Source organism: Roseovarius sp. MBR-79 (assembly GCF_053628555.1).
Genome location: NZ_JBRJGP010000009.1, coordinates 109,966 through 166,535, shown reverse-complemented (window position 1 = coordinate 166,535; position 56,570 = coordinate 109,966). Strand labels below are relative to the sequence as shown.

50 protein-coding genes and 1 tRNA gene (2 of these 51 only partly in view) are annotated in these 56,570 nt (G+C 67.1%); 28 read left to right on the top strand and 23 right to left on the bottom strand.

The features are described 5' to 3' along the window. A protein-coding gene (locus ACSSV8_RS11395; protein WP_454282528.1) for a PHA/PHB synthase family protein crosses the window boundary here: on the top strand, positions 1–1,117 show its 3' portion. The gene continues 710 nt to the left of window position 1, outside the view; 1,117 of the gene's 1,827 nt are visible here — the last part of the coding sequence; the start codon falls outside the window, past its left edge; the stop codon is at positions 1,115–1,117. 458 nt (positions 1,118–1,575) lie between these two features. Here the strand turns inward: ACSSV8_RS11395 and ACSSV8_RS11390 are convergent, their stop codons facing one another. Further along, on the bottom strand, positions 1,576–2,055 hold the full coding sequence (locus ACSSV8_RS11390) for an Lrp/AsnC family transcriptional regulator (RefSeq protein ID WP_354537271.1): 480 nt from the start codon (positions 2,053–2,055) through the stop codon (positions 1,576–1,578). A gap of 103 nt (positions 2,056–2,158) precedes the next feature. On the opposite strand from ACSSV8_RS11390, the gene putA reads away from it, so the two are divergent. The 3 genes from putA (at position 2,159) to ACSSV8_RS11375 (ending at position 6,819) form a co-directional block, all read left to right on the top strand. Continuing rightward, positions 2,159–5,590, top strand: coding sequence for a bifunctional proline dehydrogenase/L-glutamate gamma-semialdehyde dehydrogenase PutA (putA, locus tag ACSSV8_RS11385; RefSeq protein WP_454282507.1), 3,432 nt, complete (start codon positions 2,159–2,161; stop codon positions 5,588–5,590). A 117-nt stretch (positions 5,591–5,707) separates the two neighbouring features. Then, positions 5,708–6,454: a rhomboid family intramembrane serine protease gene (locus ACSSV8_RS11380; RefSeq protein ID WP_454282506.1), complete on the top strand. Its 747-nt coding sequence runs from the start codon at positions 5,708–5,710 to the stop codon at positions 6,452–6,454. Next, complete coding sequence (locus ACSSV8_RS11375; protein WP_454282505.1) at positions 6,451–6,819, top strand: GFA family protein; 369 nt, start codon at positions 6,451–6,453, stop codon at positions 6,817–6,819. The genes ACSSV8_RS11380 and ACSSV8_RS11375 overlap by 4 nt, the downstream gene beginning before the upstream one ends. On the opposite strand, the gene ACSSV8_RS11370 is transcribed toward ACSSV8_RS11375, so the two are convergent. From ACSSV8_RS11370 to ACSSV8_RS11340, 7 genes are read right to left on the bottom strand one after another with little or no spacing between them, the layout of a single operon-like run. Next, complete coding sequence (locus ACSSV8_RS11370) at positions 6,820–7,749, bottom strand: AEC family transporter (protein ID WP_354537275.1); 930 nt, start codon at positions 7,747–7,749, stop codon at positions 6,820–6,822. Positions 7,750–7,753: 4 nt separating this feature from the next. Further along, a complete protein-coding gene (locus ACSSV8_RS11365) occupies positions 7,754–8,551 on the bottom strand; it encodes an MBL fold metallo-hydrolase (protein WP_454282504.1) in 798 nt (265 codons plus the stop codon). Continuing rightward, the gene (locus ACSSV8_RS11360) at positions 8,551–9,342 is read right to left on the bottom strand and encodes a TatD family hydrolase (protein ID WP_454282503.1); all 792 of its coding nucleotides are present in this window, start codon (positions 9,340–9,342) and stop codon (positions 8,551–8,553) included. Before ACSSV8_RS11360 ends, ACSSV8_RS11365 begins: the two co-directional genes overlap by 1 nt. An 18-nt stretch (positions 9,343–9,360) precedes the next feature. Next, a complete protein-coding gene (locus tag ACSSV8_RS11355) occupies positions 9,361–10,479 on the bottom strand; it encodes a DNA polymerase III subunit delta' (RefSeq protein ID WP_454282502.1) in 1,119 nt (372 codons plus the stop codon). Continuing rightward, entirely contained in the window at positions 10,476–11,102 is a 627-nt protein-coding gene (gene tmk, locus ACSSV8_RS11350; RefSeq protein ID WP_354537279.1) for a dTMP kinase, read from the bottom strand. The genes ACSSV8_RS11355 and tmk overlap by 4 nt, the downstream gene beginning before the upstream one ends. After that, positions 11,099–12,256 (bottom strand): D-alanyl-D-alanine carboxypeptidase family protein, encoded by a 1,158-nt coding sequence (locus ACSSV8_RS11345; protein WP_454282501.1) that lies wholly within the window; start codon positions 12,254–12,256, stop codon positions 11,099–11,101. Before ACSSV8_RS11345 ends, tmk begins: the two co-directional genes overlap by 4 nt. 18 nt (positions 12,257–12,274) lie before the next feature. Further along, positions 12,275–13,141, bottom strand: coding sequence for an SPOR domain-containing protein (locus ACSSV8_RS11340; RefSeq protein WP_354537281.1), 867 nt, complete (start codon positions 13,139–13,141; stop codon positions 12,275–12,277). A gap of 177 nt (positions 13,142–13,318) precedes the next feature. On the opposite strand from ACSSV8_RS11340, the gene ACSSV8_RS11335 reads away from it, so the two are divergent. Further along, positions 13,319–13,406, top strand: a tRNA-Ser gene (locus tag ACSSV8_RS11335). Between the two features lie 228 nt (positions 13,407–13,634). Further along, positions 13,635–13,967: a hypothetical protein gene (locus ACSSV8_RS11330; protein WP_454282500.1), complete on the top strand. Its 333-nt coding sequence runs from the start codon at positions 13,635–13,637 to the stop codon at positions 13,965–13,967. An 18-nt stretch (positions 13,968–13,985) separates the two neighbouring features. Here ACSSV8_RS11330 and ntrX read toward each other — a convergent pair whose 3' ends face one another. From ntrX to dusB, 5 genes are all read right to left on the bottom strand, one after another. Then, positions 13,986–15,368, bottom strand: coding sequence for a nitrogen assimilation response regulator NtrX (gene ntrX / locus ACSSV8_RS11325; RefSeq protein WP_454282499.1), 1,383 nt, complete (start codon positions 15,366–15,368; stop codon positions 13,986–13,988). 9 nt (positions 15,369–15,377) lie between these two features. After that, entirely contained in the window at positions 15,378–17,609 is a 2,232-nt protein-coding gene (locus ACSSV8_RS11320; RefSeq protein WP_454282527.1) for an ATP-binding protein, read from the bottom strand. Positions 17,610–17,741: 132 nt separating this feature from the next. Beyond that, positions 17,742–19,103 carry a response regulator gene (locus ACSSV8_RS11315; RefSeq protein ID WP_354537295.1) on the bottom strand — a complete coding sequence of 454 codons (1,362 nt, stop codon included), beginning with the start codon at positions 19,101–19,103 and terminating at the stop codon, positions 17,742–17,744. Between the two features lie 3 nt (positions 19,104–19,106). Further along, positions 19,107–20,177 carry a two-component system sensor histidine kinase NtrB gene (locus tag ACSSV8_RS11310; protein WP_354537296.1) on the bottom strand — a complete coding sequence of 357 codons (1,071 nt, stop codon included), beginning with the start codon at positions 20,175–20,177 and terminating at the stop codon, positions 19,107–19,109. Further along, positions 20,174–21,157, bottom strand: coding sequence for a tRNA dihydrouridine synthase DusB (dusB, locus tag ACSSV8_RS11305; RefSeq protein ID WP_454282498.1), 984 nt, complete (start codon positions 21,155–21,157; stop codon positions 20,174–20,176). Before dusB ends, ACSSV8_RS11310 begins: the two co-directional genes overlap by 4 nt. Positions 21,158–21,317: 160 nt before the next feature. On the opposite strand from dusB, the gene ispF reads away from it, so the two are divergent. The 3 genes from ispF to ACSSV8_RS11290 are packed head-to-tail and all read left to right on the top strand — an operon-like array spanning position 21,318 to position 23,415. After that, positions 21,318–22,451, top strand: coding sequence for a 2-C-methyl-D-erythritol 2,4-cyclodiphosphate synthase (gene ispF / locus ACSSV8_RS11300; protein WP_454282497.1), 1,134 nt, complete (start codon positions 21,318–21,320; stop codon positions 22,449–22,451). Continuing rightward, entirely contained in the window at positions 22,442–22,936 is a 495-nt protein-coding gene (locus tag ACSSV8_RS11295) for a phosphatidylglycerophosphatase A family protein (RefSeq protein ID WP_454282496.1), read from the top strand. The genes ispF and ACSSV8_RS11295 overlap by 10 nt, the downstream gene beginning before the upstream one ends. Continuing rightward, complete coding sequence (locus ACSSV8_RS11290; RefSeq protein WP_454282526.1) at positions 22,936–23,415, top strand: CinA family protein; 480 nt, start codon at positions 22,936–22,938, stop codon at positions 23,413–23,415. Before ACSSV8_RS11295 ends, ACSSV8_RS11290 begins: the two co-directional genes overlap by 1 nt. Here the strand turns inward: ACSSV8_RS11290 and ACSSV8_RS11285 are convergent. Continuing rightward, positions 23,406–23,852 carry a type II toxin-antitoxin system RatA family toxin gene (locus tag ACSSV8_RS11285; RefSeq protein WP_454282495.1) on the bottom strand — a complete coding sequence of 149 codons (447 nt, stop codon included), beginning with the start codon at positions 23,850–23,852 and terminating at the stop codon, positions 23,406–23,408. The two genes, ACSSV8_RS11290 and ACSSV8_RS11285, sit on opposite strands and share 10 nt — an antisense overlap. A 72-nt stretch (positions 23,853–23,924) precedes the next feature. On the opposite strand from ACSSV8_RS11285, the gene hpt reads away from it, so the two are divergent. Both hpt and ACSSV8_RS11275 read left to right on the top strand, forming a co-directional pair. Further along, positions 23,925–24,467: a hypoxanthine phosphoribosyltransferase gene (hpt, locus tag ACSSV8_RS11280; RefSeq protein ID WP_454282494.1), complete on the top strand. Its 543-nt coding sequence runs from the start codon at positions 23,925–23,927 to the stop codon at positions 24,465–24,467. Beyond that, positions 24,464–24,643, top strand: coding sequence for a hypothetical protein (locus tag ACSSV8_RS11275; protein ID WP_454282493.1), 180 nt, complete (start codon positions 24,464–24,466; stop codon positions 24,641–24,643). The genes hpt and ACSSV8_RS11275 overlap by 4 nt, the downstream gene beginning before the upstream one ends. Positions 24,644–24,645: 2 nt before the next feature. On the opposite strand, the gene ACSSV8_RS11270 is transcribed toward ACSSV8_RS11275, so the two are convergent. After that, the gene (locus ACSSV8_RS11270; protein ID WP_454282492.1) at positions 24,646–25,869 is read right to left on the bottom strand and encodes a DegT/DnrJ/EryC1/StrS family aminotransferase; all 1,224 of its coding nucleotides are present in this window, start codon (positions 25,867–25,869) and stop codon (positions 24,646–24,648) included. Between the two features lie 131 nt (positions 25,870–26,000). Between ACSSV8_RS11270 and ACSSV8_RS11265 the strand changes: the two genes are divergently transcribed. From ACSSV8_RS11265 to der, 6 genes are all read left to right on the top strand, one after another. After that, on the top strand, positions 26,001–27,218 hold the full coding sequence (locus tag ACSSV8_RS11265; RefSeq protein WP_454282491.1) for an MFS transporter: 1,218 nt from the start codon (positions 26,001–26,003) through the stop codon (positions 27,216–27,218). Positions 27,219–27,335: 117 nt separating this feature from the next. Further along, positions 27,336–29,534: an NADP-dependent isocitrate dehydrogenase gene (locus ACSSV8_RS11260; RefSeq protein WP_454282490.1), complete on the top strand. Its 2,199-nt coding sequence runs from the start codon at positions 27,336–27,338 to the stop codon at positions 29,532–29,534. A gap of 50 nt (positions 29,535–29,584) precedes the next feature. Further along, positions 29,585–30,799 (top strand): NADP-dependent isocitrate dehydrogenase, encoded by a 1,215-nt coding sequence (locus ACSSV8_RS11255; protein ID WP_454282489.1) that lies wholly within the window; start codon positions 29,585–29,587, stop codon positions 30,797–30,799. Positions 30,800–30,868: 69 nt separating this feature from the next. Next, positions 30,869–31,555 carry a hypothetical protein gene (locus tag ACSSV8_RS11250; RefSeq protein ID WP_454282488.1) on the top strand — a complete coding sequence of 229 codons (687 nt, stop codon included), beginning with the start codon at positions 30,869–30,871 and terminating at the stop codon, positions 31,553–31,555. Beyond that, entirely contained in the window at positions 31,530–32,921 is a 1,392-nt protein-coding gene (locus tag ACSSV8_RS11245) for an outer membrane protein assembly factor BamB family protein (RefSeq protein WP_454282487.1), read from the top strand. The genes ACSSV8_RS11250 and ACSSV8_RS11245 overlap by 26 nt, the downstream gene beginning before the upstream one ends. A 48-nt stretch (positions 32,922–32,969) precedes the next feature. Beyond that, positions 32,970–34,418: a ribosome biogenesis GTPase Der gene (der, locus tag ACSSV8_RS11240; RefSeq protein WP_454282486.1), complete on the top strand. Its 1,449-nt coding sequence runs from the start codon at positions 32,970–32,972 to the stop codon at positions 34,416–34,418. Between the two features lie 382 nt (positions 34,419–34,800). On the opposite strand, the gene moaA is transcribed toward der, so the two are convergent. Next, positions 34,801–35,811 carry a GTP 3',8-cyclase MoaA gene (moaA, locus tag ACSSV8_RS11235; RefSeq protein WP_354537310.1) on the bottom strand — a complete coding sequence of 337 codons (1,011 nt, stop codon included), beginning with the start codon at positions 35,809–35,811 and terminating at the stop codon, positions 34,801–34,803. A 104-nt stretch (positions 35,812–35,915) separates the two neighbouring features. On the opposite strand from moaA, the gene ACSSV8_RS11230 reads away from it, so the two are divergent. Further along, positions 35,916–36,326 (top strand): hypothetical protein, encoded by a 411-nt coding sequence (locus ACSSV8_RS11230; RefSeq protein ID WP_454282485.1) that lies wholly within the window; start codon positions 35,916–35,918, stop codon positions 36,324–36,326. A 5-nt stretch (positions 36,327–36,331) separates the two neighbouring features. On the opposite strand, the gene glmS is transcribed toward ACSSV8_RS11230, so the two are convergent. Both glmS and glmU read right to left on the bottom strand, forming a co-directional pair. After that, complete coding sequence (gene glmS, locus ACSSV8_RS11225; RefSeq protein ID WP_454282484.1) at positions 36,332–38,161, bottom strand: glutamine--fructose-6-phosphate transaminase (isomerizing); 1,830 nt, start codon at positions 38,159–38,161, stop codon at positions 36,332–36,334. Between the two features lie 2 nt (positions 38,162–38,163). Then, positions 38,164–39,516, bottom strand: coding sequence for a bifunctional UDP-N-acetylglucosamine diphosphorylase/glucosamine-1-phosphate N-acetyltransferase GlmU (gene glmU, locus ACSSV8_RS11220; RefSeq protein ID WP_454282483.1), 1,353 nt, complete (start codon positions 39,514–39,516; stop codon positions 38,164–38,166). A 138-nt stretch (positions 39,517–39,654) separates the two neighbouring features. On the opposite strand from glmU, the gene ACSSV8_RS11215 reads away from it, so the two are divergent. Continuing rightward, entirely contained in the window at positions 39,655–40,320 is a 666-nt protein-coding gene (locus ACSSV8_RS11215; protein WP_354537314.1) for an HAD-IA family hydrolase, read from the top strand. A gap of 17 nt (positions 40,321–40,337) precedes the next feature. Here ACSSV8_RS11215 and ACSSV8_RS11210 read toward each other — a convergent pair whose 3' ends face one another. Beyond that, positions 40,338–40,544, bottom strand: a complete 207-nt coding sequence (locus ACSSV8_RS11210; RefSeq protein WP_354537315.1) for a DUF6356 family protein — start codon at positions 40,542–40,544, stop codon at positions 40,338–40,340. A 128-nt stretch (positions 40,545–40,672) separates the two neighbouring features. On the opposite strand from ACSSV8_RS11210, the gene ACSSV8_RS11205 reads away from it, so the two are divergent. The 4 genes from ACSSV8_RS11205 (at position 40,673) to pgi (ending at position 44,918) form a co-directional block, all read left to right on the top strand. Beyond that, positions 40,673–41,131, top strand: a complete 459-nt coding sequence (locus tag ACSSV8_RS11205; protein WP_454282482.1) for an Lrp/AsnC family transcriptional regulator — start codon at positions 40,673–40,675, stop codon at positions 41,129–41,131. A gap of 73 nt (positions 41,132–41,204) precedes the next feature. Next, on the top strand, positions 41,205–42,659 hold the full coding sequence (zwf, locus tag ACSSV8_RS11200; RefSeq protein ID WP_454282481.1) for a glucose-6-phosphate dehydrogenase: 1,455 nt from the start codon (positions 41,205–41,207) through the stop codon (positions 42,657–42,659). Continuing rightward, positions 42,656–43,333, top strand: a complete 678-nt coding sequence (pgl, locus tag ACSSV8_RS11195) for a 6-phosphogluconolactonase (RefSeq protein ID WP_454282480.1) — start codon at positions 42,656–42,658, stop codon at positions 43,331–43,333. The genes zwf and pgl overlap by 4 nt, the downstream gene beginning before the upstream one ends. A 4-nt stretch (positions 43,334–43,337) precedes the next feature. Continuing rightward, complete coding sequence (gene pgi, locus ACSSV8_RS11190) at positions 43,338–44,918, top strand: glucose-6-phosphate isomerase (protein ID WP_454282479.1); 1,581 nt, start codon at positions 43,338–43,340, stop codon at positions 44,916–44,918. Positions 44,919–45,090: 172 nt separating this feature from the next. Here pgi and eno read toward each other — a convergent pair whose 3' ends face one another. From eno to ACSSV8_RS11170, 4 genes are all read right to left on the bottom strand, one after another. After that, complete coding sequence (gene eno, locus ACSSV8_RS11185) at positions 45,091–46,365, bottom strand: phosphopyruvate hydratase (protein ID WP_454282478.1); 1,275 nt, start codon at positions 46,363–46,365, stop codon at positions 45,091–45,093. A 346-nt stretch (positions 46,366–46,711) separates the two neighbouring features. Then, positions 46,712–47,500: a hypothetical protein gene (locus ACSSV8_RS11180; protein ID WP_354537321.1), complete on the bottom strand. Its 789-nt coding sequence runs from the start codon at positions 47,498–47,500 to the stop codon at positions 46,712–46,714. Positions 47,501–47,594: 94 nt separating this feature from the next. Next, a complete protein-coding gene (locus ACSSV8_RS11175; RefSeq protein ID WP_454282477.1) occupies positions 47,595–48,467 on the bottom strand; it encodes a DMT family transporter in 873 nt (290 codons plus the stop codon). Between the two features lie 107 nt (positions 48,468–48,574). Beyond that, entirely contained in the window at positions 48,575–49,186 is a 612-nt protein-coding gene (locus ACSSV8_RS11170) for a response regulator transcription factor (RefSeq protein ID WP_454282476.1), read from the bottom strand. 173 nt (positions 49,187–49,359) lie between these two features. Between ACSSV8_RS11170 and ACSSV8_RS11165 the strand changes: the two genes are divergently transcribed. The 5 genes from ACSSV8_RS11165 to ACSSV8_RS11145 form a co-directional block, all read left to right on the top strand. Beyond that, entirely contained in the window at positions 49,360–49,881 is a 522-nt protein-coding gene (locus ACSSV8_RS11165) for a hypothetical protein (RefSeq protein WP_454282475.1), read from the top strand. 10 nt (positions 49,882–49,891) lie between these two features. After that, positions 49,892–51,991: an ATP-binding protein gene (locus ACSSV8_RS11160; RefSeq protein ID WP_454282474.1), complete on the top strand. Its 2,100-nt coding sequence runs from the start codon at positions 49,892–49,894 to the stop codon at positions 51,989–51,991. Positions 51,992–52,078: 87 nt separating this feature from the next. Further along, the gene (locus ACSSV8_RS11155; RefSeq protein WP_454282473.1) at positions 52,079–53,188 is read left to right on the top strand and encodes an efflux RND transporter periplasmic adaptor subunit; all 1,110 of its coding nucleotides are present in this window, start codon (positions 52,079–52,081) and stop codon (positions 53,186–53,188) included. Further along, positions 53,185–56,283, top strand: coding sequence for an efflux RND transporter permease subunit (locus tag ACSSV8_RS11150; protein ID WP_454282472.1), 3,099 nt, complete (start codon positions 53,185–53,187; stop codon positions 56,281–56,283). Before ACSSV8_RS11155 ends, ACSSV8_RS11150 begins: the two co-directional genes overlap by 4 nt. Positions 56,284–56,367: 84 nt before the next feature. Then, positions 56,368–56,570 carry the start of an autotransporter assembly complex protein TamA gene (locus ACSSV8_RS11145; RefSeq protein WP_454282471.1) on the top strand. 1,603 nt of this gene lie beyond the right edge of the window, so only the first 203 of its 1,806 coding nucleotides appear in the window; the start codon lies at positions 56,368–56,370; the stop codon falls past the right edge of the window.

Here is a 56,570-nt window from a genome sequence, read left to right as displayed (position 1 = left end):
GGTGGTCTATCGCAACGAGTTGTTGGAACTGATCCAGTATTCCCCAACCACCGACAAGGTGCAGGCCGAACCGGTGCTGATCGTGCCCGCCTGGATCATGAAATACTACATCCTCGACCTCTCGCCCGAGAACTCGCTGATCCGCTGGCTGGTCGCGCAGGGCTATACGGTGTTCTGCATCTCGTGGCGCAATCCCGGCGCGGAGCATGCGGAATTGTCGCTGGAGGATTACCGCACGCAAGGTGTCATGCAGGCGCTGGAGGTGATCAACGAGATCGTGCCGGGCCAAAAGGTGCATGCCAACGGATATTGCCTCGGCGGCACGCTTCTGGCCATCGCGGCGGCGGCGATGGCGCGTGACTGTGACGACCGCCTCGCCTCGGTCACGCTGATGGCGGCACAGGTGGATTTCGCCGAAGCGGGCGAATTGCTGCTTTTCCTCGACGAAAGCCAGGTCGCGTTCCTCGAGGATCTGATGTGGTCTCAGGGCTATCTGGACCGTCCGCAGATGTCCGGGGCCTTTGCCGCGATCCGCGCGGAGGATCTGATCTGGTCGCGCGCGGTGCGGCGCTACTGGCTGGGCGAGCCGGATCTGCCCACGGATATCACCGTCTGGGTCAATGATACCACGCGGATGCCTGCGCGGATGCATTCGGAATATCTGCGCGGGATATTCCTTGATAACCGCGTCACGGCAGGGCGCTTCGCGGTTGAGGGACGGGTGATCGCGCTCAAGGACATTTCCGTGCCGCTTTTCACCATCGGCACCGAGACCGACCATATCGCGCCCTGGCGCTCGGTCTACAAGACCGCGCTGTTCACCGATTGCGACATGCATTTCCTGCTGACCAAGGGCGGCCACAATGGCGGCATCCTGTCAGAGCCGGGCCACAAGGGGCGGCATTACCGGATCGGCCACCGCCCCGCCGGGGCGCATTACCGCGACCCTGACACATGGCTGGCAGCGCATGACCCCGTGCAAGGGTCCTGGTGGCCGGAATGGGGCCGCTGGCTGGAGGGGCACAGCAGTGGCACGGTGCCCGCGCGTGTGCCCGGTGATCACCCCGATCACCCCGCCCTTGCCGAGGCGCCGGGATCATATATCCATCAGGACTGAGATAGCCCGGACGCCGAAGGACAGCAGGCCGGGCATGGGAATGGTGCGGACGGCGGGGCTCGAACCCGCACGATCATACGATCGAGAGATTTTCGTACCTGCTACGGTTTTCACCGCCGACGCAGACGCGCCGTTCGTGGTCTGGACTATCCCTTCACCATCACCGGGTCCCCGGCCTTAGGTGCTGCCCGTCTAGTCTCTACACCTTCCGTCCGAGTTGAGGTCTCGACCGGCTTGGCTCGGGATTGGCATGGGCCATGATCACGGCCGTTAGCTTTCCCCGAATTTGAGCAGTTCTGCACCCGGCGTTTCCACCGGGGCACTCAAAACATGGCTTAAGTCTCTTGTGTCTACCGATTCCACCACGTCCGCATTCCGGCTTCAGCATATCACATAGAACGTCGCCAAAGGCTACCGCCGTTCTGCCCCTTGTCTCCTGTGGCGGTGGCGGCGTGCGCTCAGATCACATCGCCAAGCGCGTTTTCCTTGACCGCCTGCATCGCCACATAGGTTGAGGTGTTGGACACATGCGGCAAGGTCGAGATCTGTTCCGCCAGGACGCGGCGGTAATCGGCCATGTTCTGCGTGCGCACCTTGAGCAGGTAGTCGAAGTTCCCGGCGATGAGATGCGCCTGCTCGATTTCGGGGATCTTGGCCACCGCCGCGTTGAAGGCGGCCAGCGCCGCCTCGCGCGTGTCATGCAGGCGCACCTCGACAAAGCTCACATGATCGAGCCCCAACCGGATCGGATCAAAGAGCGCGCGATAGCCGGTGATGACGCCCGCGCTCTCCAACCGGCGCAACCGCGCCTGCGTGGGCGATTTCGACAGGCCGATCTCGCGCGCCAGATCCGTCACGCTGATCCGCCCGTCCGTCGCCAGAACCCGCAGAATCGCCCGGTCGAAGCGGTCGAGGTCGGAATATTCACTTTGGCTCAATTCTGCCCCCTGAACGATCCAATCGCCTGTCAATCGCACATCAATCGGGAAATGTCACCACCAAACCGATGCTATCATGATCATGACACATTGGGGGGTTTCCATGCCATACGACACCGATATTCGCCGCGCCATCGACCTTGCCACCTATGCCGATGAGAGCGGGGTTCTGGCGCGCCTCACGGATCTCGCCGCGCTGAGCGAGGCCGACCGCGCCCGCATCACCGCACGCGGTGCCGATCTGGTGCGCGCGATCCGGGGACAATCGAGCCCCGGCCTGATGGAGGTGTTTCTGGCCGAATACGGGCTTTCCACAGATGAGGGCATTGCGCTGATGTGTCTCGCGGAGGCGCTCTTGCGGGTGCCCGACGCCGACACCATCGACGCGCTCATCGAGGACAAGATCGCGCCGTCGGACTGGGGCAAACATATGGGCCACTCCACCTCGTCGCTGGTCAATGCCTCGACCTGGGCGCTCATGCTGACGGGCCGCGTGCTCAAGGACGAGGCCCCCGGCCCCGTGGGCCACCTGCGCGCCGCGATCAAGCGGCTGGGTGAGCCGGTCATCCGCACCGCCGTGGGTCGCGCGATGAAGGAAATGGGCCGTCAGTTCGTTCTGGGCGAGACGATCCAGGGCGCGATGGACCGCGCGGCAGGGATGGAAAAGAAGGGCTATACCTATTCCTACGACATGCTGGGCGAGGCCGCGCGCACCGATGCCGATGCCACGCGCTATCACCTGAGCTACAGCCGCGCGATCAGCGCCATTGCCAATGCCTGCACCCACAAGGACATCCGCGCCAACCCCGGCATTTCGGTGAAACTTTCGGCGCTGCATCCGCGTTACGAGGTGGCGCAGCGCGACGCGGTGATGGCGGTGCTTGTGCCGCGCCTGCGCAGCCTCGCGCTTCTTGCGAAGTCGGCGAAGATGGGCCTCAACATCGACGCCGAAGAGGCCGACCGCCTGTCGCTCTCGCTCGACGTGATCGAAACCGTGCTCTCGGAGCCTGCGCTGGCGGGCTGGGACGGGTTCGGCGTGGTGGTGCAGGCTTACGGTCAGCGCGCCAGCCACGTGATCGACTTTCTCAATGACCTCGCCACGCGGCTCGACCGCCGCATCATGGTGCGGCTGGTCAAGGGGGCCTATTGGGATACCGAGATCAAGCGCGCACAGGTCGCGGGCGTTGACGGCTTTCCGGTCTTCACCTCCAAGGCGGCGACGGACATCAGCTATATCGCCAATGCGCGCAAGCTGCTGTCAATGACCGACCGCATCTATCCGCAATTTGCCACCCACAACGCCCACACCGCCGCCGCGATCCTCGACATGGCCAGCGACAAGCGCGCCTTCGAGTTCCAGCGCCTGCACGGCATGGGCGAGGCGCTGCATGACATCGTGTTGAAGGCCGAGGGCACCCGCTGCCGCATCTACGCCCCTGTGGGCGCGCATCGGGACCTGCTGGCCTATCTGGTGCGGCGTCTCCTGGAAAACGGGGCCAACTCCAGCTTCGTCAACCAGATTGTCGATGACAGCGTGGCCCCCGAGACCGTCGCCCGCGACCCGTTCGACGCGGTGAACGATCCCGCGCCGCACCTGCCCACCGGGCCCGAGCTGTTCCTGCCCGAGCGGCCCAATTCGCGCGGCTTCGATCTGCGCCACCAACCCACGCTCGACGCCATCGAGGCGGCGCGCGCACCCTTTGCCTCGCACAAATGGGACGCGGCACCACTTCTGGCGGGCAAGGCGCAGCCTGAGGCACCCGAACGCGTCGAGAACCCCGCCGATCCCGCAGACAGCCCCGGCACCGTGGCGTGGGCGTCGAAAGCGGATGTGGAAACCGCGCTCGCCGCCGCCGCCCCGTGGGAGGCGTCAGCGACCGAACGCGCCGCGATCCTTAACCGCGTGGCCGACCTTTACGAAGAAAATTACGGCGAGATATTCGCGGTTCTCACACGCGAGGCCGGCAAGTCGATTCCCGACGCCGTGGCCGAATTGCGCGAAGCGGTGGATTTCCTGCGCTACTACGCCGCGAACGCGCCCGAAGCGGCCCCCGTGGGCACCTTCACCTGCATCAGCCCGTGGAACTTTCCGCTCGCCATCTTCACCGGCCAGATAGCCGCCGCCCTTGCCGCTGGCAATGCGGTGCTGTCGAAACCCGCCGAACAGACCCCGCTCATCGCGCATCTGGCCGTGACCCTCATGCACCGCGCGGGCGTGCCCGCCACGGCTTGCCAACTCCTGCCCGGTGCGGGTCAGGTCGGTGCGGCGCTCACCTCTGACGCGCGCGTGGGCGGCGTGGCCTTCACCGGCTCGACCGACACGGCCCTGAAAATCCGTGCGGCGATGGTCAAACACCTCGCCCCCGGCGCGCCGCTCATCGCGGAAACCGGCGGGATGAACGCAATGATCGTGGACAGCACCGCGCTCCCGGAACAGGCGGTGCAGGCGATTGTCGAATCCGCTTTCCAATCCGCCGGGCAACGCTGTTCGGCGCTGCGCTGCCTTTACGTGCAGGAGGATATCGCGCCGCATTTCACCGAGATGCTGACCGGCGCCATGGATGCGCTCACCGTGGGCAACCCGTGGCACCTGAGCACCGATTGCGGCCCGGTGATCGACGAGGAGGCCCGAGCCGGGATTGCCGCGCATATTCAGCAGGCCCGCGCCGAGGGGCGGCTCTTGCACGAACTCAAGACGCCCAATGCCGGCACCTTTATTGCGCCCACACTTATCAAAGTCGGCGGCATCGAGGATATGGAGCGCGAGATTTTCGGCCCGGTGCTGCATCTCGCCACCTTCAAGTCGCGCGATCTTGACCGCGTGATCGGGGCGATCAACGCCACCGGCTATGGCCTGACCTTTGGCCTGATGACCCGGATCGACGACCGCGTGCAGCACGTGACCGAGGCGGTCCATGCGGGCAATATCTATGTCAACCGCAACCAGATCGGCGCCATCGTGGGCTCCCAGCCCTTTGGCGGCGAGGGCATGTCGGGCACCGGCCCCAAGGCGGGCGGGCCGCATTACCTGACGCGATTCACCGCGCAGCCCGCACCGGTGCAGGGCCAGAAATGGGAAACCGCGATGCCCGTGCGCGACGCGCAAGCCGCGCTCGACAAGGCCAATGCCGCAGGTCACGCGCCGCGCGCGGCGCTGGTGCTGCCGGGGCCGACGGGTGAGTCGAACCGCCTCACCACGCATCTGCGCGCAGCCCTCCTCTGCCTCGGGCCGGGGGGTGAGGCCGCAGCGGCCCAGAAACGCGCGATCGAGGCCCTTGGCGGCGTGGCGGTCGCGGCAACAGGCCGGGTGGACCCCGAGGCGCTTGTCACCATGGGCGGGCTCTCGGGCGCGCTCTGGTGGGGCGACGCGGACGAGGCGCGCGCCTATGCGGGTGCCATGGCGCGCCGCGCAGGGCCGATCCTGCCGCTGATCACCGGGCGGCCCGATCTGGGCCACGCGCTCCACGAGCGTCACGTCTGCGTCGACACCACCGCGGCAGGCGGCAACGCGGCGCTTCTGGGTGGCATGTCCTGACCGCGCGAGAGCCCGAAATCTTCAAAAGATTTCGGGCCGCTTTCTTTTCAAGAAAGCGGTGCCTCGCCCGAGCGTTTGCGCCTTTTCGGGAGGGCGCAACCGCGCTAGCTTCACCGTATGTTCCCGATCCGCGATCACAACCCGTCACAGCGCACGCCCTATGTGACCTATGCGCTGATTGCCGCCAATATCCTGATTTTTATCGGGTACCTGCCGCTTTTCGGGGATGAGCGCGCGCTCATGCGCTTTTATTTCGACTATGCGATGATCCCGGCGAAGGTCACGCAGGGGGGCGTGTGGTCAGGCATCGTCACTTCGATGTTCCTGCATGGCGGGCTCATGCATCTCGCGGGCAACATGCTGTTTCTCTGGATTTTCGGCGACAATCTCGAGGACCGGATGGGCCATCTGCCCTATCTTGCCTTCTACCTTGCGACCGGCATCGCGGCGGGGCTGGCGCATATCTTTGGCGGGCCGCTCTCGCAGGTGCCGACGGTGGGCGCGTCGGGGGCGATTGCCGGGGTGATGGGCGGCTACCTGCTGCTTTTCCCGCGCGCGCGCGTTGATATCCTGCTGATCTTCATCATCTTCTTTCGCATCATCACGATTCCTGCCGCACTTGTGCTGCTTTTGTGGTTCGCCATCCAGGTGTTCGCCGGGCTGGGCAGCAACCCCGATGCGGGCGGCGTTGCCTATTGGGCGCACGCGGGCGGATTCGTGGCGGGGATCGTGCTGGCGTTGCCGCTCTTTCTGCGGCTCGGCGGGCCGCGCTTCTGGGAGTTGCATGGTGGTGTGCCGCCCAACCCACAGGCGCGCTACGAATTTCGCCACACCTCCATTCCCCGCGTGAGGCGACGCCGATGACCCATGCCCTCAAGGCCACCTGCCATTGCGGCGCGGTCGAATTGCGCGTGACCCTGTCCGATGGTCTGGCAAGCGCGCGCCGCTGCGATTGCTCGTTATGCGCGCGGCGCGGGGCGGTGGCGGTCTCGGCCCCGCTCGGGGGCGTGGAGGTGGTGCGGGGGGCCGACAATCTTGCAAGATACACTTGGGGCACGCACACCGCGCAGCACTGGTTCTGCAAGACCTGCGGCATCTACACCCATCACCGCCGCCGCTCGAACCCCAATGAATACGGCGTCAACCTCGCCTGCCTGGAGGGCTGTCACCCGCGCGATCTGGGGGAAATCCCCTGGGTGGACGGGGTCAACCACCCGTCTGACCGCTGATCACGGCAGGATCTGCAACCAGCCCCAGGCCGTCAGCACCGTCAGCCCCGTGGCAATCAGCACGCTTGAGGCGGCCACACGCTTGGCATGGCCATACATGTTGGCAAAGATATAGGCGTTGACCCCCGGTGCCATCGCCGCCGTCACCACCGCAGAGCGCAGCGCCCCGGGCGACAGGTCCAGCACCAGCCCCAGCCCGTAGGTGATCGCCGGATGCGCCAGAAGCGAGATCGCGCAGACATAGAGGATCGCGCGCATGTCGCCCTCGGGGCGGTATTGCACCAGAACGCCCCCCAGCCCGAAAAGTGCGGCGGGCAGCGCCGCGCGCACCATCAGGTCAAGCGCATCGCCAACCGGCCCCGGAATCGGCAGCCCCGACAGGTTGACGGCAAATCCCGCGGCAATCCCGAGAATGAGCGTGTTCGAGAACATCGCCCGAAAGACCTTGGCCGCCACCTGCCCCGCGCTCTGTCCGCGCGCGCGCGCCACCTCCATCGCGGTGATGCCGATGCCGTAGCAGAACGGCGAATGGATCGCGATGATGGCGAAATTGGCCGAGAGCGCGCCAAGCCCATAGGCGCGCTCCATGATCGGCAGGCCCAGAAGAACAGAGTTCGAAAAGAGGCTGGCAAAGCCGATGGCCACCGAATCCTCCCATGACCGCCCGAAGAGGACCCGCGCGCCGACAAGCCCCAGCAGAAACCCCGAAAGCGCGCCGCCATAGAAACTCAGCAGCAGGCGCCAGTCGAAATTCTGCGCCAGATCGAGCCGCGCGATGGCCGCGAACAGGAGGCAGGGAATGGCGAATTTCTGGGTAAAGGTCATCAGACCGTCCACCCCCGCCGTGCTGAACCAGCCGCGCCAGACCGCCAGATACCCGAACCCGATCACCAGAAAGACCGGAAGGATGACCTCGATCAGCGCCTGCACCGGCTCAGACCGGGTAGCGGATCACCATTCCGTCAAAGGCGGGGGTGATGTGATCGGGCGTTTCGGCGTCGATGGTCGCATAGTCGAGGTCGATATGCATGTTGGTCAGAACCGCGCGGCGCGGGGCGGCGCGCGCGATCCACTCCAGCGTCATCTCGAGATGGGCATGGGTCGGGTGCGGCGTGCGGCGCAGCGCATCGACCACCCAGCAATCCAGACCCTCGAGCAGGGGCCAGACCGGCTCGGGGATCTTCACCGCGTCGGGCAGATAGGCGAGGCCGCCCACGCGAAAGCCAAGCGCGTCGATACTGCCATGACCCACCGTGAAGGGCGTGAGCGTGATCGCCCCCCCTGCCCCCTCGACGGTGAAGGCCCCGTCGATCGTGTGCATGTCAAGGATCGGCGGATAGGGGCTGTCCTCGGGCTGCACGAAGGCATAGCCGAAGCGCGCATAAAGCGCGTTCTGCGTGTCGCCATCGGCCCAGACCGGCAGGCGCTGCCGCATGTTGAAAACAATCATCCGCAGATCGTCGATACCGTGGACATGATCGGCGTGCGCATGCGTATAGGCCACCGCATCGAGCCTGCCTATGCCCGCGTCGAGCAGTTGCGCGCGCAGATCGGGCGCGGTGTCGATGAGAACGCGGGTGGTGCCGTCCGTCGTTTCGCGCTCGATCAGCAGGGAACAGCGGCGGCGGGTGTTGCGCGGGTTGGTCGGGTCACAATCGCCCCAATGCCCCCCCAGCCGTGGCACCCCCCCCGACGAGCCGCACCCGAGGATGGTAAAGCGCAACTCGCCCATCACAGCACCGCCTTGGGGAAGAGCCGTTCGAAATTGGCCTCAAGCTGCGCGGCAAACGCCGGCCAGTCCATGCCGAAGACCTCGGCCCCTTTTTGCGCGGTATGCACCGTGTAGGCAGGCTCGTTGCGGCGACCGCGATGGGGCGGCGGCGCGAGATAGGGCGCGTCGGTTTCGGCAAGGATGCGCTCCACCGGGGCGGCGGCGAAAATATCCCGCAACGCCTGGCTCTTCGGAAAGGCCACGATCCCCGACATCGACAGGTAAAACCCCAGATCGAGCGCCGCCCGCGCCAGCCCCGCCTCCGACGAAAAACAATGCATCACACAGGTATAGGGGGCGTTCCTGAACTCTTCGGTGAGGATCCGGGCCATGTCCTCATCCGCGTCGCGGGCATGGATGATCAGCGGCAGCCCGGTTTCCTGAGCCGCCGCGATATGGATGCGCAGGCTCTGCTTTTGCACCTCGGCGCTCTCGGCGGTGTAGTGGTAATCAAGGCCGGTCTCGCCGATGCCCACGAATTTCGGATGCGCGGCCAGCGCCACGAGCGCGTCAACCGTGGCCAGCGGCTCCTCTGCCGCGCTCATCGGATGGGTGCCTGCGGCATAGAAGACCGGCGCATGTGCCTCGGCTATGGCGCGCACCTGCGGTTCGTTGCGCAGCCGGGTGCAGATCGTCACCATCCGGTGCACCCCCGCCGCACGCGCGCGCGCGATCACCTCGCCCAATTCGCCGTCGAAATCGGGAAAGTCGAGGTGACAATGACTGTCGGTGATGCGGTTCGTGCCGGTCATGGGCCTCCGATGGCCGGGTCATCCCCCGGCGGTCTCCTTGATCCTGAACACGGTATCTAGGAGCAGCGCGGCAGGGTCAAGATTGACCGACAGACCATGACGCGCCCGCGCGCCCACCTCTTCCGAGAGCGCGGCCCAGACTTGCGCGCGGTGCGGATCGGGGGCCAGCCGGGCCAGAAGCGCGGCCTCGCCCTTTGCGGCCTCGATCTCGGGGGGCATACCTGTGGCCCCGGTGCGGGCAAGCCGCACGAGAAAAAGGCCGATGAGCGTGAACAGAAGGTCGCGCCGCGCCTCCGCGCCACGCATGGCCGCCGTTTCGGCCAGCCGCAGCGCGCGCGGGCGGTCAAGGCGCGGCAGGCTCTCCATCAGCGCCACCCATTCGGCATAGAGCGCCAGACCGCCAAGGGATGCGATGCGCACCGCCGCGCCCACCGATCCGCCCGCCAGTTCCGCCAGCGCCGCCGGATCGCCCTCGGGGTCGATCCCCGCCTGTTGCAAGGCGCGCGCCATATCGGGCGCACCGAGCGGTGCCAGCCGCAGCATCCGGCAGCGCGAGCGGATCGTCGGCAAAAGGCGCGAGGGCTGATGCGCCACCAGCAGCAGGACCGTGCGCGTCGGCGGCTCTTCGAGCATCTTCAGAAGCGCGTTCGCGGCCTGCGTGTTCAATTCGTCCGCGGCATCGACGATCACCACCCGCCGTCCGCCATCCGTGGCCGACATCCCGAAGAAATTCGCCAGCTTGCGCACCTCGACGACGCGGATTTCCTGCGCCAGCCGGTCGCCCTTGTCATTGGGACCGCGCCGCAGAAGGAACAGCCCCGGCTCCGACAGCGCCCGCAGCCGCCGCGCGACGGGGTGTTCGGGGTCTACATCGAGGCTCTCGGGCGGGGGCGACGCGCCGAACAGGCCCTCCTCCGCCGGGGTCTGACTGGCCAGCAGAAACCGCGCGATGCGCCACGCGAGCGTGGCCTTTCCGATGCCCTGCGCCCCGGTCAGAAGCCAGCCGTGATGCAGCCGCCCGGTGGCATGGGCGTCAAGAAATTCGGCCTCCGCCGCGCCCTGCCCGAAAAGCCGGACCGTCTCGCGCGGGTGCGGTGCGCCCTCGGCGCGGTCGGGTTCGGGCAGCGCCTCGCTCATGCCAGCCGCGCGGCGACCACGCGCGCCACCTCCGCCGCGACCGACTGCGCCTCGCCCGCACCGTCGATCACCTGCACGCGCCCGGGTGCCTCGCGGGCCAGCGCCAGGAACCCCGCGCGCAACCGCTCCTGAAGACCCAACCCGAAGGATTCGAACCGCGCCTCGCCGCCACCGCGCGCCTCCGCGCGCGCCAGACCCATGGCCGGGTCGATGTCGATCAGGAGCGTCAGATCCGGCTCCTGCCCTATGACCAGCCGGTGCAATTCGTCCACCAGCGGACGCAGATCGGCCCGGCCCACGCCCTGATAAACCCGCGTGCTGTCGGCGAAGCGGTCCGAGATGACCACCGCGCCGCGATCAATCGCGGGCGCGATCACCCGCTCCAGATGGTCGCGCCGCGCGGCGGTGAAGAGCAGCACCTCGGTCTCCGGCGACCAACGGTCGCCCGCGCCCGTGAGCACCAGCTTGCGGATCTCCTCGGCCCCCGCGCTGCCCCCCGGCTCGCGGGTGAGCACCACCTCGCGGCCCTGTCCCCGCAGCGCTTCGGCCAGAAGGCGCGCCTGCGTGGACTTGCCCGAGCCGTCGATCCCCTCGAAGCTGATGAAGTGACCGCGCGCGCTCAAAGCGCCCCCTCGGGACCCTCGCGCAGACGGGTGAGAAGCAACCCCGAAACCGTGCGCAACCGGGTCATGAACCCGCCGGGTGCCACATCCGAGGCCGCCACCAGCGGCACCCGCGTTTCGGGCAGGCCCTCGGGTGCAAACACGAGTTCGGCCAACACGTCGCCCTTGACCACCGGCGCGCGCACCGGGCCGGTATAGACCACCTCGCCCGCGATCCGGTCAGCCCCGAGAATGGGCAGGAGCGTGTCGATATCCTCGGCGGGCATCAGCCCCACACGCGGCACATCGCCCATCCAGACCTCGGCCTCGGCCACCACCTCGCCTGCGCGCGCAAGCGATTTCTGCGCGAATTGCCGGAACGCCCAGTTGACGATGGCCTCGGATTCGCGGGCGCGGTCGGCGGCGCTGTCCAGTCCGGTGATGGAGAAGATCACCCGGCGGTCGCCCTGCACCGCCGAGCCGACAAGACCATATCCCGCCTCGCTCGTATGCCCGGTCTTGAGCCCGTCCGCGCCGATCCCCAGACCCAGAAGCGGGTTGCGGTTGTAAATATTGGCGGGCGCGCGCCCGTCAAAGCGAAACTCGGTCTCGGCGAACATCGGGTAGAATTCCGGGAAATCCTCGATCAGCCGCCGCGCCAGAAGCGCCAGATCGCGCATCGACATGACATGGCCCGCCGCAGGCCAGCCGCTCGCGTTCTGAAAGACCGAATTGGTCATTCCAAGGGCTTGCGCGCGCTGTGTCATGAACCGGGCAAAGCCCGGCTCCGTGCCGTCGGGGCTGAGCGCCTCGGCGATGACCACGCAGGCATCGTTGCCCGAGAGCACGACGATCCCGCGCAGCAGGTCCTCGACGCGCACCCGGTCGCGGGTGTTGAGAAACATGGTCGAGCCGCCAAAGCTCATCGCGTGTTCCGACACGGGCAGCCGCTCATCCAGCGTCAGCCGCCCGTCGCGGACCGCCTCGAAGGCGACGTAAAGCGTCATCAGCTTGGACATGGACGCAGGCGGCAGCGGCTCGTCGGCGTTCTTGTTCAAAAGCACCGTGCCCGTGGTCACATCCACCACATAGGCCCCCCGCGCGCTCGTCTCAAAGGCGGCGGCAGGCAGCGCCAACATGAGCGCGGCCAGGGCTGCAATCCAAAGGCGCACCATTTTCAGGGCCCTCCCCGGTCAGTTGGTGACGGGATAGGCGTCGGCAAAGCCCATCCCCTTGATCTTGCCCAGCACGGCGGAGAGGTCAGAGGCCGTCGTGGCCGGGCCGACGACCACGCGCCAGAACGGCTTGCCCGCCGACGTCTGCGCCAGAACCGTCGGCACCATCCCCGCCTGCCGGAGCGCGGTCGCGGTGTTGCGTGCGTTCGTCTCGACGCTGAAAATCCCGACCTGCACAAAAGGCGTGCCGAGGCTAGACGCAGGGCGCGCCGGGGCGGCGGGTTTCGACGACGCCTCCGGCTCTGCCTGTGCCGGCGCGGTGCCGGCCTCTGCGGCATCTATGGCGGCAGCGGCCCCGGCCACCGGATCAAGGGCCGTCGCCTCGATCTCGGCGGGGGCGGCGATCTCTTCGACCTCGGCGGGGGCGTCCTCCTCCACCGGGGTCTCTTCGCGGCGCAGCGCGGTCACGTTGAGCTGCGCGGGCGCGCCCGCCAGCATCTCGAGCGTGACCGCCGCATCGGACGAGACCTGGAACGCCGGTCCGGGCAGGTCGCGTTGCCGCCGGAACAGCGCGCCGATCACGAAGGTGCCGTTCGCGGTGTTGCGGATGATCACGCGCTCGGGGTCGGTCACATCGGGATGCGCCACCCAGACCCCGCCAAGCGAGGGCCGCCCGTCCCAAAGCCCCATATCGGTTTTCTGAAAGACCTGCGGCGCCTCCACATCGCGCTCCACCAGCCGCACGGACCTGCCGCCCGATGCCGCCTCGCGCGCCGCCGGTTGCCCGAAACTGAAATTCCCGCTCTCATCGCAGGCCGCAAGCCCGAACACCGCCAGCCCCGCCAATACGCGCCCGGCCCTCATCACCGCTGTCACCCGATCCATCCTGCGCCCCTTGCACCTGCGTTCTTGCGGGCGTGTCCCCGCCCGGTCTTGGTTTTCGCGCAGTCTAACCTGTCCAATGCTGCGTGAAAAGCACCCCGGCCCGCCTTGCGCGGATTTTCCCCATCAGGGCTTTGCAGAATCGCCCGCGCAGGGCTAGGGACACTCTACTCGCGGCTGGGAAGGGTGGCAGAGTGGTCGATTGCACCGGTCTTGAAAACCGGCGATGTGCAAGCATCCGTGGGTTCGAATCCCACCCCTTCCGCCACAGGCCCGATCATGCCCGGTCATGACGTGACCGGAGCGCCGGACCGGATGGTCTTGCTCATTCTGCAAGCTCAGCCTTGCACAAGCTCTGGTTGACTGTCTCCGGCTTCCTGCCCCACCTTGACTTGCATAGATCAAGAAACTTACAGGCGAATCGAGGCAACACATGCAACAGGCACTGATCCCCACCGTCGGACTGGTATGCCGACTCTGGTTGGCAGTATTTTTCATGGCTCATGTGAGCAGTTATCTCGCACCCGAGACGGCCGGGGTGATTTTCGGGTTTTCGGGTCACAGCGTGATCACCGGGGCTGCGGTGCTCGATCTGGGCGTGGCCGGACTTCTGGCGCTGATCGCGCTCTGGTTGCTGCTCGGGATCTACAGCCGGGTCGTGGCGGTCATCGGGATCGTGGTCTGCACGGCGGCGGCGGCGCTCTATCACGGGCCGGTTCTTAGCCCCGAACGCGTCTTGGCGCTACTTGCGGTGGCGATCCTCGCCGTCACCGGCGGCGGGCGTCTGCGTCTGCACGCGGGCGGCTGGCGGCTGCGCGACATGCTCTGACACGGCAGAGGCGGCGGGTCACTCCGCCGCCTCGCTTTCGCGGGTCGTGCCCACCACGCCGAGCGACTTGAGCTTGCGATGCAGCGCGCTGCGCTCCATGCCGACGAATTCCGCCGTGCGGCTGATATTGCCGCCAAAGCGGTTGATCTGCGTCATCAGGTATTCCCGCTCGAAGGCCTCGCGCGCCTCGCGCAGCGGCAGGGTCGCGATCGAGCCGGAGATGATCACCCGCCCCTGCTCCAGCGGTGCCGCGCTCTCGCCCGGTAATTCACTTGCGGAAATCGGCCCGCCGCTGTCGCCAAGGATCAGCACCCGCTCGATCACGTTGCGCAACTGGCGCACGTTGCCGGGCCAGGTCATCGTCTGCAAGAGCGCCGCCGCCTCTTCCGAGAGCGCGCGCAGCGGCAGGCCCTGCGTGGCATTCAGAAGCGCGATGAAATGCTGGGCCAGTCGCGGGATATCCTCGCGCCGCTCGTCGAGCCCCGGCACCCGCACCGGCACCACGTTGAGCCGGTGATAAAGCTCGCGCCGGAACCGGCCGGCGGCAATCTCGGCCTCCAGATCACGGCTGGTCGAGGAAATCACGCGCAGATCGACCTTGACCTTGGTGCTGCCCCCCGCCCTCAGAAAGGTCTGATCGACCAACACCCGCAGGAGCTTGGACTGCGTGCCCTCGGGCAGGTCGGCCACCTCGTCGAGATAGATCACCCCGCCATTGGCCTCCTCCAGCAGACCCGGCGCCACACCCGTCTCGGGGCTTTCGCGGCCGAAGAGCACCTCCTCCATGCGTTCCGGCGCGACCGAGGCGCAGGCGACGGTGACAAAGGGGCTCTGGCTGCGCGCCGAATGGGCGTGGATATAACGCGCCGCCAGTTCCTTGCCCGATCCCGCAGGCCCGCTCAGCATCACCCGGCCATTGGATTTCGTGACCTTCTCCAACTGGCCCAGAAGCGCGCGAAAGGGGGGCGCGTCGCCCAGCATTTCCGACGGGGCCGTCTCGCGCCGCTTGAGCGCCTGATTTTCACGGCGCAGGCGGCTTGTCTCCATGCCGCGCCGGATCACCACCATCAACTGATCGATGTTGAAGGGCTTTTCGATGAAGTCATAGGCCCCTTGCTTGATCGCCGCGACGGCGATCTCGACATTGCCATGGCCCGAAATGATCACCACCGGCACATCGGGGTAATCGCGCTTGACCGCCTTGAGGATGTCGATGCCATCCATCTGGCTGTCCTTGAGCCAGATATCGAGGATCAGAAGGCCGGGTTGCTCGGCCCGGATCGCCGCCATCGCCTCGTCGGAATTGCCCGCCCGCCGCGTGGTATAGCCCTCATCCTCGAGAATATCCGAAATCAGCTCGCGGATATCGCGTTCGTCATCGACAATCAGAATGTCACTCATGGGTCCCCCTCACTCGGCCGCCCGGGCCTCACCTGTCGTATCGGTCGCCGACATCAGCGGCAGCCGCACCACCGCGCGCGCGCCCGCATGCGCCCCCGGCGAAAACGGCTCTGCATCCTCCAGCATCAGCGTTCCGCCATGCTCTTCGATGATCTTCTTGACGATGGGCAGGCCAAGGCCGGTGCCCTTGTCGCGCGTTGTCACATAAGGCTCGAAAAGCCGCGCGCGATCGTCTGGAAGGCCGATGCCGTTGTCGGAAATGGCAATGACGGCCTTGCCGTCCTCTACCCCGCTCTCGATGCGGATCGTGGGCAGGTGCCCCTCGGGCGCGCCCTTTTCCCGAAGGCTCTCGATCGCCTCGCCCGCGTTCTTGATCAGGTTGGTCAGCGCCTGCCCGATCATCGCCGGATCAATCCGCGCCGCCAGCGGCCCCTCGTCGAGCGCCAGGTCAAACCGCACCTCGGGCTGGCCCGCCTCCTGCAACAGCACCGCGTCGCGCAGCACCTTGCTCAGGCTCTCGGTGCGCGTCTGCGGTTCGGGCATGCGGGCGAACTTGGAAAACTCGTCGACGATCCGGCGCAGGTCATTGGTCTGGCGCACCACCACATCGGTCAACTCCTCAAGCTTCGCCGCCTCGTCCTCGGGCAGTTGGCGGGCGAACTTGCGCTTGATGCGTTCGGCACTCAGCGAAATCGGCGTCAGCGGGTTCTTGATCTCGTGCGCGATGCGCCGCGCCACGTCGCCCCAGGCGGCCATGCGCTGCGCGCTCACCAGATCGGTCACATCGTCGAACGCCACCACAAAGCCTTCGCGCTGCCCGCCCTCGGTGTGGCGCGTGGACATGCGCACCAGCAGGTTTTCCTGTCGCCGCCCGCGGGTGACGCGGATCTCCTCCTGGACAAAGCCGCCGGGGCTCTGCATCAGCCGGTCGAACAGCGTGCCGAACTCGGGCACCGCCATCGAGAGCGCCAGCGACTGCTGATCCTCCTTCCAGTCGAGCAGACGTTCGGCAGCGCGATTGACGAAGGTCACGCGCCCCTTGGCATCAAGGCCCACCACGCCCGACGAGACCGACCCCAGCACCGAATCAAACAGCCGCCGCCGCCGCTCGATCTGCCGTGTATTGGCCAGAAGCCGGTCGCGCTGGCCCTTCAACTGGCGGGTCATCTGGTTGAAATACCGGCTGAGCAGGGCAATTTCGTCGTCGCCCTCCTCCTCGCGCACCTGCGTTTCCAGATCGCCCTCACCCACCCGCTGCGCGGCCGCCGTGAGCCGCCCCACGGGCCGCGACAGGCGTTCCGCGAACCACATCCCCAGCCAGATCGCGGCAAGGATGAGAATGACGGCGAACCCGAAATAGACCAGCCCGAACTCGAAAAGGACCCGGCCCCGCTCGCTCTCGCGCTGCTTGTAAAAGGTGGCGGTTTCCTGTGTGTCGTCGAGCAGGTTGAGGATCGCGCCATCCACCGTGCGGCTCACGTAAAGCAGCCGGTCGGGAAAGGCGTCAAGCGGCAGGAGCGCGCGGAACTCGTCATTGTCCCAGTCGCGGATCACAAGCACACCCTCGGCGCGCGCTTCCGCGATCTGCTCAGGGGTCGGGCGCTCGTAATCGAAGAGATACGAGCGCTCGCCGCGCGCGCGGATCTCGCCTGTTCCGTCGATCACGAAGGCCTCCTTGAGGCCGCGCTGGATCTCGCGCTGTCCTGACGACAGCACCTGCCTTATGTCGCCATCGCCCATGAAGGCCGTGACGCGCCGTGTGGCGTCGATCACCCGCGCCAGAACCTGCGCGTCGGCCACCAGATCGCGGCGGTGTTCCTCTTCATAGGCCTGTGCGGCGGCCACGGAGCTATCGACCACGCGCCCGACCCGCTCGGAAAACCACGCCTCCAGCCCCATGTTGATCGACAGCATCGCAAAGACGGCGACCGAAATCGTCGGCAGCAGCGCCATCAGCGCAAAGACGCCGGTCAGCCGCAGGTGCAACCGCGAGCCCGCCGAGCGCGAGCGCCGCGCCGCCACCATCCGCGCCACCCGTTGCAGCACCAGCCCCGCAACCACCAGCACATAGACCATGTCCGCCAAAAGCACGAGCCGCAGCAGGTCTGACCCGCTGCCCCGGTCGAGCGGACCCATCACCAGATAGGTCAGAACCGCCAGCACCGGACCAAGCAGCACAAGGCCAAGCGCGCCCCAGCCCCTCAGTCTGCGCAACCGCGCCGAGCCGAAGGCACCGCGCATCGGTCCGCTCACATTGCGTGTCTGTGTTGCCACGCCGCCCCCCGGCTCTGGTTGTGGGGACCTCTGCCCCCACCCCAACATGCAGACGACAAGCGCGACCTTCGCCCTCACCGCCACAGTGCTGTTGCAGTTTTACATCAACTTGCGGCGGCGTGTCACGCGAATATCCAGATCGGTCATTTTCTTTCGCAACGTATTGCGGTTGATTCCCAGAAGGTCGGCACAACGGATCTGGTTGCCCCCCGTCGCCTCGAGCGCGATCTCGATGAGCGGGGCCTCCACCTCGCGCAGGATCCGCGCGTGCAGGCCAGAGGGCGGCAACTCTCCGCCATGCAGGTCGAAGTAGCGTTGCAGATGGGCGCCGACCGCGCCGCTCAACGTCTCGCCCCGACCCGGCCGCATCACCGGCTCTGCCTTGGGTTGGGTGCCCAGCACGGCGGCCAGCTCGGCGCGCCCGATCACCTCGGCCTGCGCCGTGAGCGCCAGCCGCCGCATGGCGTTTTCCAACTGCCGCACATTGCCCGGCCAGCTATAGGCGCGCATCAGATCCACCGCCTCCTCCGACAACCGCCGCTCGGGTGCGCCGGGCCGGTCCTCGCGCGCGAGGAAATGCGTGGCGAGGATCGGGATATCCTCGATCCGGGCGCGCAGGCTCGGCACGTCGATCACCACCCCGCTCAGCCGGTAATAGAGATCCTCTCGCAGGGTCCCTTCCTCCAGCGCCTGCGCCGGCGGCACCCGGCTTGTCGCCATGAAACGCGGCGCGCTTTCGCCCGGTGCCTCCATCATCCGCACCACCCGGCCCTGTATCTCGGGCGAAAGATCGCTGACCTCGTCCAGCACCAGCGTTCCGCCGCGCACCCGCGCCATGACCTGCGCCGGGCCGTCGATATCATGGAGGTCCGCGCCCGTGACGGTCACGAAAGGCAGGCTGCGGCGGTCCGAGTAATCATGCACCGCACGCGCCACCAGCGATTTTCCCGTACCCGACTCGCCGCAGATCATCACCGGCAGATCGGCATGCATCACCTGCGCCACGACCTTGTAGAGCGCCTGCATGGCCGCGCTGCGCCCGATGAGCGGCAAGTCCTCGGGCCGCTCATCGGGGGCCTCGCGCGCGCCCTTGCGTTCGCGCGCGGCGAGCGCCCGCGCGGTGCGCTTCATCAGGTCCGGCAGGTCGAACGGCTTGGGCAGGTAGTCGAACGCCTCTGCCTCGGCGGCCTTGATCGCGGTCATGATGGTGTTTTGTGCCGAAATGACGATCACCGGCAGGCCGGGGCGGTCCTGCGCGATCTTGGGGAGCATCTCGAGCCCGTTGCCATCGGGCATCATGACGTCCGAGATCACCACATCGCCGCGGCCCTCGGCCACCCACCGCATCAGCGTGGTCAGCGAGGATGTGGCATGGACCTTGCACCCCGCCCGCGTCAGCGCCTGCGTCAGAACCGTGCGGATCGTGCGGTCGTCATCGGCGACCAGAACCGTGCCATCCATGTCTCAGCCCTCCTTGTCCTGCGCATCCGCGCGTTGCAGCGATATGCGGAACACCGTGCGCCCCGGCCCCGAGTCGACCGAAATCCAGCCGCCATGGTCCGAGACGATCTTGGCCGCCAGCGCCAGCCCCAGCCCGGTGCCGTTCTCGCGCCCCGACACGAAGGGCTCGAACACATCGCTTGCGATTTCGGGCGGCAGGCCCGGCCCGTCGTCGATCACCTCGAGATGCAGGGGCAGCGCGCGCGCGTCGCCGCCGCGCCGCACCCGCAGGGTTGCGTCGTAATGGGTGCGCAGCCGGATCGTGCCCCTGCCCTGCGGCGCGGCCTCGGCGGCGTTCTTCAAGAGGTTGAGCACCACCTGCACAAGCTGATCCCCGTCGCCAAGCGCGGGCGGCAGCGAGGGGTCGTAGTCCTCGACAAAGCGCATCCCGCCGGCGAAACCCAGCATCGCCGAGCGCCGCGCCCGGTCAAGCACGTCATGCAGGTTGACCGCTTGCAGCACCGGTGCGCCGACATTGCCGAACTGCTCGACCCGCTCCAAGAGCGCCACGATGCGGCGGCTCTCGCTCACGATGAGATCGGTCAACTCCCGGTCCTCCGCCGTGAGCGTCATCGACAGAAGCTGCGCCGCCCCGGTGATCCCCGCCAGCGGGTTCTTGATCTCGTGCGCCAGCATCTCGGCCATGCCGATGGCCGAGCGCGCGGCGGATTTGACGGTGCTGTTCTGCCCCACGCGCCCGGCCATCTCTCGCGGGGCGATCAGCATCAGCATCCGCCCCGGCGCGCCCGCCATAGGGGCCACCTGAAGCGAGCACATCACCGGCGGCCGCGTGCCCGTGCCCACATCCACATCGTTGACGAAGAGCGGCGCGCCGCTTTCCCGCGCGCGGGAAAAGGCCGCCTCGAGCGGCGCATCGACGGCCAGCCGGTCCCAGACCGGCGCCCCCACCAGCGCGCGCGCCGAGCCAAGCAGGAACCCCTCCGCCGCCGGGTTGAGCCGCGCAATGCGGTCGTCTTCGTCGATGACCAGCGCGGGCACCGGCAGCGACGCCCAGAGCGGTTCGTCCGCGCTCATGCCGCGCACCGCAGCCCGAACGCCTCGGGCAAGAGCCGCGCCACCTGCGCGGGCGGGGCGGTCAGCACCGCGCGGCGCAGCGCCGCGGGTGTCGCGGCCGCCTCCATATACCAGCCCAGATGCTTGCGCGCGACGCGCCCTCCCAGATCGGGGCCGTAAAACGACAGCATCGCCGCGTGATGCCCCGCCACCAGATCCGCGAGCGCCGCACCCTGCGGCACCATTGGCATGGGCGTGCCCCAGAGGGACGCGGCCACCTCGGCCAGGAGCCAGGGCCGCCCGCGCGCGCCGCGCCCGATCATCACCCCGTCCGCGCCAGAAAGTGCGAGCGCGCGCCGCGCCGAGGCCGCATCCACGATATCGCCATTGGCAATCACCGGCACGCGCACCGCGTCTTTCACCGCCCGTATCGCCGTCCAGTCGGCACAGCCCTTGTAGAACTGACAGCGCGTGCGCCCATGCACCGTGATCATCGCCACGCCCGCAGCTTCGGCGCGCGCCGCGATCTGCGGCGCGTTGAGGCTTGCGTGATCCCAGCCCAGCCGCATCTTGAGCGTGACCGGCACCTCCACAGCCCCCGCTACGGCCTCGATCAGCCGCAACGCATGGTCGGGCGTGCGCATCAGCGCCGAACCCGAGGCACCCGCGCCGCGCGCCCGCGTCACCTTTTTCGCGGGGCAGCCCATGTTGATGTCGATCACCTGCGCGCCCTCACCTTCCAGCCTGCGTGCCACCTCGGACATCGGCCCCGCCTCGCAGCCCGCGATCTGCACCGAGGTATTGCCCGCCCCCAGACCCAGCTCCGCCTTCTCGCGCACGCCGGGGCGCGCGCTCAGCATCTCGCGGCTGGCGATCATCTCGCTCACCACCAGCCCCGCGCCGAACCCGCTCACCAGATCGCGGAAGGGCAGATCGGTGATTCCGGCCATCGGCGCGAGCAGGACCGGCGGGGTCAGGGGCCTGTCGGCCAAAGTCAGCATGGCGTGCCCAATCCTTGTGCAATAGCGCCCTTCTACCTGCCTCGCGCCTTGCTCACAACGCCGGACGGCCCAAATCCGCGCCCTCACCGGGACGATTGCCTGCTTTTTAGGCACATGCCCCGGCATTGCGCTTGTCCGCGCCGCGCCCTAATCAAGGGTCATGACAATCGCCGCCCTCATCACCGCCGCCGGCCGGGGCACCCGCGCGGGCGGGGAGCATCCGAAACAGTGGCAGCCCCTCGCGGGCCGCCGCGTGATCGACTGGACCATCGCCGCGTTCGGCCCCTTTGTCGGCCGCACGCTGATCGTGCTGCACCCCGACGATCTGGCCCTTGCGCCCAAAGGCGTCGAGGTCACGACGGGTGGGGCCACCCGCCGCGCCTCGGTCCTCAACGGGCTGGAGCATCTGGCGCGGACCGGCACGCCGCCGCGCCTTGTGCTCATCCACGACGCCGCCCGCGCCACCCTTCCTGCTGCGGTCATTCGCGGCGTGCTCGATGCCTTGGGTGCCGGTGCCCCCGCCGCCGCCCCCGCGCTGCCCGTGACCGACGCGCTCTGGACCGGCCTTGACGGCGCGGTCACCGGCACGCAGGACCGCGCCGGCCTCTATGCCGCACAAACCCCGCAAGGCTTTGATTTCGCGTCTATCCTCGCCGCACATCGCGCGCATGAGGGCGACGCAGACGACGATGTCGCCGTCGCCCGCGCCGCCGGCTTGCCGGTGACGATCACCCACGGCCACGCCGACAATCTCAAGATCACCCATCCCGGCGATATCGCCCGGGCCAGCCGCATTTTGGGGGCACAGATGGATATTCGCACCGGCACCGGCTTTGACGTGCACCGTTTCGGGCCGGGCGATCATGTCATGCTCTGCGGTGTCGCCGTACCGCATGAGCGCGGCCTACAGGGCCATTCCGACGCCGATGTGGGGCTGCACGCGCTCGCCGACGCCATTTACGGCGCGCTGGCCGAGGGCGATATCGGGCGCCATTTCCCGCCGTCCGAGGCGCAATGGAAAGGCGCCGAAAGCCATATCTTCCTGCGTCACGCGGTCGGGCTTGCGGCCGATAAAGGCTTTAGGATCAGCAACATGGACGTTACTTTCCTTTGCGAACGTCCCAAGATCGGGCCCCATGCGGAGGCCATGCGCGCAGCCCTATCGGCGATCACCGGCGTCGAGTTGAGCCGCATTTCGGTCAAGGCCACGACCACCGAACGCCTTGGCTTCACCGGCCGCGAAGAGGGTATCGCCGCGCAGACCGTCGTCACGCTGGTGACCCCATGCGCCTGAGCCATCTCGTTGCCACCTTCCTGCATGTCGGCCACCTGCGCCCCGCGCCGGGCACATGGGGGTCGCTTGCCGCGCTCCCTGTTGCGTGGGCGCTTCACATGGCTGGCGGGCCGATCCTTTTGGCGCTTGGCGTCGTCGTGTCATTTGCATCAGGATGGTTGGCCACACATCTGGAAACAAAAGGAAAAGACAATCACGATCCGTCCGAGATCGTGATCGACGAGGTGGCGGGGCAATGGCTCGCCTTCCTGCCTGTTTCCATAGGCGCGGCCCATGCAGGTGTGGCGCTCACCGCGCTCTGGCCGGGCTGGATCGTGGCCTTTCTCGCCTTTCGCCTCTTCGACATCTGGAAACCGGGGCCGATTGGCTGGGCCGACCGGCGCAATGATGCGCTTGGCGTCATGCTCGACGACATCCTCGCCGGGGTGGCGGCGGCGCTCTGCGTGATGCTGGGGGCCTTTCTCGCGCATGTGGTTTTTGCATGATGATCTCCGCGCAAATCATTGATATCGCAAAACAAAAAGGCATCATGATTGCCACCGCCGAAAGCTGCACAGGCGGCATGGTCGCGGTTGCGCTCACCGATGTTGCGGGTTCCTCCGCGGTGGTGGAGCGCGGTTTCGTCACCTATTCCAACGCGGCCAAGACAGAGATGCTGGGCGTCGCGCCCGCCACCCTTGCCGCCCATGGTGCCGTCTCGGAAGAGGTTGCGCGCGAAATGGCCCAAGGCGCGCTTGCCCATAGCGGCGCGCAACTGGCCGTTTCGATCACCGGAATAGCCGGGCCGGGCGGGTCCGAGCACAAGCCCGAGGGGCGCGTCTGCTTCGGCCGCGCCATGGCGGGCCGCACGACGCATAGCGAAACGCAGGAGTTCGGTGCCGCGGGCCGCGCCGAGGTCCGACGCCTCAGCCGCGATCACGCGCTCGCGTTGCTGCTGGCCGCGCTAGAGGCCCCTCAGCCGTAAAGCGCCTGCGCGCGCGCCTCGAAGGCGCGCACGATCCGTTTCATCGCCTCGTGGAAAAACATCTCCGCCGCTGACTGCAAAAGCCTGTTGCGAAACGCGAAATCCACGTCAAAGGCCACTTCGCAACCGCCCTCCACATCGCGGAACGCCCAGTTCGAGCGCATGTGTTTGAACGGCCCGTCCAGATACTCGGTCTCGATCCGCAGCATCTCGGGCCAGAGCAGCACACGGCTACCGAATCGCTCGCGGAAGACCTTGAAGCTGATCACCAGATCGGCCTCCATCACCTCCGCGCCATCATCGCGCGGGGTCACGCTGCGCACCCGCGCCGCCGCCGTCCAGGGCAGAAACTCCGGATAGCGCGCGACATCGGCGACCAGCCCATACATCTGGTCCGCCGTGTAGGGCAGAACCCGCGTTTCGGCATGTGTCGGCATGGCTTCCCCGGTTTTCCGCGTGACAGTGGCGCGGTTTTTCATAGACTGGCCGCGATTTTGCAAGGGGAAGTCATGCCGCAGCGCGACTATGTGATCGACAAGCTCATCTCCGCCAAGAGCATCGCGGCGCGCGTCGAGGCGCTCTCGCACGAGATCGAGGCGGAATTCGCGGGCACCCAAAAGCTTATCGTGGTGGGCCTTCTGCGTGGCTCGTTCATCTTCATCGCCGATCTGGTGCGCGAGCTGGATCTGCCGGTCGAGGTCGATTTCGTCGAGACCTCGTCTTATGGCAACGCGATGGAATCGAGCCGGGAGGTGCGTATTCTCAAGGACTTGCGCGGCGATATCGAAGGGCGCGACGTGCTCGTGGTCGAGGATATCGTCGATACCGGGCACACGCTTTTTCACGTCCTGCACCTGCTCCGGAGCCGTCGCCCCGCGCGCCTCAGGACCATCGCCCTGCTTGACAAGCCGTCGCGCCGCGAGGCCGATATCCGCGCCGACTGGATCGGGTTCGAGATCCCCGATGAATTCGTCGTGGGCTATGGCATCGACTACGCGCAGCGCAACCGCAACCTGCCGTTTATCGGCAAGGTCCGGTTTGTCGGCCCATGAACATCACATGGCTTTTGCGTCTGGCCCGATGGGCGCGCCGCCCGCCAGGGCCACGCACCGTGCGGCTGTGGCTGATCGTGATCGGGATTGTGTTGACGATTGCCGGGATCGAGTTCTTCCTCGGCTGGCCGGAGGCGCTGACGCTGGAGCCGCGCAGGTCAGTTTTTCGGCCATAGTATCAGGCGCGTGCCGAACGATCCTCATGTAACTCACCGGCCTGCCAGACCGCCCCCACCTCGGCGCGGATGATCCGCGCGATCTGCGCGCAATCCTCAAGGCTGAAGGTGAGCGGCAGGCGCATATCCAGAATCGCCCGCAGGATGCGGTCGCTCCCGGGCATGGCGGGATGGGGCGCGTAGCGCCAGCTGTCATAGCGGCTGGTGAAGCCTTTCGGCTCTGCCCCGCCGAACCACTTCAGCTCCACCCCCCGCGCGGCGCAGCGGGCCAGAACCTCCTCGATGCGCGGCCCGGACCAGTCGAGCAGCAGGAACTGGATCGACGAGCCGACGAAGCGCCCCGCCTCGGGCCGCTCCACGATCCGCAGACCCGGCGTGCCGCGCAGGCCCTCCTCGACCACGCGGTAGCGCGCGGTCCATTTCTCGCATTGCGCATCCAGCGCGCGCAATTGCGGCCGCAAAATCGCCGCGCGCAGGTGGTCCATCCGCCCCGAGACATTGGGCGTGTCATACTTGACCCGCTCGAACACCTCGACAGGCGGCACCGTGCCGTGCCGCGCGTAAAGCATGTAGGAGCCCGAGAGGATCACGGCGCGGGCCATCACCTCATCGTCATCGGTGATCAGAAACCCGCCTTCGCCCGAATTCATATGCTTGTAGGTCTGGGTGGAATAACAGCCCACGCGCCCCCACCGCCCCGATGGCACACCGCGCCACGCCGCTCCCATCGTATGTGCGCAATCCTCGATCACGCTCATCCCTGCGGCGTCACAAATCGCCATCAGCCGGTCCATATCCGCCAGATGCCCGCGCATGTGGCTCAGCATCAGCACCCGCGCCTGCCCTGCCTTTTCGGCCAGATCGTCAAGGTCGATGGTCAACCCCTCGGTCACGCCGACATAGACCGGCACCGCGCCCACGCTGGCAATCGCGCCCGGCACGGGGGCCAGCGTAAAGGCGTTGGTCAGCACCGGGTCGCCCGGTTTCACGCCGAGCGCGCGCAGCGCCGTCGCCATGGCATAGCCGCCCGAGGTAACGGCAAGCGCATGGCGCGCGCCCGTGTAGGCAGCGAATTCACGCTCGAGCAGCGCGACCTCACCCGGCTCGTCGCCGACCAGATTGTAGCGGTGCAACCGCCCCGAGCGCAGCACGTCCAGCGCCGCCGCGATCCCCTCGTCGGGGATCGGTTCCTGCTGCGTGAATGTGCCCTTGAAGACCTCGCTCATACGGCAGTTTTGGCGCGCACGCGGCGGCGCGTCAATGGGCAGGGGCGAGGTTCCCCGCTTTCCCGCGCGCCTTGCTCTGGGCGCGCCGTTCCCGGCGTGCTAAGGCAGAGCCACGTCAGTGAAAGCCTCCCATGTCCGGCACAACCGCCCTGCCCCTCAAACCCGCCGAATTCATCGCGCTCATGGCGATGATGGCCGCGACCGTGGCCTTTTCCATCGACGCCATGCTGCCCGGCCTGCCGCATATAGCGCAATCGCTCAGTCCCGAGGCCCCGAACCGCGCACAGCTCATCATCACCGCCTTTCTGGCGGGGCTTGGCGTCGGCACCTTCCTCGCGGGGCCGCTCTCGGACAGTTTCGGGCGCAGGCGCGTGATCCTCTGGGGGGCGGCGATCTACATGGGTGGTGCTGCACTGGCCATGCTGGCGCAGTCGCTCGAGGCGCTGCTGGTGGCGCGCGCGGTGCAGGGGCTGGGGGCGGCGGCGTTTCGCATTGTTTCCATCGCCATCATCCGCGACATGACATCGGGGCGCGAGATGGCGCGGCTCATGTCCTTCGTGATGATGGTGTTCGCGCTCACCCCCGCTTTCGCGCCGCTCATCGGGGCGGGGCTGATCGCGCTGGCGGGCTGGCGCGCGGTCTTTGCCGCCTTCGTCCTTTTCGCGCTGGTGCTCTCGTCATGGATGATGCTGCGCCTGCCCGAGCCGCTGCCCCCCGACCGCCGCCGCCCGTTCCGCGTGGCACCGCTGGCCATGGCCGCGCGCGAGGTTGTGGCCCATCCCGTGACCCGTCGTGCCATCGCGGTGCAGATGCTGGCGATGACGACGCTCTTCACCTCGCTCTCGGTGGTGCAGCCGGTCTTTGACGAAAGCTTCGGGCGCGGGGCGGAATTTCCGTTCTGGTTTTTCGGCATGGCGCTGGTGGCGGGCATGGGCAGCCTGATCAACGCGCGCCTCGTCGTGCGTCTGGGCATGGTGCGGATGGTGCGCGCGGCGCTTTGCGTGCAGGCGGCGCTGTCGGTGCTGGCCATCCTCGCATGGCAGATCGGCCTGCCGCCGGGCGCGCAATTCGCCGTGTTCCTGATCTGGCAGACGGGCGTGTTCATGCAGGCGGGCTTTACCCTCGGCAATCTCAACGCGCTGGCGATGGAGCCGATGGGTGCCATTGCGGGCATGGCGGCGAGCGTGACCGGCGCGGTGGCCACGGTGGGCAGCGTGGCGCTGGCGATTCCCATCGGTCAGGCCTTTGCCGGCACGCCGATGCCCGCGCATCTGGGCGTGCTGGGGGCTGTGCTGGCGGGGCTGGTGATCCTGCACCCGCTGCGCGGCAGGCTGGCCGGGACGGCGTGAGCGAAAAATTTTGTATACCGTCGCATACTATCTTTTCCCGGTCCGCTTTTTCGTCTATGAGGCAGGCGAGTGAACCAGACTCGACCCCGCGACCGGATCGACAAAAGGAGCCCCCCGATGGCCAACATCCCCGACATCATCTACACCAAGGTGGACGAAGCGCCCGAGCTTGCCTCGGCCTCGCTCCTGCCGATCATCCGCCGGTTTGCGTCTGCGGCCGGTGTCTCGGTCGATACGCGCGACATCTCGCTTGCCGGACGCATCCTTGCGGCCTTTTCCGATCATCTGACCGGGGATCAGCGCATCGGCGACGATCTGGCCGAACTGGGAGAGCTGGTCAAAACCCCCGGCGCGAACGTGATCAAGCTGCCCAATATCTCCGCCTCCGAGCCGCAGCTAGTCGCCGCGATCAAGGAATTGCAGGCCCAGGGCTACGCGCTGCCCGATTACCCCTACGAGCCCGTGACCGACGCCGAAAAGGCCGCGCGCGCGCGGTATGACGCGCTCAAGGGCTCTGCCGTGAACCCGGTGCTGCGCGAGGGCAATTCCGACCGCCGCGCCGCAAGCGCGGTCAAGACCTACGCGCAGGCCAATCCCCATTCCATGGGCGAGTGGACCGCCGCGAGCAAGACCCGCGTCGCGGCCATGTCGGGGGGCGATTTCTTCTCCAACGAGCGCTCCGCCACCCTCGCCAAGGCCGCGACGGCAACGATCGTGCTGGAGACGGCAAGCGGCGAAACTGTCCTCAAGGACGCGGTGAGCTATCCGGCAGGCACCGTGGTCGATGCCACCTACATGAGCGCCGCCGCGCTCGACGCCTTCCTCACGCAGGAAATCGAGCGCACCGGGGCCGAGGGCACGCTGTTTTCGCTCCACCTCAAGGCGACGATGATGAAGGTCTCGGACCCGATCATCTTCGGCCACGCGGTCCGCACCTATCTTGCCCCGGTGTTCGAGAGCTTCGGCGATGACATGGCCGCACTCGGCGTCAACCCCAATGCGGGGCTGGGCGATCTTCTGGCCCGCGTCAAGGACCGTGCCGACATCCGGGACGCCATCGACGCCTGCCTCGCCGAGCGCCCGCCGCTCTACATGGTCGATAGCGACAAGGGCATCACCAACCTGCATGTGCCCTCGGATGTGATCGTGGATGCCTCCATGCCCGCGCTCATCCGTGCGGGCGGCAAGGGCTGGGGGCCGGACGGCAAGGAGCATGATTGCACCTGCGTCATCCCCGACAATTCCTATGCGCCGGTTTATGACGAGACGATCAGGTTCTTCAAGGAAAACGGCAAGCTCAACCCCGCCACCGCCGGAACCGTTCAGAACCTTGGCCTGATGGCGCAGAAGGCCGAGGAATACGGCAGCCATCCGACCACCTTCGAGATCCCCGAAGCGGGCACCGTCAGAATGATCCTCGACGACGGCACCGTGCTGCACGAACATGCGGTCGCGGCGGGCGACATCTGGCGGTCAGCCTCGGCGCGCAAGGCCCCCATCGAGGATTGGGTGAACCTTGCCATCGCGCGGCAGAAGGCCACGGGCTATCGCGCGATTTTCTGGCTCGATGCGGCGCGCGCCCATGATGCCGAACTGATCGCCTATGTGAAACCCATCCTTGAGGCGGCGGGCGTTGCCGACAGGTTCGAGATCATGGCCCCGCGCGAGGCGACCCGCGCCAGCCTCGAGACGATCACCAAGGGCGAGAACACCATCGCCATCACCGGCAACGTGCTGCGCGACTACCTGACCGACCTTTTCCCGATCCTGGAACTGGCCACCTCGGCCAAGATGCTGTCGATCGTCAAGCTGATGAATGGCGGCGGGCTGTTCGAGACCGGCGCGGGCGGCTCTGCCCCCAAGCATGTGCAGCAATTGCAGGCCGAGAACCACCTGCGCTGGGACAGCCTTGGCGAGTTCTGCGCCCTTGGCGAAAGCCTCAAGTTCCTGGCCGAAACGCATGACAACGCCCGCGCCCGCGTGTTGGGCGAGGCGGTCGAGGCGGCGACCCAAGGCATCCTCGATCACGACCGCTCACCCTCGCGCAAGGCGGGGCAGCCCGACAACCGCGACAGCCATTACTGGTTCGCCCGCTACTGGGCCGAGGCCCTGGCCGCGCAATCCGACGACGCGGCCCTTGCCGAGGAATTCGGCCCCATCGCAGAGGCGCTGGCCGAGAACGAAGCCGCAATCGTGGCCGAGTTGGCCGCGGCCCAGGGCAAGCCCGCCGATATCGGCGGCTACTATCACCCCGACCCCGAAAAACTCGCCGCCGTGATGCGGCCATCGGCCACGCTGAACGGCATCATCGGGTAACGGATCGGGGGCCGGATGATCCGGCCCCCGTCATTTTGACGGAGCGCAGCATGACAAAGATCAAGGTCGAGAATCCCATCGTCGAGATGGATGGCGACGAGATGACCCGCATCATCTGGGATTTCATCAAGCAGAAGCTCATCCTGCCCTATCTCGATCTCGATCTGCTCTATTACGATCTGGGCATCGAGGAACGCGACCGCACCGAGGACCAGATCACCATCGATGCGGCGGAAAAGACCCTTGAGGTCGGCGTCGCCGTCAAATGCGCCACGATCACCCCCGATGAGGCCCGCGTCGAGGAATTCGGCCTCAAGAAGATGTGGAAATCGCCCAACGGCACGATCCGCAACATCCTTGGCGGCGTGGTGTTCCGCGCGCCGATCATCTGCCGCAACGTGCCCCGGCTGGTCCCCGGCTGGACCAGGCCCATCGTTATCGGCCGCCATGCCTTCGGCGACCAATACAAGGCCACGGACATGAAATTCCCCGGCCCCGGCACGCTCAGCATGAAATTCGTGGGCGAGGACGGCACCGTGATCGAGGAAGAGGTGTTCCGCGCCCCCTCCTCGGGCGTCTACATGGGCATGTATAACCTCGATGCCTCGATCCTCGATTTTGCCCGCGCCAGCATGAATTACGCGCTCGATCTGGGCTGGCCGCTCTATCTCAGCACCAAGAATACCATCCTCAAGCAATATGACGGTCAGTTCATGGCCCTGTTTCAAAAGGTCTATGACGAGGAATTCAAGGACCGGTTCGAGGCCGCAGGCATCGAATACCAACACCGTCTGATCGACGACATGGTGGCCTGCGCGATGAAATGGAACGGCGGGTTCGTCTGGGCCTGCAAGAACTACGACGGCGATGTGCAGTCCGACACCGTGGCGCAGGGCTTCGGCTCGCTCGGCCTGATGACAAGCCAGCTTCTGACACCCGATGGCCGCATCATGGAGGCCGAGGCGGCCCACGGCACCGTCACCCGCCACTACCGCCAGCATCAGCGCGGCGAGGCGACCTCGACCAATTCCATCGCCTCGATCTACGCCTGGACCGGCGCGCTCAAACACCGCGCGAAACTCGACAGCAACGATCCCTTGCGCCATTTCGCCGAGACGCTGGAGCGGGTCGTGGTGGAAACCGTGGAATCCGGCCATATGACCAAGGATCTCGCGCTGCTTGTCGGCCCCGATCAGGGCTGGCTCACCACCATGGGCTTTCTCGAGAAGATCGACACGAACCTCAACGCGGCGCTGGCGGGCTGAGCGCCACGCGCCCCTTGGCAGGGCCGGGGCTTCGCGTTAAGAGGGGCGAAATCCGGCAAGGGGTTCGGCGTGAGCAACAGCGACAGTTTCATCGAGGAAGTCACCGAAGAGGTGCGCCGTGACCGGCTTTATGCGCTGTTGCGCCGCTATGGCTGGATCGCCGTGCTGGCCATCCTGCTTCTCGTCGGCGGGGCGGCGTGGAACGAATGGCGCAAGGCGCAGGCACAGGCCCGCGCCGAGGCGTTCGGCGATGCGATCCTTGCGGCGCTTGCCACCCCCGAGGGGGAGGGGCGCGTGGCGGATCTTGATGCCGTCGAGGCCCCCGGCCCCGGCGGTGCTGCGCTGCGCGATCTTCTCGCCGCGTCCGAGATTGCCGATACCGACCCGGCAGGTGCGGCGGCGCGTCTTCTGGCGGTGGCGGACCGGTCCGGCGTGCCGCAGGTCTATCAACAGATCGCCACGCTCAAGGCAGTGGCCCTGCCCGGCTCGGGACTGAGCGCCGACGAGCGCCGCGCGCGGCTCGCGCCCTTTGCAGGCGGCACCGGCCTCTTGCGGCTTCTGGCCGAGGAACAGCTTGCGCTCATCGACATCGAAACCGGGGCGCGCGGCGCGGCGCTGGAACGGCTGACGGCACTCGCCATGGATGCGGAGGCAACAGCAGCCTTGCGCCGCCGTGCGACACAGGTGATTGTGGCCTTGGGTGAGGACCTGCCCGAGATGCGGGGCCTAAATGACGATCTGCCCGCCGGTCAATAAGGCGGCGCAGCTTAAAGGACGAATGGGGGCGGCAGTGGTGGCGGCAAAATCGGTTCTGATCGGGGCGCTTGCGGCCCTTGCCCTTGTGGGATGCGCCAAGAAGGACCCGATCCTTCCCGGCCCGAGGGAGAATATCCGGGAGGTGCTTCAGACCGAGGCGCGGCGTGCCCAGGCGGCCGAGACGCCCGCGAACCGCGCCCTGCCCCTCACGCTGCCCGCCACCGTGGCCAATCCCGAATGGCGCCAGCGCCACGGCACGCCCATCGGGCGCACCGCGCATCCGGCGCTTGCTGCGGCCCCCGCGCTTCTGTGGTCGGCCAATATCGGCGCGGGGGACGGGCGGCGCGTGCGCATCACCGCCGATCCGGTGGTGGCGGGCGGGCGCATCTTCACGCTCGACGCACTGGCACGGGTGACGGCGGTCTCGACCGCGGGCCAGGTTCTGTGGACCCGAGACCTGACCCCGCCGGGCCAGAGCGGCAAGGCCATCAGCGGCGGCGGGCTGGCCTTTGGCGACGACAAGCTCTTCGTGGTGTCGAATTTCGGAACGATCTCCGCGCTTGATCCGGCCACCGGCGGGGTGATCTGGCAGCAACGGCTTGATGCGCCCACAACCGCGTCGCCTGCGGTGCATGACGGGCTTGTCTACGTGGTCGCGGGCGGAGAGGTCGCCTGGGCGATCGAGACCGACACGGGCCGGGTGCGCTGGCAATTGTCCGGCACGCCCGACATCCACAACGTTCTGGGCGGCCCCGCGCCCGCCATCACGGAAACCTATGTTGTCCTGCCCTTTGGCGCGGGCGAGGTGCAGGGCGCATTCCGTAAGGGCGGGCTTCGGCTCTGGGATGCGCAGATCGCGGGCGAGCGGCGCGGGCTGGCAAGCGGGCGCGTGCGCGACATCACCGGCGATCCGGTCGTGGTGGGCGACCGCGTCTATGTGGGCAACCATTCGGGCCGCATGGTCGCGCTCAACCTCGGCAGCGGTCGCAGGCTCTGGACCGCCGAAGAGGGCCCGCTCCACCCGGTCTGGCCTGCGGGCGGATCGCTCTTTCTCGTGAGTGACCGCAACGAGCTTGTGCGCCTGTCGGCCGAGGATGGCAGCCGCATCTGGGGCCATGCCCTGCCGCTCTTTACCGATCGCAAGCCCAAGCGACAGGCGGAGATCGTCGGCCATTACGGCCCGGTGATCGCGGGCGGGCAACTCATCATCGCCTCGGCGGATGGCAAGCTGCGCCTGTTCGATCCGGTCTCCGGCCAACAGGTCCGCAGCATCGACCTTCCCGGCGGCGCAACCTCCAATCCGGTCGTGGCGGGCGGCGTGCTCTACGTGGTCTCGAAAAAGGGACAGCTTCTCGCTTTCCGTTGAGCGCGCGATCGGCTATGACCGCTGCCTGACCGGCAGGAGCCTGCACCGATGTCCTTTACCCTCGCTATCGTGGGACGGCCCAATGTGGGCAAGTCCACGCTGTTCAATCGCCTCGTCGGCAAGCGTCTGGCGCTGGTCGATGACCGCCCCGGCGTGACGCGGGACCTGCGCGAAGGCGCGGCGCGTCTCGGCGACCTGCGCTTTACCGTGATCGACACCGCCGGGCTGGAGGAGGCCACCGACGAGAGCCTTCAGGGCCGGATGCGCAAGCTGACCGAACGTGCGGTCGACATGGCCGATATCTGCCTTTTCGTGATCGACGCGCGCGCAGGCGTCACTCCCACCGACGAGGTATTTGCCGATATCCTGCGCAAACGCTCGGCCCATGTCATCCTTGCCGCCAACAAATCCGAAGGCTCTGCTGCCGATGCCGGGCTCTACGAGGCTTACGGTCTGGGTCTCGGCGATCCCATCCGCCTTTCGGCCGAGCATGGCGAGGGCATGAACGAGTTATACGAACGCCTGATGCCGCTCTCGGACGCCTTCGCGGCGCGCGCCGAGGCAGAGGCACCGGAAACCGATGTGCTCATCGATACCGATGTTGATGACGAGGCCGAGGCCCCCGAATGGCGCCCCACGCCCGCGCGCCCGCTTCAGGTGGCGGTGGTGGGGCGGCCCAATGCCGGGAAATCGACCCTCATCAACAAGATCCTCGGCGAGGACCGGCTGCTGACCGGACCCGAGGCCGGGATCACCCGCGACGCGATCTCGCTCCGGCTCGACTGGGACGGGATGCCCGTGCGCATCTTCGACACCGCCGGGATGCGCAAGAAGGCCAAGGTTCAGGACAAGCTGGAAAAGCTGTCGGTCTCCGACGGGCTGCGCGCGGTCAAGTTCGCCGAAGTTGTGGTGGTCTTGCTCGATGCCGCCATCCCGTTCGAGCAACAGGACCTGCGCATCGCCGACCTGGCCGAGCGCGAGGGCCGCGCCGTGGTGGTCGCGGTCAACAAATGGGACGTGGAAGAGGACCGGCAGGGCAAGCTGCGCGCCCTCAAGGAGGCGTTTGACCGTCTCTTGCCGCAATTGCGCGGCGCGCCGCTGGTCACGGTCTCGGCCAAGACCGGCAAGGGGCTGGACCGCCTGCGCGACGCGGTGGAAAAGGCGCATGAGGTCTGGAACCGCCGCGTGCCCACGGCACAGCTCAACCGCTGGCTGGTGGGGATGCTGGAACAGCACCCGCCCCCCGCCCCCGGCGGCCGCCGCGTCAAGCTGCGCTACATGACGCAGGCCAAGACGCGGCCCCCCGGTTTCGTGGTGATGTGCAGCCATCCCGACAAGCTGCCCGAAAGCTATACGCGCTATCTCGTGAACGGGCTGCGCGAGAGCTTCGACATGCCGGGCACGCCCATTCGCCTCTATGTGCGGGGGCAGTCCGACAAGAACCCCTACAAGGACCGCAAGAAGCCGGGACCGTCGCGCCTGCGCAAGCATCTCTGAGGCTCAAACCCTGACACGAACCGCGCGCGGCTGTGCCGGGGGCAGCTCCTGGCCTGAAGGGGACGGTTGGCGTAATTTTCTGAGCCGCGCGAGGGCCCGACCGCGGGTGGGCGCCGCTCGGGCTTTGGTGGGCGCTTTATGGTGCCAAATACTGGAACGATTGAAGGGATTTTGGCGTTGCAGAAGCGCCCGCCCGGGGGGCGGTCGGGCGCTCGCGCGGCGGCGTGCAAGCACGCCTTGATTCCGCGCGGGGGACAGGAGGCGACCGTCTCCTCAAGGCCATTAACGACGCCCACCCCATGGCGCGCCGGATCCCCAGTGCGCGGCGCCCGCGTCAGATATCAACCACCCTCCCGCTCCGGCGGCCGTGCGCCCCCGCCCCTCAGCCCCCGGTATGGCTCATGTGACGCGAGACGCGGCCATCGACCGACTGGCGGGAATAGTCGAAATCGTGGCCCTTGGGCTTCAGCGCGATCGCGGCGCGGATCGCGGCCTCCAGCGGCGCGTCGTCGCGCGGGTGGTTGCGCAGCGGCGCGCGCAGGTCGGCCATGTCCTCCTGTCCGAGGCACATGTAAAGCTCGCCCGTGCAGGTCAGGCGCACACGATTGCAGCTTTCGCAGAAATTATGCGTGAGCGGTGTGATGAAGCCGATTTTCTGCCCCGTTTCCTCAAGCCGCACGTATCGCGCGGGCCCACCGGTGCGCTCGGTCAGGTCGGTCAGCGTATAGTGCTCGGCCAGACGCGCGCGCAGATCGCTGAGCTTCCAGTATTGGCCCAGCCGGTCCTCATTGCCGATATCGCCCATCGGCATGACCTCGATAAAGGTCAGGTCCATGTCGCGCGACTTGCACCACTCGACCAGCGAGAACAGCTCGTCCTCGTTGAAGCCCTTGAGCGCCACGGTGTTGATCTTGACGCGAAGCCCGGCCGCCTGTGCCGCGTCGATCCCCCGCATTACCTGCGGCAGACGGCCCCAGCGGGTGATCTCGGCGAATTTCGCCTCATCGAGCGTGTCGAGCGACACATTGACCCGCCGCACCCCCGCCGCATGAAGGTCCGCCGCGAAGCGTTCGAGTTGGCTGCCGTTGGTGGTCAGCGTCAACTCCTTGAGGCGGCCCGCCTCCAGATGCCGGGTCATCGCGTTGAAAAACGTCATGATTCCCTTGCGCACAAGCGGCTCTCCGCCGGTGATGCGCAGCTTCTCCACCCCCAGCCCGATGAAGGTGGAACACATGCGGTCAAGTTCCTCCAGCGTCAGAAGCTCTTTCTTCGGCAGAAAGGTCATGTTCTCCGACATGCAATAGACGCAGCGGAAATCGCAGCGGTCGGTGACGGAGACGCGCAGATAGGAGATGGCGCGCTGAAACGGGTCGATGAGCGGGGCATGTGTCATGACGCAAACCTATTCCCGCACGGGCGCGGCGACAAGGGGGATGCACACGCGGCGCGGCCGTCTTGGGCGTTGCGGGCCGGGTCGCGCGGCCCTAGTCTGGCATCATGGCTTATATCTTGCGGTTTTCTCTTCTGTTCATCGTTCTCGGCGGCTGTTCCCTGACCGAACCGCGCCCCACGCCTGCCCCTCCCGCTGCCCCGCCGCCTGACGAAGGTGTGATCGAGCGCGATGAGGCGTCCGTTCCCCCGCAGCCGCCCCGCGCCAGCCTGCCCGCAACCACAATCGCTTCGCTTGGCAATGTGCGCGAGCCGGGGCTCTGGATGCGCACGCCGCTCGTATCGGTCCCGATGCGCGGCACGGTGCGCGACCCGGCCACGGGGCGTTCGGTCACGCTCGATCTCATTCCCATCGCGGGCGCGCCGGGCGCGGGCAGCCGCCTGTCGCTTGCCGCCTATCAGGCGCTCGGGCTTTCACTCACGGCGCTGCCGGAACTGCGCGTCTCGGCGGGGGGCTGATGGGGTTATTCCACCGTCACCGATTTTGCCAGATTGCGCGGCTGATCCACGTCCGTGCCCTTGGCAATGGCCGTGTGATAGGCGATGAGCTGCGCAGGCAATGCATAGAGGATTGGCGCAAGAACCGGATCGAGCGTCGGCATCGTGACCACCTGAAACGTGCCCTCGCCCGCCGCCGCCACGCCGGCCGCGTCCGAGATGAGCACGATCCGCCCGCCGCGCGCCATCACCTCCTGCATGTTCGACACGGTCTTCTCGAAGAGCGCATCGCAGGGGGCCATGACTATGACCGGCATGGTCTCGTCGATGAGCGCGATGGGGCCGTGCTTCAACTCGCCCGAGGCATAGGCTTCGGCATGGATGTAGCTGATTTCCTTTAATTTCAGCGCCCCCTCCAGCGCCAGCGGATACATCAGCCCACGCCCGAGGAAAAGCGCGCTCTGCGCCCCCGCAAGCTCTCGCGCCACCTCGCGGATGGACCCGTCGATCTCCATCGCGGTGTTGAGCGTGGCGGGCAGGCCGCGCAGTTTCGAAAGCAGATCGGCCAGCCGCTCGACGCTCATTTCGCCGCGCATCCGCGCCGCCTTGAGCGCAAGAAGCAGGAGCACCGTCAACTGACAGGTAAACGCCTTGGTCGAGGCCACGCCGATTTCCGCCCCGGCGAGGATCGGCAGGGCGACATCGCTCTCGCGCGCGATGGAACTGGTCTCGACATTGATCACCCCAAGGATGCGCTCGGCGCGGTCGCGGCAATAGCGCAGCGCGGCGAGCGTATCGGCGGTCTCGCCCGACTGGCTGACGAAGATGGCCAGCGTGCCGGGGGCAATCGGCGGTTCGCGATAGCGAAATTCCGAGGCGATATCGACCTCGACGGGGATCCGCGCCAGTTGCTCGAACCAGTATTTCGCCGTCAGGCAGGCGTAATAGCCCGTGCCGCAGGCCACCAGCACGATCCGCTCCACGCCCGTGAAATCCGGTGCGCCCTCGGGCAGGACGATCTCGTTGCCATCATCGCTGAGGTAATGACGAAGCGCGTTGCCGATCACCATGGGCTGTTCGGCGATTTCCTTGGCCATGAAATGCCGGTGCCCGCCCTTGTCCACGCGCGCGCTGTCGATGGCGATCTTCGTGACCGCGCGGTTGGCCAGCCGCCCCCCGGCATCGGTGATGGAAACGCCCGCGCGCGTCACCACGGCGATATCGCCCTCTTCCAGATAGGTGATCCGGTCGGTCATGGGCGCGAGCGCGATGGCGTCCGAGCCGACATACATCTCGCCCTCGTCCTCGCCATGGCCGATCGCCAGCGGGCTGCCCGCGCGCGCGGCGATCATCAGATCGCCCTCGCCATCGAACAGGAACAAAAGCGCGTAGGCCCCGCGCAGCCGCGCGATGGTGGCGCGGGCGGCGGCCTCTGGCTCCATGCCCTGCGCCATGTGGTGCTGTGTCAGCAGTGCCACGGTTTCGGTATCGGTGTCGGTCTCGTGGCCGAACCCGGCCTCGGCCAGTTCGGCGCGCAGCTCGCGGAAATTCTCGATGATGCCGTTATGCACCACGGCGACCGGCCCGGCCTTGTGGGGGTGGGCGTTGCGCTCTGTCGGCGCGCCATGGGTGGCCCAGCGGGTATGTCCGATCCCGGCCTTGCCCGCGAGCGGGTTATGCACCAACAGGTCCGAAAGATTGACAAGCTTGCCCACGGCGCGGCGGCGGTCGAGCACCCCGTCATTGATCGTGGCGATCCCGGCACTGTCATAGCCACGGTATTCCAGCCGCTTGAGCGCCTCGACCAGCACCGGCGCGGCCTCGTGATTGCCCAGAACTCCGACGATTCCGCACATGGCTACTCTCCCTTGATCCTTTGCGCCTTGAGCGCGCGCAGCTTCTCGAAAAACCGCGTGGCAAAGCCGGGCTTGTTGTCCTGCCGCGCGCGTGCCACCGCCAGCGCGCCCGCCTCGACATCGCGGGTGATGACCGAGCCAGAGGCGGTCATCGCCCCGTCGCCCACGGTGACAGGCGCGACAAGCATGGTGTCCGAGCCGATGAACACGCCTCGCCCGATGGTGGTGCGGTGCTTCATCACGCCGTCATAGTTGCAGGTGATCGTGCCCGCGCCGATATTGCTGCCCTCGCCGATCTCGGCATCGCCGATATAGCTCAGGTGGTTGACCTTGGCCCCTTCGGCGATCAGCGCGTTCTTGACCTCGACGAAATTGCCGATGCGCACATCCTCCGACAACTCCGTGCCGGGGCGCAGCCGCGCATAAGGCCCCACCACCGCGCCGCGCGAGACATGGCAGCCCTCAAGATGCGAGAATGCCCGGATATGCGCGCCGCTTTCCACCGTCACGCCGGGGCCGAAGACGACGAAAGGCTCGATCACCGCATCGCGCCCCACCCATGTGTCGCGGGCGAAATGCACCGTCTCGGGGGCTTGCAGGGTGACGCCCGTCTCCAGCGCCTCGGCGCGCGCGCGGTCCTGAAAGGCGGCCTCGGCACGGCTCAGTTCCGCGCGGGAATTGACGCCGAGTGTCTCACCCTCGTCGCAGGCGACGGCGGTGGCCGAAAGGCCGCGCGCGCGCGCCAGCGCCACGATATCGGTGAGGTAATATTCGCCCGCCGCATTCTCGTTGCCGACCGCGCCGACCAGATCGAAGAGCACCGGTGCCGCGGCCATCACCACGCCGCTGTTGCACAGGGCGATCGCGCGCTCGGCCTCGGTTGCGTCCTTGAACTCGACGATCCGCTCCAGCGCCTCGCCCGCCATCACCAGCCGCCCGTAGCGCCCCGGATCGGCGGCGTTGAAACCCAGCACGACGATGTCATGATGCGCCCGCGCCTCGGCCATGCGCTCCAGCGTCTCGGGGCGGATCAGGGGCGTGTCGCCATAGAGAACCACCGCGTCGCCGGTAAAACCCTCCAGCGCGGGCGCGGCCTGCGCCACGGCGTGCGCGGTGCCCAACTGCTCGGCCTGAAGCACCACCTGCACCGCAGGGTCAAAATCCAGCGCCGCCTTGCGCACGGCGTCGGCCCCGTGGCCCGCCACCACCACCACGCGCGCGGGATCAAGCGCGCCCCCGGCGGCGATGGCATGAACCAGCATCGCCTCGCCCGCGATGGGATGCAGCACCTTGGGCAGGTCCGAGTTCATGCGGGTTCCCTTGCCAGCGGCAAGCACGATGAGGGCAACGGACATGGAACACGCTCTTTCACGGGGCAAATCACCGCCGTTCTATCGGTTTTGCACCTATACGCAAGGGGCAGACCGGGAAATCCTTGTGACCTTTCCATGACAGGGCTAAGCGGACCCTGCCGGGCAACAGGAGGGCTTTGCATGCGCACCGTGGTTTTCGATCTCGACGGCACGCTCGCCGATACGAGCGGCGATCTTGTCGCCGCCGCCAACGCCTGTTTTCGAGGCATGGGCGTGGGCGACCAGCTTTGCGCCGCGCGCGACGCGGGCGTGGCCCTACGCGGCGGCCGGGCGATGCTGCGGCTGGGGATGGAGCGGATCGGGCGCGGGCAGGACGAGGCCGAGATCGACCGGCAATATCCGGTCCTGCTGGAGGCCTATGCACGCGCGATCGACACCCATACCCGGCTTTATCCCGGCGCGATGGAGGCGGTCGGGATCTTGCGAGGCGCGGGATACCGCGTGGCGATCTGCACCAACAAGCCCGAGGCGCTGGCGCGGCTCCTGCTGAACCGGCTGGGTGTGCTGGAGGCGTTTCACGCGCTCACCGGCGCCGATACGCTGGCGGTGCGCAAGCCCGATCCCGAACACCTCAACGAGACGGTGCGCCGCGCGGGGGGCGATCCGGGCCGCGCACTTCTGGTGGGCGATTCGGACACCGACCGAGAGACCGCGCGCGCGGCGGGCGTGCCCTCGGTTCTGGTGGGCTTCGGGCCTTCGGGGGCGGATATGGCGGCGCTGGAACCCGACGCGATCATCGGCCATTACAATGAATTGCCCAACGTGGTCGCGCGGCTCATCGGCTAAGCCGGCCCCTTTGGCCTTCACCGTCCCCGGTTTTGCGTTTTTGCATACATTTGCGCGATCATCCGGCTGGCCGTCTTCTCAAAAACGCAAGGTATGAGCGCATGAACCAGCGCCGCACCGCCCGCCGCGAAGAGCCACAGCGCAAAGCGGCCGGCAAAAAGGGCGTGTTCAAAATAGCTTTCCTCCACGCTGCGCGGATGATCGAGAAAAAGCTTGCTCAGCATGACCGGTGCCCTCCTGTTCGGTTCGCTCCCGCAGGCTAACCGAAACATCGCGTGACATTTTCCCATTTTTCCCTGATAACTCTCAGATATTGAGAACTTGTCCACCAAACTGGCCAAATATCGCAAAAATGGACGATCTGGACCGCAAGATCCTCACCGAACTGCAGCGCGATGCCGGTATCGCGCTCGATGCGCTCGGGCAGAAGGTGGGGCTGTCGCGCAACGCCTGCTGGCGGCGCATCCGCGCGCTCGAGGGCGCGGGCGTGATCCGCGCCCGCGTGACGTTGCTCGATCCCGCGCGCATTGGCCTGCCGCTCACGGTGTTCATGCAGTGCCGCGCCGCCGCCCATGACGCCGACTGGCTCGACGCCTTCGCCCGCGCGATCCGCAGCCTGCCGCAGGTGCAGGGCGTGTGGCGGATGACCGGCGATCTTGACTACCTCATCCGCGCGCAGGTGGCGGACATGGCCGATTACGACCGGCTTTACCGCAGCCTCATTGCGCGGGTGCCGATGGGCGACGTCTCGGCCAGCTTCGTGATGGAAGAGATCCGCGCCACCACCGAATTGCCCCTCGATCACGCCTGAGCGCGCCCTTCCGCCATTGTCGCCCCCGCCATCCGTGGTAAGGTCCGCCAGATGTAAGCAGGAGAGATGCGCCATGGCCTCTCGGGTGATTCCGGTCGATCCCTTCGATCTGGTGGTTTTCGGCGGCACCGGCGATCTGGCGCGGCGCAAGATCCTGCCGGCACTCTATCGTCGCTTTGTCGCCGGTCAGTTCGCCGAAGATACCCGCCTGATCGGTGCCGCCCGCTCCGACATGGACGCAAGCGCCTACAGCGCCTTCGTGCGCGAGGCGCTGACCGAGTTCGCCCCCGAAGAGACCGCCCGCAAGAAACCGCTCGCGGCCTTTCTCGACCTCATCGATTACGTCACTCTCGACGCGCGCGGCGAGGCAGGCTGGGACGCGCTTGCCCAAAAGACCCGCAAGGACCGCATCCGCGCCTATTACTTTTCCGTCGGCCCGTCGCTTTTCGGCGATCTGGCCAAGCGGCTGCACAAGCACGGGCTGGCCGAGGGCGATGCGCGCATCGTGGTGGAAAAGCCCTTTGGGCACGATCTGGAAAGCGCGCGCGCCCTCAACCGCACGCTGGCGCGGCATTTCGACGAAGGGCAGATCTACCGGATCGACCATTATCTCGGCAAGGAAACCGTGCAGAACCTGATGGCGATCCGCTTCGGCAATGTCCTCTTCGAGCCCTTGTGGAACAGCCAATATGTCGATCACATCCAGATCACCGTGGCCGAAAGCGTGGGCGTGGGCGGGCGCGGCGAGTATTATGACCGCGCGGGCGCGATGCGCGACATGGTGCAGAACCACCTGATGCAGCTTTTGTGCCTCATCGCCATGGAGCCGCCCGCCAAGTTCGACCCAGGTGCCGTGCGCGACGAAAAGCTCAAGGTGATCCGCGCCCTTGATCCCGTCGCCCCGGAAAACGTGGTGCGCGGCCAGTATGAGGGCAGCGAGAGCCAGCCCGATTACCGCACGCAGGCCGAAAACCCCGAGAGCACGACCGAAAGCTTTGTCGCGCTGAAACTGCATGTCTCCAACTGGAGATGGGCCGGCACGCCCTTCTATCTGCGCACCGGCAAGCGCCTGCGCGAGCGCGCCAGCGAGATTGCCGTGGTGTTCAAGGACGCGCCCCATTCGATCTTTGGCCCCGAGGCCGGACGGCACCGCAACATCCTCACGATCCGGCTGCAACCCAATGAGGGGATCGAGCTTGGCGTGACCATCAAGGAACCGGGGCCGGGGGGGATGCGCCTGATCGACGTGCCGCTCGACATGACCTTCGCCGAGGCGCTGGGGCCCGAAGAGGCCGATTTCCCCGACGCCTACGAGCGGCTCATCATGGATGTGATCCGGGGAAACCAGACGCTCTTCATGCGCGGCGACGAGGTCGAGGCGGCCTGGGCCTGGACCGATCCGATCATCGCCGCTTGGCAGGCCGGGGACACCGCCCCCCTGCCCTATGCTACCGGCTCCTCCGGCCCGGATGATGCGCTCATGCTGATGCACCGCGACGGCCGCCGCTGGCGGGAGATACGCCCATGACCCTGATCACCTATCCCGATACCGAATTGCTGGCGCTTGGCCTTGCTGATGCGCTGTCGAGCGAGTTGCGCATGGTGCTCGGCCACAAGGAGCGCGCGCTCTTCGTGGTGCCGGGCGGGAGCACGCCGGGACCGGTCTTTGACGCGCTCTGCGATGCCGATCTCGACTGGGACCGTGTCGATATCCTGCTCTCGGACGAGCGGTGGCGCCCCGAGGTGCACATCCGCTCCAACACCCGGCTCATCCGCGAGCGTCTGCTCACGGGCCGCGCGGCGGCGGCGCGCTACCTGCCGCTCTATGCCCGATCTGATGCCCCCGAGGCGGTGCTGGCCGAGCTTGAGGCCAACATCACCCCCGCCCTGCCCATCGACATCTGCCTTCTGGGCATGGGGGCGGACATGCACACCGCCTCGCTCTTTCCGGGGGCCGAGGGGCTCGGGGCCGCGCTTGACGAGCGCGCGCCAATCGTCGTGCCCGTTCGCGTGCCGGGCGAGGACGAGGCGCGCGTCACGCTGTCGGCGCGCGTTCTGGCGGGGGCTGTCTGCACACATATCGTCATCACCGGCGACGCCAAGCGCGCGGCGCTGGAGCGCGCGCGCCACCTGCGGCCCGTCGAGGCCCCCGTGGCCGCGATCCTGCCGGGTGCCACGGTGCACTGGTCGCCTGAGGACTGAGCCGATGTGGGAAAAGGTCAAATCCGAGGTCGAGGCCGCGCGGGGCCGCGCCATCCTGCCGCTCTTCGACGACCCCGGTCGCGCCGAGAGCTTTTCCGTGCGCCATGACGGGATGCTCTTTGATTATGCCAAGACCACGCTGACCGAAAGCGCCCGCGCGGCGTTGCTTGATCTCATCCGCGCGCAGGGACTGGAGCCGCGCCGCGCCGCGATGTTCGCGGGCGAGGCGATCAACGAGACTGAGGGGCGCGCCGTGCTCCATACCGCCTTGCGCGATCTGACCTCCGACGCGCTGAGGCTCGACGGCACCGACATTCTGCGTGACATCCGCGAAACCCGCGCGCGCATGGCCGGGTTTGCCGCCCAGATCCGCGAAGACGGCTGGCGCGACGTGGTCAATATCGGCATCGGCGGCTCGCATCTCGGCCCCGAGATGGCCACGCGCGCGCTCTCGCCCTATCAAGACGGGCCGCGCTGTCATTTCGTCTCGAACGTGGACGGGGCCGATATCGCCGACACTCTGGCAGGTCTCGATCCCGCGCGCACGCTTGTCATCATCGCCTCCAAGACCTTTACAACCATCGAGACCATGACCAATGCCGCCACCGCGCGCGATTGGCTGATCTCGCATGGCCGCGATCCGGGCGCGCATCTGGCCGCCGTCTCTTCGGCGACCGACAAGACCGCCGATTGGGGCATCGACCCTGCCCGCGTCTTTGGGTTCGGCGATTATGTGGGCGGGCGCTATTCGGTCTGGGGGCCGATCGGGCTGCCGCTGATGATCGCCATCGGGCCGGAACGGTTCACCAGGTTTCTGGCCGGGGCCGAGGCGATGGACCGCCATTTCCGCGACGCGCCCCTCACGGCCAACATGCCCGTCATGCTGGCACTGACCGGCCTCTGGCATCGGCAGGCGCTCGGGTTCACCACCCGCGCCGTGCTGCCCTATGATCAGCGCCTTGCCCGCCTGCCCGCCTATCTTCAGCAGCTCGAAATGGAGAGCAACGGCAAGCGCGTGACGCTGGCGGGCGACGCGCCACCGGTGCCCACCGGCCCCGTGGTCTGGGGCGAGCCGGGGACCAATGGCCAACACGCCTTTTACCAGCTTATCCATCAGGGCACCGATGTGATCCCGTGCGAATTTCTTGTGGCTGCGCAAGGCCATGAGCCGGATCTTGCGCATCATCATCGGCTTTTGGTGGCCAATTGCCTTGCGCAATCCGAGGCGCTGATGCGCGGGCGCACGCTGCATGAGGCGCGCGCGAGGCTTGCCGCCAAGGGCGTGACGGGCGCTGATCTCGACCGGCAGGCCGCGCACCGGGTCTTTCCCGGCAACCGCCCCTCGACCACGCTGATCTATGACCGGCTCACGCCGCGCCGTCTGGGCGCAATGATCGCGCTATACGAACACCGCGTTTTCGTCGAGGGCGTGGCGCTCGGGATCAATTCATTCGATCAATGGGGGGTGGAACTGGGCAAGGAACTGGCGCTGGCGCTGGCCCCCCTGCTCGATGGCGCGGATGCCTCGGGCAAGGACGGCTCCACCCGCGCGCTGGTGGATTTTGTCAGGGGCGCGGAAGGCTGAGCCCCCTGCGCCGCCGTCATCATCCCCGCGCCGCCGTCATCCCCGCGCGACCGTCATCCCCGCGAAAGCGGGGATCTCCCCCGCAAGAGATCCTCGGGTCAAGCCCGAGGATGACGCCCGAAACCCGAGAGCCCGTCACCCTCGGACTTGATCCGAGGGTCTCGGCCTTGCGTCAGCGCAGGATCGACCGGCCCGCGTAGATCGCCGTCTCGTCGAGCATTTCCTCGATGCGGATCAACTGGTTATACTTGGCCAGCCGGTCCGACCGGGCGAGCGAGCCTGTCTTGATCTGCCCGCAATTGGTGGCGACGGCCAGATCTGCGATGGTGGCGTCCTCGGTCTCGCCCGAGCGGTGGCTCATCACGTTGGTCATGCGCGCGCGATGCGCCATTTCCACGGCCTGAAGCGTTTCGGTCAGCGTGCCGATCTGGTTGACCTTGACCAGCATGGAATTGGCGCACCCCCGCTCGATCCCCATCGCCAGACGCGCGGGGTTGGTCACGAAGAGATCGTCGCCGACAAGCTGCACCTTGTGCCCGAGCGTGTCGGTGAGCATCTTCCAGCCCTCCCAATCGTCCTCGGCCATGCCGTCCTCGATCGAGAGGATCGGATAATCGGCGCAGAGCGCTTGCAGATAGGCGACATTTTCTTCACTGGAAAGGCTCAGACCCTCGCCGGAAATTTCATATTTGCCACCTTTGTAATATTCCGTCGCCGCGCAATCGAGCGCAAGCCAGATATCCTCGCCCGGCGCATACCCCGCCTTCTCGATGGATTTGAGGATGAAATCGAGCGCATCGCGCGTGCTCGACAGGTTGGGCGCAAAGCCGCCCTCGTCGCCCACGCCGGTGGCCAGCCCCGCCGCCGCCAACTCCTTTTTCAGGGTGTGAAACACCTCCGAGCCCATGCGCACCGCGTCGCGGATAGTCTCGGCGCTGACCGGCATGATCATGAATTCCTGAATGTCGATGGGGTTGTCGGCATGTTCGCCGCCATTGATGATGTTCATCATCGGCACCGGCAGCACCCGCGCCGCCGTCCCGCCCACATAGCGATAGAGCGGCACCGCGCTGTAATCGGCGGCGGCCTTGGCGGTGGCGAGCGACACACCGAGGATCGCATTGGCCCCGAGGCGTGCCTTGTTGGGCGTGCCGTCCAGTTCGATCATCGCCATGTCGATGGCCACCTGTTCGGTGGCGTCAAAGCCGATCAGCGTCTCGGCAATCTCGCCATTGACGGCCGCGCAGGCCTCGAGCACGCCCTTGCCGCCATAGCGACCCGCGTCGCCGTCGCGCCGCTCCACCGCCTCATGCGCGCCGGTGGAGGCCCCCGACGGCACCGCCGCGCGGCCCATGGTGCCGTCCTCCAGCGTGACCTCCACCTCTACCGTCGGGTTGCCCCGGCTATCGAGGATCTCGCGCGCGTGAATGTCGATGATGCTGCTCATGATGTCATGTCCCGGACTGAAAAACCTGCCCGCCCCATAGCAAGAAACCGTCGGGATGCAAACGCGGCATCCGTGTTGCCCGGTCATGCGGCGAAGACCTCCATTCTCTCTCGACCGGACGAAAGCCGTCTTGTGTCAGCGCCTGCACCAGCGCCCCATATGACCGGCATCATGGATCACCGCATACTGTGCTGTGGCGGCACCTCGGTCGGACGCCCGGTGATCCTGCGTGCCAGAGCCCGTCGAACGCATCTCCGTCAGGACCGGCATGCACGACCCGGACGCCACCCGCCTGAAAGCGGGGCTGCACCACAAGGCCAGGCCCGCTTGAGACGGCGCGCGCCGCTCAGCCCTTGTCGATACGCAGCGTGACCATGCCGGTTTCGGGGCATTCGCCCCGCTCCGCACCCAGCCGCGTGCAGGAATCGGCGACGAATTCGGCCGCCTGCGCCTCTGTCTCGGGCGTGCGCGGCGCGGGCGGGTTGAGCACGAAACCGACTGCGCGCCGGGCAATGCGCAACATCTCGTCGAGCGCCTCGGGCCATGCCTCGACCGGGCCATAAGCGTCGATTGCCTGATGGCAGAGCACGATGTCGAACGCGGCACTGTCGAAGCGGTAAGGCCGGTCGCGCCCGTCGAAATGGTGGCAGTCCAGCCCAAGATCGGCATGGATCGCCGCATAGGGGCTGCGCGGGATGCCGTCCTTGTCCGGCACGAAATAGTCGTTGACGCAGACCGCGTGTCCGAAATGTCCATAGACGTCGGCGATCCCGCAGCCGCCCGCCGAGAGATCAAGCACCGAGAGCGGCACATCCGCCACCATCATCTCGGGAAACATCACATGCGCGCGCCCCAGTTCGCGCAGCGCGTTGAGGCCGCGATACTGATACTTGAGCGGAATGCCCGCACGCGCGCGCTCCACCACGCCAAGGCCGTAGGGGCGCATCAACGCGCCGGGCACGTCCAGCCCCCGTTCGCGGTGCCACGCCATCAGCCGCGTCATGCGCCGATACCAGATCGCCTGCTTGCCGGGGGCAAAGCGGCGTGCGGCTACCCGCGGATGCAAGACCGCGGCGGCCTCATAGGCCGCCTGTTCCGCCGCGATATAGCCTGCAAAAGGATCCTGAACATCCATTCAATCTCTGCCCGATCTCTGCCTGTTTTTATCATCTCTGGCAGAACTATCCGGACCGGCAGCGCGGCGATCAACTCAAAAATGCGGGGCAGTCTCATTTCCTGTGCCGATGTCGCACCCGCGCCTCGCGCATCAGGGTATAAAGGCCCGAGGCCACGATCACCCCCGCACCGATCAGCGTCCAGAGATCGGGGCGCTCGCCAAAGACCGTGACCCCGATGATCAGCGCAAAGATCAGCCGCGTGTAGCGGAACGGTGTGACCACCGCGACCTCGCCCACCCGCATCGCCGCGACGATGGCGTAATAGGCCGCCACCGCGCAGACCAGCGCCAGCGCCAGATCGCGGATTTCGGCCCCCTCGGGCATGACCGGCGCCACGCCGAAGGGCAGAAGCAGCGCGCCCGTCGGCACCAGCGTGGCAAAGGCATAGGTCGAAAGCTGCATCGACGAGATCGCCCGCGGCACGGCCCGCGTCGCCAGATCGCGCGTCGCCAGCCCGATCACGGCCATGACAGCGAAAAGCGAGGCCGGCTCAAAGCCCGCCACCCCTGGCCGAATCACCATCAGCACGCCCGCGAATCCCACGAGGATCGCGCTCCAGCGCCGCCAGCCGACCTGCGCGCCAAGAAAGACCGCAGCCCCCAACGTCACCGCGAGCGGCGTTGCCTGCAAGATCGCCGAGGCCGAGGACAGCGGCGTCAGCGCGATGGCCAGCACAAAACCCATGGTGCCCGTCAACTCGCCAAAATTGCGCAAGAGCACCGAGCGCGCCAGCAGGTCGCGCGACCAGAGCCTGCGCCCCTGCGCCCGCGTGATCGCCCCGAACACCAGCGCGCCGCCCAGGCCGATCATGATCACGATCTGCCCCACCGGCAGATCGGCGGTCAGGCGCTTGATGAACATGTCCTCGAGCGCGAAACCGGCCATCGCCAGAACCATCAGGACGCTGCCGCGCAGGTTTTCCATTCTCTTGGGCTTTCGTGAGGGCTATCCCCCTCCTACCCTGTTCCCTGTGCCGGGAAAAGACGCCGCGCCAAGCGCCCCGCGCATAGCCGCCTGCCATTCGTGAACGCTCAGGCCAGCCCCAGATCGCGCGCCATCATCGCCGCCTGCGTGCGGTTCTTCGCCCCCAGCTTGCGGCTGACCGATTTGAGATGAAGTTTGACGGTGACCTCCTGAATCTCGAGGTCCCGGGCGATTTCCTTGTTGGATTTGCCCTCAGCCACGCCCCGCAGCACCTGACGCTCGCGCGCCGTCAGGCCAAGCCGTGACTGCGCCTCCGTATCCACGTCCGAGCGCAGGAAATCGCATGGCAAATAGGTCTCTCCGGCCAGCATCTGCCGAACCGCCGCGATGAGGGCCTGTGGCGCGAGTGTCTTGGGCAAGAACCCCGCCGCGCCCGCGCGCAGCGCGCGCCGGGCCACATCGGGCGGCGCAGTGCCCGAGAGAATCGCCACCGGGCAGCCCGCGCGCGCGCGCATGCGCGTCAGTCCGTCAAGCGCCTCCATGCCCGGCATGGAAAAATCCAGCAGCACCAGATCGGCATGACCGGGGCCGGGCACGAGCGCCATGGCGGCCTCGAAGCTTTCGGCCACCGCCACCTCGAATCCGCCCGCCGCGCGCAGGTAGGCGGCGATTGTCTCGCGCACAAGATCGTGATCGTCGGCCAGAATGAGCCGGGTCATCAAGAATCGTCCTCTCTCACAACGCCAGCCCGTGGGCGATCATACGCATCTGCAACGAAAATGACAAATCCGTGACCCAGATATCCGATTTTTCTTGCGCGCAAACGCATAGGAGGTCTGGCAAATCCGGTCGGACGCGTCACACTACCCACCATCGCAGCAAAGGAGAGGCCATGCCCGCCCGCCCCCATCCTGCCGCCGCTTTTCTTCTGTCGGTCCTCATGATCGCCCTTGCGGTCATGGGCAGCCCCCCGCGTGCCGACGGGCATGCCGTTCTCCTGATCGATACGCGCGGTGCCGAGGGCAGCCTTTTCAAGAGCATTCCGCTTGATCGGGCAGCCCTGTCGGCCCTTCCACAGACCGGCTTTGAAACCCATACGGTCTGGACCGACGGGCCGCAACAGTTTCGTGGCGTGGCGCTCGCGACCTTGCTTGCGCATCTGGACATCAGCGCCGCCCACATCGACCTCGAGGCCGTCAACAATTACCGTGTCTCCCTGCCTGTCGCCGAGATCGGTCCCGACAACCCGATCATCGCCCTCACCCGCAATGGAGCGGCGATGAGCCTGCGCGACATGGGACCGTTCTGGCTGGTTTACAATTACGACGCAAACCCGGAGTTCCGGACGGAATTGATCTATGCCCGCTCGATCTGGCAACTTGCGCGGATCACCGTCCCCGCGCCGCAGCCCTGAGAGGACCCCGATGCGCGCCCCGCTGCGTTTTTTCCCGCTTCGCCGCAATCGCGCGGCGCTCGCACTTCTCGGGGCGCTCGCTCTTGCCTGCATGATCGCGGCGGCGGCGATCACCGTGCAGGTCCTGATCCGGCTCGAGGCCTACGGCACCGCCGACACCGACAACCTGCAATGGACCCTCTCGCAGCTTGAGGTGGACCAGATGCGCTTTCGCCTTGCACTGGGGCAACTGGATCCTGCCGATCCCGCGGCACCGGAGGCCGCACGCCGAAGCTTCGATCTGCTCTACAGCCGCGCCATGACGCTGCGCACCAGCCCCACCTATCGCGACGTGCTGGCGACCGAACCGGCACGGACGGATACGCGCGCGATCATCGACCTTCTGGGCGAGATGCTCCCCGTGATCGACAGCACCGACGCGGCCATTCTGAACGGGCGCGCCCGGCTCACCGCGCTGGCCGCGCGCATGACCGCCCCCATTCGCGCGCTCGGCTTTCAGGCCGTGGCCATTGACGCGCGTCAGGCCGGGGCCGAGCGCGCGGCGCTCACGGCCCAGATCGTCACGCTCACCGCCCTCTGCCTTGCCATGCTTCTGGCGCTCGTGGCGCTTCTCGTGCTGCTCTGGAACCTCTATCGCGACCGCCTCGCCGCCGAGGCCGAGGCCGCCGTCGCCCGCGAGCGCGAACTGCGGGCCGTGGAGGCGCGCGCGCGCTTTCTCGCCGTGATCAGCCACGAGATGCGCACGCCCCTGAACGGCCTTCTGGGCGCGCTCGAATTGCTGGAGGACAGCCCGCTCTCTGACGAACAGTCGCGTTTCACGCGGATCATGCGCGCCTCGGGCGCGGCGTTGCGCACCCATATCGACGAGGCACTCGACGGGCTTCAGGCCGAGGCGGGCGGGATCGCTCTGCGCCCCGCGCCCTTCGATCTCGATGAGCTTCTCAAGGAGTTGATGGAGGGCCAGCGCGCCGCCGCCGACAGGCGCGGCAACCGGCTCGTGCTTGCGGTGCCCGAGGGCGGCATGGGTCATGTCACGGGCGACCGCCAGCGGCTTTCCCAAGTGTTGCTCAACCTTCTGTCCAATGCCATCAAGTTCACCTCCCATGGCACCGTCACCCTGTCGGTGGACCGCTTCACCGGCACCTGCACCGCGTTTCGCGTGACCGATACCGGTATCGGCATCCCCGCCGCCGACCTGCCGCATGTGTTCGAGGATTTCGTCCGCCTGCCCCCGCCCGACGGCATCGAGCGCGAGGGGAGCGGGCTTGGGCTTGGCATCGCGCGCCAGCTTGTCACGATGATGGGCGGGCGGATCGAGGTCGAAAGCCGCCCCGGCGCGGGCAGCCGTTTCACCGTCCGGCTTGCCCTGCCCGAGGCCGACCTGCCAGACGCCCTGCCCGCGCCGATACGCCCGCAACGCGTGCTCGTGGTCGAGGATACGCCCGCAAGCCGCATGGTCCTCGCCGCGATGCTCGCACGGGACGGGCACGACGTGATCCTTGCCCATGACGGCCTTGACGGCGTGCGCAAGGCGGGCCGCGCCCCGGTCGATCTGATCCTGATGGATCTCGACATGCCGCATCTCGACGGGATCGAGGCCACCCGCCGCATCCGCTCCGAACCGGGGCCGAACGCCCGAACCCCGATCATCGCGCTCACCGCCCATTACGGCGCGGCGGCCGCCGCGCGGCTCCGCGCCGCCGGGGTCGATGCCACCGAGACCAAGCCGCTCACGCGCGAGCGACTGCGCGCGTTGCTGGGCCGCCTCGGGGTCGCGCTGCCGCTGATCGACATGGCCCATGTCGCGCAACTGTCCGGGACGCTGCCCCCGGCCCAGCTTGACCGCGCGCTCGACGGGCTTCGCGCCGAGGCAACCGCCCTTCTCGCGCTGCCCGAGGACACACCGCCCGACGGCCTGCACACCGGCACCCATCGCCTTGCCGGTATCGCCGCCACCTGCGGCGCGATCGCGCTCCACGCCCATCTTTCGCGGATGCAGGCCGCACTCGAGGCCGGTGACACAGAGGGCCTCCGCGCGCTGCGCGCCGACCTGCCCGCGCTCTGGCGGGCCACCAATGCCGCGCTCCGGCCCCACCGCACAGCCGCCTGAGCGCAGGCTCACAGGGATTTGCCTTTCGCAAATCCTACGTTAACTCTAAGCAAGTTCGGCACACCGCGCGCGAAGGATCATCCGGAAATGTCCCTCTTCAAGCAAATCCTGATCCTGATGCTCCTCGCCGGGGCGGGCTATGGCGGTTACGACTACTGGCGCACGCATCATGCCGCAGAACCCGAAACCGCCGCGCAGGACGGGCCGCGCCCGGTCAGCGTGGAACTCGCCCGCGCCGAGGCGCGCATCATGCAGCGCACCATCGAGGCCGTGGGCACCACCCGCGCGCTGCGCTCGATCGAGATTGTCCCCGAGGTCGATGGCCGCCTCGTGGAATTGAACATCACCCCCGGCACCCGCGTGACCGAGGGCCAGATTCTTGCCCGGCTCGATGACACAATCGAACGCGCCGATCTCGCGCAGGCCGAAGCGGTGCTGACCGAGCGCAGCCAGTCGCTGGACCGTATCCGCCAATTGCGTCAGACCAACGCCGTCTCGCAGGCCGCGCTCGAAGAGACCATCGCCCGTGTGGCCGAGGCCGAGGCCGCCGCCGACCGCGCCCGCCGCCGTCTTGCCGATCGCGTGATCACGGCGCCGTTCGGGGGCGTTGTGGGGCTGACGAGCTATGATGTCGGCGCGCGTGTCTCGGAGGGCGAGGTGCTTGCCCGGCTTGACGACCTGAGCGAGGTGGAGGTGGAATTCTCTCTCCCCGAGACGGTTTTCGCGCAGGTCCGCATAGGCCAGACTGCCGTGGCCCGCGCCGCCGCCTTCCCCGACCAAAGCTTCACCGGAACGATCACCGCCGTCGACAGCCGCATCGACCCGGTCGGGCGCGCCTTTCGCACCCGCGCCGTGATCCCCAACCCCGACAGCACCCTGCCTGCGGGCATGTTCCTGTCGCTCACGCTTGTCCTTGCCGAGACCGAGAACACCGTCGTGCCCGAAGAGGCGATCGTGTTCGAGGCCGCGCAAACCTATGTTTTCGTCGCCGAAGAGGGCGTGGCAAGGCGGCGCACCGTCATCACCGGACAACGCGGCGACGGGGTGATCGCGATCACCTCGGGCCTCGTTTCAGGAGAGGAAGTGGTCGTGCGCGGGCTCACGCGGGTGCGCGACGGCGCGCTTCTCAACATCGTCGCCCGCGACCGCGACGCCACCGCCGAAAGCAGCGCCAACCCACCGGAGCAACCGACATGACCCTCTCGGACATCTCCGTGCGCCGCCCGGTGCTGGCCGCCGTGGCAAGCCTTCTGATCATCATTTTCGGCATCGCCGCCTTGCGTGACCTGCCGGTGCGCGAACTGCCGGACGTGGACAATTCCGTGGTCACCGTCACCACCACCTATCGCGGGGCCGCGCCCGAGGTGATCGACACCGACATTACCGAGACGGTGGAGGGGGCCGTCGCCTCCATTTCCGGCATCCGCACCATCACATCCGAGAGCCGTCAGGGCCGCAGCCGGGTGACCATCGAATTCGAGACGGGCGTGGATATCGACGTGGCCGCCAACGATGTGCGCGACGCCGTCGGGCGCGTGCGCGGCGACCTGCCCGAAGAGGCGGACGAGCCGCAGGTGGTCAAGAGCGATGCCGATGCCGATCCGGTGATGCGGCTTGCCATCACCTCGGACCGGATGACCACGGCCGAGATCACGGACTATATCGACCGTTTCATCGCCGACCGGATCGCCACACTCGACGGGGTGGCCAATGTCGATATCGCGGGCGACCGGCCCTTTGCCGTGCGCATCTGGCTTGACCGGCGCGCGCTGGCCGCGCGCAACCTGACCGTCGCCGATGTCGAGGCGGCGCTGCGGCGCGCCAATGTCGAACTGCCCGCAGGCGAGGTGGAATCCTTCAACCGGCAACTCACCGTGCGGCTCAACAGCCGTCTGCGCAGCGTCGATGATTTCCGCGAGGTGGTGCTTGACCGGGTGGCGGGCTATCCGGTGCGCCTCGGTGACGTGGCGCGGATCGAGCCGGGCGTGGCAGACGACTCCACCATCGTGCGCACCAACGGCACCGACGCCGTGGGCCTGTGGGTGCTGCGCCAGAGCCAATCGAACACGCTGGCCATCTCCAATGCCGTGCGCGCCGAGATCGCGACCCTCGCCCCGACGCTTCCCGAAGGCATGAGGATCATCGTGGGCTCTGATGACGCGCTTTTCGTGGGGGCCTCCATCCGCGAGGTCGTGACCGCGCTCTTCATCTCGCTGGCCCTCGTCATCGGGGTGATCGTCCTCTTCCTGCGCAGCCTCCGCGCCACGCTCATTCCCGCGATCACCATTCCCGTGGCGCTCATCGGCACATTCCTTCTGATCGGGTTGTGGGGGTTCTCGCTCAATACGCTGACGCTTCTGGCGTTGCTTCTGGCCATCGGCCTCGTGGTCGATGACGCCATCGTGGTTCTGGAGAATATCCAGCGCCGGATCGAGGACGGCGAATCGGTCATCGTGGCCAGCCTCAAGGGATCGCGGCAGGTGACATTCGCGGTCATCGCCACCTCGCTCACGCTGATCGCGGTCTTCGTGCCGCTGTCGTTCATGCCCGGACAGGTCGGGCGGCTCTTCGTGGAATTCGGCTGGGTCATGGCGGGCACGGTGGCAATCTCCACCTTCGTCGCCCTGACCGCCTGTCCGGCGCTTGCCTCCAAGGTGCTGAGCGCGCGCGCCGTGCGCGACGCCGCCGATACCGCGCCGCGCCGCGCGCCCTTCATCCAGCGCGCCTATCGCGCGCTTCTGACCCGTGCCATCGCCATGCCGCTTGTCGTGCTGGCGGTGTCGGTCGCCATCACGGGGGGGGCTGCCTTCTTTTATGACAGCCTGCCGCGAGAACTGGCTCCGCGAGAGGATCGCGGCGTTGGCTTCGTGCCGCTCACGGCCCCGCAAGGCTCGACCATCTCGCATTCCGACATGGCCGCGAAACAGGTCGAGGACCTGCTGCAACCCTATCTGGACAGCGGCGAGGTCGAGACGGTGTTTTCCTTCACCGGCTGGGGCGGGCGGCCCTGGCGCTCTTTCGTCGTGTTCCGCCTTGCGCCCTGGGAAGAGCGCGACCGCCCGGTTTCGGCCATCGTCGGCGAACTGGCCCCGCTGATGGGCCGGGTCACGATCGCCCGCGGATTTCCGGTGACGCCCGCCGGGCTGGGCCTGCGCGGCAACTCCACGCCCGTGCGCGTGGTGATCGGCGGTCCCGATTTCGACAGCGTCAAGGAATGGGCCGGCGAATTGCTGCGCCGCGCCGAAGAGGTCGAGGGTCTGGTGAACCCCGAGATCAACTTCGAGCAGAACCTGCCGCAACTCGATATCAGCATCGACCGCGCCCGCGCCGACGATCTGGGCATATCCGCCGAGGTGATCGCGGCCACGCTGCAAACCATGCTCGCCTCGCGCGAGGTGACCACCTTCGTCAGCCGCGGCCGCGAATATCCCGTTCTGGTGCAGGCGGACATCGCTGACCGCCGCACGCCTACGGATATCGAGAACATCTTCGTGCGCGCAGGCGATGGCGAGACGCTGGTGCCCTTGGGCGCGCTGGTGACGCTGACCGAGAACGCCGCCGCCCCCTCGCTCCAGCGTTTTGACCGCCTTCCCTCGATCCAGCTTTCCGGCGCGCTTGCGCCGGATGCCGAACTGGGCTCGGTGCTCGACCGGCTGGAGGAGATCGCCACCGAGATCCTGCCACCGGAGGCAAAGCTTGGCTATGACGGGCAGTCACGCACCTACAAGGATACCTCGGGCGGGGTCGGGGTCGTGTTCGTGCTGGCGCTGATCATCGTCTATCTGGTGCTGGCCGCGCAGTTCGAGAGCTTTGTGCACCCGGTGGTGATCATGCTCACCGTGCCCATCGGCATCGCGGGGGCGATCTATGCCATGGCGCTCGGCGGACAGTCGCTCAATGTCTACAGCCAGATCGGGATCATCCTGCTGATCGGCCTCATCGCCAAGAACGGCATCCTGATCGTCGAGTTTGCAAATCAGTTGCGCGACGAGGGGCAATCGGTGCGCGACTCGGTGATCGAGGCCTCGGTACTGCGCCTGCGTCCCATCATGATGACAGCCATTTCCACCATCCTCGGGGCGCTGCCCCTGGTGCTTGCGACCGGCGCGGGGGCCGAGAGCCGCATCGCCGTCGGCACGGTGATCATCGCCGGGCTGGGGCTTGCGTCGCTGCTGATGCTCTTCGTCACGCCGATCCTCTACGATCTGCTTGCGCGCTTCACCCGTCCGCGCGGCGCAATCGAAAAGGCGCTCGAGGCCGAGCTTTCCGCCACTGCCCATCCGGCAGAGTGATTTTCCGCCGGTTGTGCCGTCCCCGCTCTGGCCATTTCCGCGCCCGGATGCGATAGACTGACGGGGTCTGCCGGGGGGTGTGTCATGCGGGTGTCTCTCGCGAAAACGGGTCTTATCGCGGTGGCAGCCCTTGGCCTCGCCACCCTGCCCGCTTTGGCGGCCGAGGTGCGCCTCGGGGTGCCCGGTGCCTCCAAGGCGTTCAACACCACCCTGCGCAGCGGCTCGCTCAGCATTGCCACCGCCGCACAGGAAGATGCCACCGCGCAGGACCTGCTTGCCGCCGCGCA

What these genes read in the sequence shown, in the direction of transcription:
- ACSSV8_RS11180 (WP_354537321.1), bottom strand. Translation starts at nt 47,500, where the DNA reads ATGGATGTTCAGGATCCTTTTGCAGGCTATATCGCGGCGGAACAGGCG.
- ntrX (WP_454282499.1), bottom strand. Translation starts at nt 15,368, where the DNA reads ATGAGTGACATTCTGATTGTCGATGACGAACGCGATATCCGCGAGCTG.
- ACSSV8_RS11375 (WP_454282505.1), top strand. Translation starts at nt 6,451, where the DNA reads ATGACCCATGCCCTCAAGGCCACCTGCCATTGCGGCGCGGTCGAATTG.
- ACSSV8_RS11275 (WP_454282493.1), top strand. Translation starts at nt 24,464, where the DNA reads ATGAACATCACATGGCTTTTGCGTCTGGCCCGATGGGCGCGCCGCCCG.
- ACSSV8_RS11380 (WP_454282506.1), top strand. Translation starts at nt 5,708, where the DNA reads ATGTTCCCGATCCGCGATCACAACCCGTCACAGCGCACGCCCTATGTG.
- der (WP_454282486.1), top strand. Translation starts at nt 32,970, where the DNA reads ATGTCCTTTACCCTCGCTATCGTGGGACGGCCCAATGTGGGCAAGTCC.
- ACSSV8_RS11270 (WP_454282492.1), bottom strand. Translation starts at nt 25,869, where the DNA reads ATGAGCGAGGTCTTCAAGGGCACATTCACGCAGCAGGAACCGATCCCC.
- ACSSV8_RS11340 (WP_354537281.1), bottom strand. Translation starts at nt 13,141, where the DNA reads ATGGATCGGGTGACAGCGGTGATGAGGGCCGGGCGCGTATTGGCGGGG.
- ACSSV8_RS11310 (WP_354537296.1), bottom strand. Translation starts at nt 20,177, where the DNA reads ATGAGCGCGGACGAACCGCTCTGGGCGTCGCTGCCGGTGCCCGCGCTG.
- eno (WP_454282478.1), bottom strand. Translation starts at nt 46,365, where the DNA reads ATGAGCAGCATCATCGACATTCACGCGCGCGAGATCCTCGATAGCCGG.
- ACSSV8_RS11295 (WP_454282496.1), top strand. Translation starts at nt 22,442, where the DNA reads ATGCGCCTGAGCCATCTCGTTGCCACCTTCCTGCATGTCGGCCACCTG.
- hpt (WP_454282494.1), top strand. Translation starts at nt 23,925, where the DNA reads ATGCCGCAGCGCGACTATGTGATCGACAAGCTCATCTCCGCCAAGAGC.
- ACSSV8_RS11210 (WP_354537315.1), bottom strand. Translation starts at nt 40,544, where the DNA reads ATGCTGAGCAAGCTTTTTCTCGATCATCCGCGCAGCGTGGAGGAAAGC.
- ACSSV8_RS11330 (WP_454282500.1), top strand. Translation starts at nt 13,635, where the DNA reads ATGGCTCATGTGAGCAGTTATCTCGCACCCGAGACGGCCGGGGTGATT.
- ACSSV8_RS11255 (WP_454282489.1), top strand. Translation starts at nt 29,585, where the DNA reads ATGACAAAGATCAAGGTCGAGAATCCCATCGTCGAGATGGATGGCGAC.
- ACSSV8_RS11205 (WP_454282482.1), top strand. Translation starts at nt 40,673, where the DNA reads ATGGACGATCTGGACCGCAAGATCCTCACCGAACTGCAGCGCGATGCC.
- ACSSV8_RS11245 (WP_454282487.1), top strand. Translation starts at nt 31,530, where the DNA reads ATGACGATCTGCCCGCCGGTCAATAAGGCGGCGCAGCTTAAAGGACGA.
- ACSSV8_RS11360 (WP_454282503.1), bottom strand. Translation starts at nt 9,342, where the DNA reads ATGACCGGCACGAACCGCATCACCGACAGTCATTGTCACCTCGACTTT.
- ACSSV8_RS11320 (WP_454282527.1), bottom strand. Translation starts at nt 17,609, where the DNA reads ATGCGCGGTGCCTTCGGCTCGGCGCGGTTGCGCAGACTGAGGGGCTGG.
- glmS (WP_454282484.1), bottom strand. Translation starts at nt 38,161, where the DNA reads ATGTGCGGAATCGTCGGAGTTCTGGGCAATCACGAGGCCGCGCCGGTG.
- ACSSV8_RS11290 (WP_454282526.1), top strand. Translation starts at nt 22,936, where the DNA reads ATGATCTCCGCGCAAATCATTGATATCGCAAAACAAAAAGGCATCATG.
- ispF (WP_454282497.1), top strand. Translation starts at nt 21,318, where the DNA reads ATGACAATCGCCGCCCTCATCACCGCCGCCGGCCGGGGCACCCGCGCG.
- ACSSV8_RS11260 (WP_454282490.1), top strand. Translation starts at nt 27,336, where the DNA reads ATGGCCAACATCCCCGACATCATCTACACCAAGGTGGACGAAGCGCCC.
- ACSSV8_RS11155 (WP_454282473.1), top strand. Translation starts at nt 52,079, where the DNA reads ATGTCCCTCTTCAAGCAAATCCTGATCCTGATGCTCCTCGCCGGGGCG.
- ACSSV8_RS11160 (WP_454282474.1), top strand. Translation starts at nt 49,892, where the DNA reads ATGCGCGCCCCGCTGCGTTTTTTCCCGCTTCGCCGCAATCGCGCGGCG.
- ACSSV8_RS11315 (WP_354537295.1), bottom strand. Translation starts at nt 19,103, where the DNA reads ATGGATGGCACGGTTCTGGTCGCCGATGACGACCGCACGATCCGCACG.
- ACSSV8_RS11175 (WP_454282477.1), bottom strand. Translation starts at nt 48,467, where the DNA reads ATGGAAAACCTGCGCGGCAGCGTCCTGATGGTTCTGGCGATGGCCGGT.
- glmU (WP_454282483.1), bottom strand. Translation starts at nt 39,516, where the DNA reads ATGTCCGTTGCCCTCATCGTGCTTGCCGCTGGCAAGGGAACCCGCATG.
- ACSSV8_RS11170 (WP_454282476.1), bottom strand. Translation starts at nt 49,186, where the DNA reads ATGACCCGGCTCATTCTGGCCGACGATCACGATCTTGTGCGCGAGACA.
- pgl (WP_454282480.1), top strand. Translation starts at nt 42,656, where the DNA reads ATGACCCTGATCACCTATCCCGATACCGAATTGCTGGCGCTTGGCCTT.
- moaA (WP_354537310.1), bottom strand. Translation starts at nt 35,811, where the DNA reads ATGACACATGCCCCGCTCATCGACCCGTTTCAGCGCGCCATCTCCTAT.
- ACSSV8_RS11365 (WP_454282504.1), bottom strand. Translation starts at nt 8,551, where the DNA reads ATGGGCGAGTTGCGCTTTACCATCCTCGGGTGCGGCTCGTCGGGGGGG.
- ACSSV8_RS11285 (WP_454282495.1), bottom strand. Translation starts at nt 23,852, where the DNA reads ATGCCGACACATGCCGAAACGCGGGTTCTGCCCTACACGGCGGACCAG.
- ACSSV8_RS11150 (WP_454282472.1), top strand. Translation starts at nt 53,185, where the DNA reads ATGACCCTCTCGGACATCTCCGTGCGCCGCCCGGTGCTGGCCGCCGTG.
- zwf (WP_454282481.1), top strand. Translation starts at nt 41,205, where the DNA reads ATGGCCTCTCGGGTGATTCCGGTCGATCCCTTCGATCTGGTGGTTTTC.
- ACSSV8_RS11215 (WP_354537314.1), top strand. Translation starts at nt 39,655, where the DNA reads ATGCGCACCGTGGTTTTCGATCTCGACGGCACGCTCGCCGATACGAGC.
- ACSSV8_RS11265 (WP_454282491.1), top strand. Translation starts at nt 26,001, where the DNA reads ATGTCCGGCACAACCGCCCTGCCCCTCAAACCCGCCGAATTCATCGCG.
- ACSSV8_RS11345 (WP_454282501.1), bottom strand. Translation starts at nt 12,256, where the DNA reads ATGGTGCGCCTTTGGATTGCAGCCCTGGCCGCGCTCATGTTGGCGCTG.
- ACSSV8_RS11230 (WP_454282485.1), top strand. Translation starts at nt 35,916, where the DNA reads ATGGCTTATATCTTGCGGTTTTCTCTTCTGTTCATCGTTCTCGGCGGC.
- dusB (WP_454282498.1), bottom strand. Translation starts at nt 21,157, where the DNA reads ATGCTGACTTTGGCCGACAGGCCCCTGACCCCGCCGGTCCTGCTCGCG.
- ACSSV8_RS11355 (WP_454282502.1), bottom strand. Translation starts at nt 10,479, where the DNA reads ATGAGCGAGGCGCTGCCCGAACCCGACCGCGCCGAGGGCGCACCGCAC.
- pgi (WP_454282479.1), top strand. Translation starts at nt 43,338, where the DNA reads ATGTGGGAAAAGGTCAAATCCGAGGTCGAGGCCGCGCGGGGCCGCGCC.
- ACSSV8_RS11165 (WP_454282475.1), top strand. Translation starts at nt 49,360, where the DNA reads ATGCCCGCCCGCCCCCATCCTGCCGCCGCTTTTCTTCTGTCGGTCCTC.
- putA (WP_454282507.1), top strand. Translation starts at nt 2,159, where the DNA reads ATGCCATACGACACCGATATTCGCCGCGCCATCGACCTTGCCACCTAT.